Source organism: Heyndrickxia coagulans 36D1 (genome assembly GCF_000169195.2).
In the GTDB taxonomy this organism is placed as follows: Bacteria; Bacillota; Bacilli; order Bacillales; family Bacillaceae_C; genus Weizmannia; species Weizmannia faecalis.
The window spans coordinates 3,280,540-3,338,068 of record NC_016023.1 but is presented as its reverse complement, the minus strand read 5'-3'; the positions used below and the strand labels follow the sequence as shown (position 1 = coordinate 3,338,068).

The window sequence follows — 57,529 nt, the reverse complement described above, 5'->3', positions numbered from 1 at the left end:
GCTGGAGCTAGACAATTCTCAAAGTTAGAAACGCATTCTCCGTTTACAGTTTTTTCTCCCATCCGGTTTTCAGGGAACACATCCCAAAATTATACAGGTCCGGTGATGATGGCGGAAAGGTCACACCCGAACACATCCCGAACTCGGAAGTTAAGCTTTCCAGCGCTGATGGTAGTTGGGGGTCTCCCCCTGCGAGAGTAGGACGTTGCCGGGCCAAAGCAAACCGCAGATTACGATCTGCGGTTTTTTCATGCACTTTATAAATCCGGTAGTTGGTCTTCCTTTAAATGGAACGCTCACATCAAATGAAGTAGTTGTTCTTTTAAATGGCTGCAGTTATGATATCCGGAAAAACAGATCGGCTTCAGTTTCATGTACGTCATCAAACATTCCGGTTTCCTCCTTTAGTGTCCAAATAGATCATGTTTTCTAACAAGTTGAACTGAACCAAGCCGGCTGGATTATTTGTTTTTCGCCTTTTTAATTTTATGATCAATGACGGAAATTCCGGTAAACTCTATCAATAAAAGAAGAGGAATGACAAGACTGTTTACGGTTTTAAAATATAAAACTACGATAAGAAACAGGAATAAAATGGCAGCACTAAAAATATATCTCAATTTCAGGAAGCGAACGAACTGTTTATTGGGTATGTTATTCATATGATAGGATTCTTTTATAAAAAAGGAATCGATTTTAGACAGTTTCTTCGTTTTCATAAGAACGAGATACCGGTAAAGCAAAAAAAGTATAAGAATGATCATAGCAAAACCTAACACAGTATTTATCACTGTATCAAACATTTCGGAGCCCCCATTTCCGCATCCTTTACAGTCTCAACATAACATATTGCTTCAAAAATGACTATCCATAATTGACCGTTGATTCACGCTGAAAAAGTAAACGGACAATGTAAAAAAAGGAAATCCGCAGTTCTTGTGCTACAATAGATGACGATAAGAAAATAGAGAATTGTGCCAACCGATTGATAAATGGATTTCAGCTGCCGGGGCGAAAAGAAATGATAAAGGGCTGGCAAAGGAGGAAACAAGAGAGGAGGTTAATAAATGGATTTTATTCCCATTCAAGTTAGACAGCACCTCCAGTATATTCTCCCGTTCCGCAGGGATTCTTTTATCGTAAGCTTCGGAACGGATGCAAATTTCAATGCAAGAGAGTACCTTGAATGGCTTGAAATGCAGCAAGTACGATTTCCGGAAGGTTTTATGCTTGCGATTGAAAATGGCGTTCCAATTGGACAGCTTGAGGTGACACGTAAAGATTTTGAAGGTAAACCGATTGGCTATGTCAACTTGTACTATCTTATTCCGGAAAAACGTGGCTCGGGTCTTGGCGCTGAACTACATGCGTATGCGATGAGCGTTTTCAAAAAACATCAATTGGAGGAATACCATCTCAGAGTATCCCCGACAAATAAGCAAGCCATTTCGTTCTATGAGAAAATGGGAATGAAATGGCTAAAGCCCGAAATGGACGGGAAAGTGTTCCGGATGGCAGGAAAGGTTTAGAACATTAACGATAAAAGAAAAAGCGGACAGGAGAGGAGCAAATGCATATCCGTATTTTAAAGGAGTCTGATGCTGACGCATATCAGAAACATCGATTTATAAAGGCCATGTTTACGGCATGTTTGTCGCATGAACTTCGAGAGGAAAGGGAGTGGGGAGACACTTTAAAAAAACGCATAAGCATAGCGAAAGAAACCAAAGGCCTGGAAAAACAAATCAATTTAACTGTTGTTTTCGGAAATCCAATCGCAAAGAAACGCTACAAGGGCGCATTTTCAAAAGCATTCATTTAGCGTAGTAGGGGGGACTGCATTGAAAAACAACAGAGCGCCAATTGTAATCATAAGTTTAATTGCAGTTGTGCTTTTGTTCCTGGCAGCGGCATACGTTCTAGGATTTGGCTATCATATTCTATCCGTATTTTTTGTGTTTTTAGCCCTATTTGTTCTCTGTATTCCTGTGTATGTGATTGCCAGATTCCTATCCAGTTTTAAAAAGGGACCGCAAGCAGCCCCATCCATTAAAGTCAAAACAATGGATACGGTGAATGCAGTCATGCTTATTTGCCTGTTCATCGTGGGGTGTTATCTGAACGCTTATGGTGCAAGGGCAGGCGAACAGTTGCACGTTTATGAAATCGGAGGGCGGGCGGACGGCTATGCTTCATTGGCTCCTAATCATATCCTTTCAGCGATTGTGTTGGTTGTATTGGGCATGGTTGGGTTCCTGATATTGAATTTTTATGCCGGCCAGGTTTCACCGGTCATCTATGTCGTGAGCAGTACGATACTGGTTTTAAATATTGGGTTTGCTGCTGTTTATTTAACACATACGCTATTCTCAAAACTGGGGGATATGTATTCCGTCCGGGCATTTCAATATAGCTTATTTTGCCTTGCTTTACTGTATATCACCAAGTTAAAAGATTCACTGAATGAGTTTTCAATAAAAATGAGGAAAGAGACTATACAGTACAAGGGATTTCTTCTTTTACTCTTTAAAATTTCCGTACGGTATAGTAAAATGCCTCGATTGTGGGCGGTTTGTTTTTTTCCTGTTTTGCTTATTGTCCAAATGGTCCTCATATTATTTGGTCAGCGGCCGGACAGCTTTATCCGTTTGTTTTTAGATACAAGTTCTTTCACCTATTCCCGGATACCCGCTCCCCCTCCGGAAATGTTAAAGGGAGACGAACACTATTTATGTTCAGTGGCAGCGAGGGGTCACACAAAAGTCGTTAAACCGGTAAGGGCAGGGCTCCGACACGGCAAAAGAATTCCTGTGAACCGCCAGCTGCTCGTTGCGAATGCTTTCGAACATCTTCTTGAAGAATACATGCCGCGTATGCATCACTTCATCCGCTATATTTATGATAAATACGGTTATCCTCTCAGCATGCATATCCGTACAAAGTGGTCAGCGGACCTTGTCTATCTTTTCATGAAACCTTTGGAATGGTTTTTTCTGTTTATCTTATATACAGTGGATCAAAAACCGGAAAACAGGATTCAGATTCAATATAGCGAATTGCGTAAATAACGATCATCATCGTTTTATATCTGAACCCGGTTCGTATCAACCGGGTTCAATCTTGGTGTCCAAATGCCAGTCTGCATTTTCATCGGGACGCAAAGCCTGAATTAAGTATAAATTTAACGCCTCAAGCTGTCCGCCTACTGCCACTCTTTCTGGTTCTTCCACTTGAGCCATTAAAATCAGGCCGTCCCATATGTTCACCATAAAATTGACAATCGTTTCAAGCGGCTGTACCGGATGAAATTCACCCTGTTTTACGCCCTCTTCCAGAAGCGCTAAAAAGCTTTTCATGGCCCGGGTATACCTTTTTTGGAAAAATGCCTTTCTTTCCGGATTGCGCCACCTGGTGACAGAGTATTCATACATTACGATCCCGTAAGGATTTGGCAAACTTTGGCAAACCACTTTCTGATAGGCTTGAATGGCATCCCATATTTTTTCGTGGCTGCCTGCCAGGTCTTGAATATACGTATAAAATGAATCGTCATTTTTTTCAATAACCGCCTGCATGATTTCTTCTGTGTTGGAAAAATACTGATACAGATTTCCTCTGCTAATGCCGGCTTCTTTTACGATATCCTGCATGGTAACAGGTTCATAGCCTTTTCGTTCAAACACCCGCTTCGCAGCATCCAATATATGATTTTTTCTTTCTTCAAGATGTTGTTTTGATACCCTCGGCGACATGAATTTCCTTCCTTTCTGCTTTTTTCATTGCGATTGCGGAAACGGCAGCAAGCAGGCAAGTGGTTCCGCCAGAGATCAGGAATGCGAGACGGACGCCAAACCACTCTGAAAGCGAGCCTCCAAGTAATATGCCAACAAGCACAGCGAGTGTAGAAAGGCTGTTGATGGTACCGAACACTCTTCCGGTATGCGTTTCAGGCGTTTTCTTTTGGACGAGCACATCGAAAGGAATGGCAGCCATTGTAAAAGAAAAACCCATCAGAAAAAAGACGCAAGGGTAAACGGCTTCAATGATGCCGATCGGCCAGCCGGTACCCGTACTTACCATGATACAACCCAAACCAAGTATGGCGGGGCTGATTTTTAAAGTGATTAATTTCTCCCCTAACTTTATTTTCGTAAACAGCACGGAAGCAGTAAGCATGCCAAAACCGCTTGCCGCAATACACCAGCTCGCAAAATGGACCGTTGCGTTCTTGATATCCCTTATTAATATCATGGCCTGGGAATCAGAAATTTGCAAGGCCAGTATCATGGTACAAAAAACGATCAGACCCATTTTTAACACGGGAAAACCGGAGAGAAAGCGAAATCCTTCAGTTAGCGCGACCTTTTCCCGATGTTCTAGATCACTTTTTACCGGGCTCTGTAATGTTGGCGCCTTGATTCCAAACAGCAGGAGGGCGGAGAGGAAGAAAGAAATGGCATCAAGATAAAAAGCGCCTTTGATTCCGGTCAGGCTGATCAATGCGCCGCCTGCTACCGGCCCGATGATTTTGGCGCTGTTATTGATCATCTCGCTTGTGCCGATTGCCGCCTGTATTTGGTTTTCACCAACAACTTGGCGAAGCAGGCCGCTTTCTGCAGGGGTGAAGACGGCTGAGAAAAAGCCCAAAAAAAATAGAAAGATATAAACTTGCCAAAGCGAAACGGAAAAAGCAATCCCGAGCACACAACCGCAGCGGGCGAAATCCGAGAAGCTCATCAGCACTTTACGGTTAAACCGGTCTGCCAGCCAGCCGGCAGGGGATCCAAATAAAATTGACGGCAGCACCATGCATAATGTAATGCCTGCCATTGCAATCGGGTCAGCGTGCCACTTAAATGCCACTAATGCAAACAATGCAACAAGATGCAGCCAGTCGCCAAGATTTGAAACGGTTTGCGCACTGATTAAGAATAGAAAGGAATGATTTTTAAAAAGCGAATGCTTCATTATGCTCCTCCTTAAATGACACATGTGTCGTTTTTATAATTATAAGCGACATTTGTGTCATTTAACAAGACTATTTTCATCTTTTTCATAAAATTGGTTTTTTTGTGAGCATACAAGCACGAGAAGAGGGGGCGATGTGGTTGTTTCCGTCAGCACTTGCAACCGCAGCCGCTGTCGTATAAATATCTGAATGGCTATCTATTCAGTTTACGATGACGGAATGAAGCGTTAAATGAGCTTATATATCGTGAATAAGAGGCAAATCATGATGATTAAAAGTTTTTTTGCTTTTTTTCCCGGGTTTTTTGGTAAAAACAGGAGCCCTGACTATCGAACCAATTACCATAGAAAAAAGCCTGCACCACTTTACACAAGCAAATAGAAAGCCTATAATAGAAAAAAGTGAATATTTCAGACTACTAGGGGTGCCCGGATTGGCGGGCTGAGAGAAAAACAGTTGGTTTTTCAACCCTTTGGACCTGATCCGGATCATGCCGGCGTAGGAAAGTAGGGATTTGTGAAAATTTTCTTGCTTATTAAAGTCAGGTCTTTTACAGGCCTGGCTTTTTTCTGTTGGAAGGGAGGGAAAATAGCTGCTTTTAGGGCGGTAACCGGAAAAACCCCGTCAATGACGACGGGCAGGAAGAAATAAAAACAAAAAGTAGGTGGAAGATTGCTATAGCAGGAAAAAATTCAAATGGTTGAACGGGCTTTGGAACGGTTTGCAGCTTATACATATTGGAAGTTTGGATGAAAGGAGGTTTCCTAAATGAAGTGGCGAAAATGGCTGGGGGATTACGGACTTTTTTGCGTTACGATGCTAGTCTTGATAGCCATCTGGCAGTGGGTCATACAGAAAGGGATGATCCCGTCTTTCATTTTGCCGTCCCCTTCCCAAATCTATGTATCTTTCATGGAAAATCACAGGCAACTAATAAATGTGCATTTGCCTGCGACAGTGGAGGAAGTCGGCATCGGTTTTCTTTTATCCGTTGCGGGCGGAGTGATGATCGGTGTCATCATGTATGTTTCCAAAACGGCTGAAAAAATCTTTTATCCGTTTCTTGTTATTTCGCAAACGATCCCGCTTGTCGCCGTATCACCTGTTTTTATGATGTGGTTCGGTTATTCAGTTTGGAGCAAGGTAGCGATCATTGTGTTAACGGCTATCTTTCCGATTGTAATCAGCACTTTTGACGGATTAAAAACCGTTGATCCCGCCTATTTGAATTTGTTTCGGACAATGGGCGCCAGCCGCTGGGATATTTTTCGAAAACTTTCTGTCCCGATGGCCCTTCCCCAATTTTTATCCGGCTTGAAATTATCGGTTGTATATTGTGTCAGCGGGGCAGCGATCGGGGAGTGGCTTGGCGCAACTGCGGGGCTTGGATTTTTTAGCAAGCGAATGTCCGGATATTTGCAGTCGGACGCAGTTTTTTCGGCCGTTTTTCTTTTGGCTGCGTTCGGCATGGGATTATTTTTGCTTATTTATGGGATGGAAAAAGGCTTATTGAAAAACAGAACAAAAATTTAGGGGGATTTTCAATGAAAAAACGATGGATAATGGCCGCTGTGCTCGCATGTTTCCTAGGTGCCTGCAGCAATCATTCGCAGCAAGCAACGAAACATGTGCAAAAAGTAACGATCATGCTGGATTGGTATCCAAATGCGGTTCATTCTTTTCTTTATGTAGCCCAGGAAAAAGGCTATTTTAAAGCGCAGGGCCTTGATGTCAGCATCAAAATGCCTTCTGACACAAATGACCCGTTAAAACTTGCGGCTGCGAATCGAATTGATATTGCATTAAGTTATCAACCCCAAGTGTTAATCGCGCGCGATGAGAAGATTCCGGTCCAATCTTTTGGCACCGTCGTCCGCCATACGCTGAACCGTGTGATGGTGCCGGCTTCAAGCGGCATCCGCTCACCGAAAGACCTGGCGGGCAAAACGGTCGGCTACTCTTCCATTCCGCTGGAAGAAGCAGCCGTGCGGACAATGGTCAAAGCAGACGGGGGCGATCCGGACAAGGTGAAAACAGTGGATGTTGGCTATGATTTAATCCCTGCTCTGACAGCCCGTAAAACTGATGCGATCGTCGGCGGTTTTGTTAATCATGAACAGCTGCTGCTGGAAAAGGAGGGCGTACCCGTTAGAGCGTTCAATCCGGCAAAATACGGCGTTCCGGATTATGAAGAACTCGTTTTCATCGCAAACGAAAATAAGCTGAAACAGCAGCCAGACATTTTTAAAAAATTTCTTGCTGCTGCCGAAAAAGGCCAGCAATATGTCAAAAAACATCCGGAAAAGGCGCTTGCCATTTTGTTAAAACATGAAGATGCCTCCTCACCGCTGGATAAAAATGTGGAAACGAAGAGCCTGCACATTTTACTGCCGAAGATGGACGAGAAAAATAAAACTATTGCCGATCAGGACCCAAAAAAATGGCAAGACGTTTCGGATTGGCTGTACCAGGCAAAAATCACAAAAACACATGTCAATCCCGAAAAGGCTTTTGTCAACTTAGAAAATCAATAAGAAACCAAAATGACCGGAAGTGAAGACAACATTTACTTCCGGTAGCGTTTGAATACGAGGAATCCGGGTGAATGGGGCGGTAAATGTTGGCGTTTGTTAACAACTTCCGGATCTATTCCCGAATTTCAAGCACCGCTCCTTCCTGTAAGAATTCGAAAAAAACCGCAGCTGTATGGTCTGCGGTTTTTTTGCATGGTTTGCCTGTAATTTTTTGATGTGAAGCAGAAGGAAGGCTCACTGCAACTTCGTGAAGAACCCGGCGTAAAACATCAGCCGCCTTTTGCTGAGGCAGATTAGGAGTAGAGACCGCTGCACCCAGAGCATGCCTGGGAAGCCGATAAAATGTGGTCGCTTTCCAGGAAAAGCCGGCGCATGGCCTGGCCTTGAGCAATGAATGGGACTGGTTAATACACCATGCTTTCATCATGATAATATTTAAATTCGAGCAAGTTGTTAGAGGGGTCTTGGAGGAAAAATGTCCAATGTTCCTCTTGCTTGCCTCCAAACCGGACCATTTTATCCTGGAAAAATGGTAAATGGTTTTTCTTTGCCGATTGAAGGGTTTCCTCAAATGCTGCTTTATCCAAAAAAGTAATGCCGAAATGGCGGGGATACATTTTCGGGCTGGGATCTATTTTTTCAGGGCTCAGATGGCAGACAACCTGGTCCCCGAAAAAATTGAATGTGACCCGGTCATCATACCGGCGCGCTACCTTGCAGCCTAATTTTTCATAGAAATCGGCTGTTTCATCAAGATCTTTGCACGGAATCGCCAAATGAAAAATTTTATCTGTTTCTCTCATGGGAATCTCCTCCAATAAAAAAAGTATCTGATCGCAAACCAAGCCTTAATGTTTCAAGCGCAAGGGCATCCGAAAAAGGGATGTTGGCCAAATTGGCATCCGGACCGAGATGGTGGATAAAAAAAGCCTGGAGCTGCTTGTTGGGCGCTTCGAAAATCAAAGAATCGCGAGGAATCCCGGAGTCCAGGATGGCCGCAAACATCTCCTCCCGTATTTCCCCGTCCCCGTTGCAAATGCCGCTCGTGCCGCTTTCCCTTGCCTCTGTCATCACTTTATATGCGCCTGCTTCTAAATCTTGACTAATCGATTCCAGCCATAACGCGGGCGTATCGGCCATTGATTTGGCAGCATCTTTTGAGCCGACTTCACTTAACACTTTAAACTCCTTTGAAAACTCCGCAATATAGCGGCATTTTTCCGTATTGGACAGCGGCAGGGTGCCATTTGAGATTTCAACATATTCGCATTCAAACCGCCGGCAGTATTGAACGTACCGATCCGTTTTTCCCTGGCTGGCAAACTTTTCAAATAAAGTGCCGCCGAAAAAGAAGGCAATGCCGTTTTGCCTCAAGTGATCTATTTTTTCTTCCAAATGGCGTGAAACGACCGATGTCCCCCAGCCGAATTTGACGAAATCAATATAAGGGGCTGCACTGTTCATGGTATCTTTAAAAAAGTTCAGCGGAATGCCATTGTCAATTAAGATGGTGATTCCGCAATCCCGCGGTTTCTCATTGCGTAAAGGCAGTGTCAAACCATGGCCATTCATCTTCAACCCTCACGATCGTTGGAAATTCTCCTGTTGGATCCATTTTCATCACAAACCCGCAGTCTCTCTCTTTAATGCAAAATTCCAGGTCAGCCGGGTTAAATGCAGGCTGGCCGGGATCAAGAAATTTTTTTGCAACACTGGCATCTACAATCTCCTTGATCACTGATTCCGGCTTTATCGTGCCGGAGCCGGTGAGGATGCTTTCCATGTATAACGCGCATGCCAGGTCATCTTCCCCCGTCGGATGGGAAGCAATCATGTTGATGCGGGCGTTGTCTTTGTCTTTCCATTTGCGCCGGACCCATTTTGCCGTCGTTTTTGCATTCGAAAAGCCGGTAACATAGACTTCCTTTGCGTGAAGGGCGTGAAAAACTGCTTTTACCCCGTTTGTCGATGTTTGTACCAACGTTTTGCCGGCTAACGGCTGTTTGGCGATGGCGGCCGGTGAATGACCAAAATCAAATCCTGGGATCGGAAGGCCGTGCCTTTCGCCCGTGAGCAAAACATGCGGGTATTTGTTTTTGATACGAAAAGCCGTTTCTATTGAGTCAGCCAGCCATATTTCTTTTACGCCGCCCAAAAAGGCATGGTGGGCAACCGTAAACGCGCGGATTACATCGATCACAATATTGGCATCTCCATCTTCCGGCGTCATCTCATTCCCCTGGTAAATGCGGATATTCATCCATTCCCCCCTCATTCTGTGCAAAAGATACATAAAGTATATTGGGGGGACGCTTGATGCGGAACTTGCCACCCTTTTCCTTTTTTAAATGTCCCATCTGTTCAAAAAAGAATTGACTGTACCTGTATTTGATTGTATAATGTTTTCAATGATTTCTAAATAATGATTTGTGCTTCTTATCCAGAGAGGTGGAGGGAAAGGCCCTTTGAAGCCTCGGCAACAGGTTGAAAAACACTGTGCCAATTCCTGCAGACAATCGTCTGAAAGATAAGAGAAGTTGACCATTGTGCGCCGGCTCTTCTTATCTTTGTAAGGAGAGCTTTTTTCGAAGGCGCTTCTCATGGAAAGAAGCGGATTAAAATCCAAGTAAACTTCTATGTCTATTTGGATTAGGATGTCATACATAAATAAACAAATGAAAAGTGCATGCAAACATTGCGAGGTGGAAGATTTGCCGTTAAGTGTACAAAACAGCCCGTTTAGTAAAGAACAGGCGGAAAAGTTAAATGAACTGCTGCAACTATTAACGGATCAGCAAAAATTATGGCTAAGCGGATATTTAACCTATCCGTTTGCCGAACAAGGAACGAATCCCCCGGGAAGTACAGCTGTTGCTGAAAAACCGGTACAGACGGCAACCAAAACGGTTACGCTGCTGTTTGGTTCCGAGACAGGCAATGCCCAGGCGCTTGCCGAAGCATTCGCAGCCAGATTAAAAGAAATGCAGTTTGCCGTATCTTTTTCGGCACTCGATGCGGCCAAGCCGAAAGATTTAAAAAATGCAGGGTATCTGCTCATCATTACAAGCACACAAGGGGAAGGGGACCCGCCCGACAACGCATTGTCTTTCTATGAGCTGATCCACAGCAGAAAAGCCCCAAAACTGGACGGGGTCCCTTTTTCCGTTTTGGCGCTTGGGGACCAGACATATGAGTTTTTTTGCAAGGTCGGAAAAGAGATCGACAAGAGGCTGGAAGAGTTGGGCGGGGAAAGGCTCTATCCGCGGGTGGATTGTGATGTGGATTATGAAGAGGACGCCCGCGAATGGTTTGAAGGGGTTGCAGGCGTGCTCCGGGCATCTGCCTTGCCGGCTTCAACCGCTGCGGATGCCACCCGGCCTGCAAACACCGATTATTCCAAATCCAACCCGTTCCAGGCGGAAGTGTTGGAAAATATCAACTTGAACTGGGAAGGGTCCAATAAAAAAACGCACCATATCGAACTATCCCTTGAAGGGTCCGGTTTTACATTTGAACCGGGGGACAGCATCGGGATTTACCCGGAAAATGATCCGAAACTCGTGGAACGGCTGATCGAAAAGCTCGGCTGGGATCCGGAAGAACCAGTTCCGGTCAATAAAAAAGGGGAAGTGCTGCCGGCCAGGGAAGCATTACTCAGACATTATGAAATTACGAGATTAACAAAACCGCTGCTTCAGCAGGCAGCCGTGCTTTTCGGAAACAAAGCGCTTACGGCTTTGCTTGAAAATGAAGCGGAGGCAAAGGCGTACCTTGAAGGGCGGGGCCTGCTCGATCTTGTCGAGGAATATCCGCCGGAAAAAGTGGAAGTGCAAGCTTTCGTACAAATGCTCCGGAAAATGCCGCCGCGGCTTTATTCGATCGCAAGCAGCTGGAAAGCGAACCCCGATGAAGTCCATCTTGTCATTGCACTGGACTGCTATACAGCAAACGGAAGGGTGCGCGAAGGGGTTTGCTCCGGGCAAATCGCAGGCAGGATAAAACCGGGAGACAAGCTGCCGGTTTATGTCCACCGCAATCCGAATTTCAAACTTCCGGCTGACCCGGATGTGCCGGTGATCATGATCGGGCCGGGAACAGGCGTGGCGCCGTTCCGTTCTTTCCTGGAAGAAAGGGAAGCGGAAGGGATCACCGGACGAACATGGCTGTTTTACGGGGACCAGCATTTTGCGACGGATTTTCTGTATCAGCTTGACTGGCAAAACTGGCTGAAAAATGGCGTGCTCGAACGGATGGATGTGGCTTTTTCGCGCGACCAGGCAGAAAAAATATACGTCCAGCACCGGATGCTTGAAAAAAGCAAAGATTTTTATGCATGGCTTGAAAAAGGCGCCTGTGTGTATGTGTGCGGCGATGAAAAGCAGATGGCCCGCGACGTCCAGGAAACGCTGCTTGAAATTCTTGAAACAGAAGGCAATATGGCGAGGGAAGAGGCAGAGGATTATTTACAGGAAATGCGACGGGCAAAACGATACCAGCGTGATGTGTATTAACAGAGAGGGGCAGGAAGATGGCTGATAAAAAACTTGATCCGCTTGAAACGATAAAAGAAAAAAGCCGGTTTTTAAGAGGGACGATTGCGGAAGGGCTCAAAGATCCACTGACCGGCGCGATATCCGAAGACGATAATAAACTGTTGAAATTTCATGGCAGCTACCAGCAGGACGACCGCGATATCCGCAACGATCGGCGCAAAAAGAAACTGGAGCCGGCTTACCAGTTTATGGTGCGTGTCCGCATTCCGGGCGGTGTTGCGACCCCGGAACAGTGGCTTGTGATGGATGAACTGGCGCAAAAATACGGGAACGGAACGCTGCGTATGACAACCCGGCAGACATTCCAGATGCATGGCATTTTAAAATGGAATTTAAAGCAGGCCATCCGGGAAATGAACGATGCGCTCATGACGACGCTTGCCGCGTGCGGGGATGTGAACCGGAACGTCATGTGCAACCCGAACCCGTACCAGTCGGATGTGCATGCCGAGGTGTATGAATGGGCGAAAAAAACGAGCGACCACTTGTTGCCGCGGACTTCCGCGTATCATGAAATCTGGCTGGAAGATGAAAAAATCATTGATACAAAAGAGCAGGAAGAGGCAGAGCCGCTGTACGGGCCAACGTATTTGCCGCGGAAGTTTAAAATCGGGTTTGCTGTGCCGCCTTCCAATGATGTCGATATTTTTTCACAGGATTTAGGGTTTATCGCCATTTTGAATGAAGGGAAGCTTGAAGGGTTTAATGTCGCGGTTGGCGGCGGGATGGGCATGACCCACGGCGATCCGAAAACATATCCGCAGCTTGCCCGGATCATCGGTTTTTGCACGCCGAACCAGGTGATTGAAGTGGCGGAAAAAGTGGTGTCGATCCAGCGCGACTACGGCAACCGCGCGAACCGGAAAAATGCGCGTTTCAAGTACACCATTGACGCGCGGGGGCTTGAATGGATCAAGGCGGAACTGAATGAACGGCTCGGCTGGGATCTCGGGGAGGCCCACCCGTTCCATTTTGACCATAACGGCGACCGTTACGGCTGGATCAAAGGCGATGGCAAATGGCATTTGACGTTATTTGTCCAAAGCGGCAGGATCAAAGATTTTGACGGCTATCCTTTGATGACCGGGCTGCGCGAAATTGCAAAAATCCATCAGGGCGAGTTCCGCCTGACCCCGAATCAGAATGTCATTATTTCCAATGTCACCGACGAAATGAAAGGAAAGATCGGCGAGCTGGTTGAAAAATACCATCTGACGGACGGCAAGCATGCTTCCGCCCTCAGAAGAAACTCGATGTCCTGTGTCGCATTCCCGACTTGCGGCCTTGCGATGGCGGAAGCAGAACGGTACTTGCCGGAACTGCTCGGAAAAATCGAAGAGATTTTGGATGAAGCGGGGTTGCGCGAAGAAGAAATCGTCATCCGGATGTCAGGCTGCCCGAACGGCTGCTCAAGGCCGGCGCTTGCGGAAATGGCTTTTATCGGGAAAGGCCCCGGAAAATACAATTTGTATTTGGGCGGCAGCTTCACTGGCGACAGGCTCGCTTGCCTTTATAAGGAAAATATCGGGGAAGAAGAGATCCTCGCTTCCCTGCGCCCGATTCTTTTGCAATATGCAAAAGAACGGCAGGAAGGCGAACATTTCGGGGATTTCGTCATCCGCGTCGGAATTGTAGAAGCGATCCGTGACGGACGTGATTTTCATAAACCGGCAGCGGTGAATAAATAATTTTACAAACTGTGCCTAGAAGGATTTTATTCTCCGGGCACAGTTTTTTGTTTCTTTACAAAAGCTTCCAATTGGGACATACTGTTTAGCAGAATACCTCATAAAGGATGGTTGCCATGCTGGGAAAAAATTTAAAAACATATATCGAAAACCAAAAGGATACTATAATAATATTATGTAAACAAGAAATAGCGTATTTGGAGCGCTATAAGGATTTTTTCAAAGATGCTGTCAGGGAAAAAGAAATTGTTGAAAAAGAGGGTACCGCCCGTTTTGCCGATGCATCTATTGAACGGTGCAGCAAGGAAGCCGATGAGACCCTTGCGGTGGAAACGGCGGCGTTTTTAAATGAACCTGTCATCTATTTGAAAAAGCATAGGAAAGAATATGTTTACATCGTGTCAGACTGGTTTGGCATCATCGGCGTCGACGGGATTGCCCTTGAGCTGGATGATGTCTTCGGCCATTACAATTGCATGCTCGGGCTCAAAGTGCAGAAGAAATACGGGCCGGCGATTCAAACGGGATTGTCTGAACTGCTCGAAGGAGACGGGAAGGGGGAAATCCTTTTTGATGGCAATGAAGGCATCTGGGATGTGAACTTTCCGTTGAACGATGTGCCCGGTTTCAGGGAAGAGATGCCACTCATGGAAGCTTTCGTGAAAATGTACGAAGTGCTGTTTGCCTTGCAGGAAAAACTCGAAAAAATGTCTTGACCCTCACGCTGCGTCACCCCTTACAGTAAAGAAGAAAGGGGGCTGCATGATGAGAATTAAAGAAGTTGCAGAGCTCGCCGGGGTAAGCATCCGGACATTGCGCCACTATGACGAAATCGGGCTACTTAAACCGGCCGAAGTTTCACCGTCCGGCTACAGGCACTATTCGGAAGAAAACTTGAAAACGCTCCAGCAAATCTTATTTTTCAAGGAATTGGGCTTCCCTTTGCAAAAGATCAAGGAAATCATGGAAAGCCCTTCGTTTGACAGGCTCGGGGCGCTCGAGCTGCAGCGCCATTTGCTGATTGAAAAACAGAATCGGCTCGGGAACATGATTGCCTTGATCGAAAAAACAATCCAATCGGAGAAAGAGGGAATGAAAATGTCCAGTGAAGAAAAATTTGCCGGTTTCCGCTTTGACAGCAATCCGTATGCGCGTGAGGCACGCGAAAAATGGGGGGATCAGGCAGTAGATGCAGCGGAAGCGAAAATGGCGAGACTTGACGGAGATGAAAAATTGGCTTTGGCTGATGAGATGAACGAAATTTACCGTGAACTTGCTGCCATCCGCCACAAGGACCCGCGCGCACAAGAAGCGCAAACAGCGATCCGGAAATGGTTTGATTTTTTAAACCGCCATTTCGGAGATTATACGCCGGAAGCCTTTAAAGGGCTTGGCCAAATGTATATAGAAGACAGACGATTTACAAAAAACATTGATCAATTTGGCACAGGGCTTGCGGCGTTTATGGCCGCAGCCATGGCGGAATTTGCGAATCAAACGCATAAATAAAAAATGCAGGAGCTGCCAAAAGGGGGCTCCTGCTTTCTTTTTTTCATTTGCCACCTTGCAAATGAATTGGAAAAATAATGAAACTTGTCTTACAATAAAGAGAAAGCATGACGAGGAGGTATAGGCATGTCACAAACGTATCAGCAATATTTAAAGGAACACCATGAACAGCACTTAGAAGAACTGTTTGATTTTCTCCAAATCCCGAGTATCAGTTCCCTATCCGAACATCAACCAGATGTCAGAAAAGCAGCGGAATGGCTGAAAGCAGAGCTTGGGAAAACAGGCCTCGAACATACCGCAGTGATGGAAACGAAAGGCAACCCGGTTGTATACGGTGACTGGCTTCACGCAGACGGGAAGCCGACCGTCCTGATTTACGGGCATTACGACGTCCAGCCGGTTGATCCGCTGAACCTCTGGAAAAGCGATCCGTTTAAACCGGAGATCCGCGATGGCAAAATTTTTGCCCGCGGCGTGAGTGATGATAAAGGACAGGTGTTTATGCATATCAAAGCGATCGAAGCATTGATGGAAACGGAAGGGGAACTGCCTGTCAATATCAAAGTGCTGTTTGAAGGAGAAGAGGAAATCGGCAGCCCGCATCTCGCACCATTTGTAGAAGCACATAAGGAACTTTTAAAAGCGGATTTGATCGTCGTTTCCGATACCGGCATGCCGGAGTTGGGAAAACCGACGATCTGCTACGGGCTGCGTGGCTTATGCGGCCTTGAAATCCATGTAAAAGGCGCATCAAGCGACCTTCATTCCGGCGAATATGGCGGCGGGGTGCAAAATGCTGCCACTGCGCTGGTTGAATTGCTGGCGTCCTTCCACGACCAGGACGGCAGGGTTTTGGTGGAAGGCTTCTATGACAAAGTGGAAGCAAGCACGCCGGAAGAAAAAGAAGCGTTCGCAAAACAGGCGGCAGATGAAGGCCAAATACAGGCGCAGCTTGGCGTACCGGCATTGTTCGGGGAAAAAGGCTACTCGTACGCGGAAAGAACATCCGTCCGGCCGACGCTTGAGATCAACGGCTTACAAAGCGGTTTCACCGGAGAAGGCCTGAAAACCGTTTTGCCGTCTGAAGCCTTTGCGAAAGTGACCTGCCGCCTTGTGCCAAACCAGGACCCGTACGAAATTTTGTCGTTAGTGAAAAAACATATTGAAGCCCATGCCCCAAAAGGCGTAACCGTTTCTGTAACCGAATTTGACAAAGGTTACCCGTATGTCACGCCGCGCAGCCATCCTGCCATCCAACTTTGCGGAAAAGCGTATGAAAAAGTGTACGGCGTGCCGGTTACCTATACAAGGGGCGGCGGGTCGATTCCGATTGTTGCAGAATTTGACCGCATTTTAAACATACCGGTCGTGCTGATGGGGTTTGCCCTTTCGTCGGAAAATGCCCATGCGCCGAACGAGCATTTCCATCTTGAAAATTTTGATAAAGGCATCCAGACCATTTGCACGTATTGGAACGAGCTCAAAACATTGCCGCTTTCATAAGATAAGGAGGAATGCCCCGTATGCGGGTTTTCATTTCCAAAACGCTATAAAAAGGATGTGGGAGATGTTGCGTCCGGTCTTATTAGGGGTATGTGCCGCCTTCTTTTTCGCGGTGACATTTGTTTTAAACCGGTCGATGGAACTGTCGGGCGGCAGCTGGATTTGGAGCGCCTCCCTCCGGTACATTTTGATGGTTCCGTTTTTGCTTGTGATCGTGCTTGTCAGGAAAAATTTTCAAGCCTTATGGGCGGAAATGAAAAAGCATCCGGCCAGGTGGTTATTGTGGAGCTTTACCGGTTTTGTTCTTTTTTATGCGCCGTTATGTTTTTCGGCAGCCTATGCACCCGGATGGCTCGTGGCCGGCACCTGGCAGATCACGATTTTATCCGGTTCACTGCTTGCCCCGTTCTTTTTTAAAACGGTGGAGACGACGGAGGGCCTGATGAAAATCCGGGAACCCATCCCGTTCCGCGGATTGCGCTGGTCGCTTGTGATTTTGCTCGGCGTTTTGATGATGCAGCTTGAGCAGGCCGGCCGGATTAGCTTCCGGGAAATGATGCTAGGTGTCCTTCCCGTCATTGTGGCGACTTTTGCTTATCCTTTGGGCAACCGGAAAATGATGGAATTGTGCGAAGGCCGGCTCGATACATTCTAGCGTGTGCTCGGCATGACACTTGCCAGCCTGCCCTTTTGGTTTATTCTGTCATTGTACGGTTTAAAGGCGTCCGGCCCGCCGTCCGGAAACCAAATCGTGCAATCAGGCGTGGTTGCGGTCTTTTCCGGGGTGATTGCCACGGTATTGTTTTTCCGGGCAACCGATCTTGTCCGCGGCGACATGCAAAAATTATCGCTTGTGGAAGCGACCCAGTCATTGGAAGTGCTGTTTGCGCTGTTCGGGGAGATGGCCATTTTACCGGTTGCGGCGCCATCGCTGTTGTCCTGGTTCGGCATCATCACAGTTGCAGCCGGTATGGTGCTGCACAGCCTGATGTCACGAAAACCCGTTGCACCGGCTGCATGGAAAATGAAAAAGTCAGAAATCAGCGGATAAGAAAATATGGGAAAAAATGAGACAAAATGAGACAGCTGTCCCGGTTTGTCTCATTTTTTTATGTGCCGGGCAGACGAAGCAGGATGAAAGCGGGGTTTTCAGTTGGCACGCTTTTTGCTTGTTTACCAAGTGAAAGACGACGATAAGGAGGATGGATAAATGGAGACAGTAAAAGCGGGCGAACTGCAGTTAACGAAGGAAAAAGCGCAGTGGATGTTGCAAAAAATGTTTGAAATCCGCAAGTTTGAAGACAAAGTGCATGAAGTGTTTGCGACCGGCATTTTACCGGGCTTCGTCCACTTATATGCCGGTGAGGAAGCGGTTGCAGTCGGCGTTTGCGCCCATCTGAACGATCAGGATATGATCACAAGCACACACCGCGGCCACGGCCACTGTATCGCGAAAGGCTGCGATTTAAAAGGGATGATGGCGGAAATCTACGGGAAAGCGACAGGTCTGTGCAAAGGAAAAGGCGGTTCCATGCATATTGCCGACCTCGACAAAGGCATGCTCGGTGCAAACGGGATTGTCGGCGGCGGGTTCCCGCTGGCATGCGGCGCAGCATTGACGGCGAAAGTTAAAAAGACGAGTAATGTAAGCGTTTGCTTCTTTGGGGACGGCGCGAATAACCACGGTACGTTTCACGAAGGCATCAACTTGGCAGCCGTATGGAAGCTTCCGGTCATTTTTGTGGCGGAAAATAACGGCTATGGGGAAGCGACGCCATTCCATTATGCGTCAAGCTGTAAAACGATTGCCGACCGTGCCGTTGCCTACGACATTCCGGGTGTTCGTGTCGACGGGAAAGATATCGTCGCCGTGTACCAGGCGGCAAAAGAAGCGGTGGAACGCGCCCGCAACGGGGAAGGCCCGTCGCTGATTGAATGCGTGACGTACCGAAACTACGGGCATTTTGAAGGGGATGCCCAAACTTATAAAGCAGAAGCAGAAAAGGCGAAACAGCTGAATGAAAAAGATGCGATCGTCCAATTTAAAAAATTTGTGCTTGAACAAAACTTGTTCAGCGAAGCAGACATCAACAGCCTGGAACAAAAAGTGGAACAGGAGATCGAAGAAGCTGTGAAATTCAGCGAAGAAAGCCCGTATCCGGACCCTTCCGAACTTTTGAAAGATGTCTATGTATCCTACTAATCTATGAAAAAAGGAGGCCTTTCCAATGGGAAGACAAATTTCTTTTTCGCAGGCCATTAACGAAGCGATGAAACTGGCGATGAGAAGAGATGAAAATGTAATTTTGATGGGGGAAGATGTTGCCGGCGGTGCGGAAGTTGATCACCTGCAGGATGAAGAAGCATGGGGTGGCGTGCTTGGCGTGACGAAAGGCCTTGTCCAGGAATTCGGCCGCGGGCGGATTTTGGATACGCCGATTACGGAAGCGGGCTATATGGGGGCTGCGATGGCTGCTGCTTCAACAGGATTGCGGCCGATTGCAGAGCTCATGTTCAACGATTTTATCGGCAGCTGTCTGGACGAAGTGCTCAACCAGGGCGCGAAATTCCGGTACATGTTCGGCGGCAAGGCGCAAGTGCCGGTGACGGTCCGGACGATGCACGGCGCCGGTTTCCGGGCGGCGGCCCAGCACTCGCAAAGCCTGTATGCGCTGTTTACGTCGATACCGGGCTTAAAAGTCGTCGTGCCGTCAACGCCATATGATGCGAAAGGGCTGCTTTTGGCTGCGATCGAAGACAATGACCCGGTTATCTTTTTTGAAGATAAAACGCTTTACAACATAAAAGGGGAAGTGCCCGAAGATTACTATACGATTCCGCTCGGTAAGGCGGACAGGAAACGTGAAGGAAGCGACATCACCATTGTTGCAGTTGGCAAACAGGTGCAGACGGCGCTTGAAGCGGCAGAACGGCTTGCCAAAGACGGCATCGAAGCGGAAGTGATTGACCCGCGCAGTTTATCGCCGCTTGATGAAGGGACGATTCTCCAGTCGGTCGCAAAAACAAACCGGCTCATTGTGGTCGATGAAGCGAACCCGCGGTGCAATGTGGCAACCGATATTGCGGCACTTGTTGCCGATAAAGGGTTTGATGATCTGGATGCCCCGATCAAACGGATCACGGCACCGCACACGCCGGTTCCGTTCTCGCCGCCGCTTGAAGATTTGTATTTGCCGTCCGCCGGGAAAATTGTGCAGGCGGTATCAGAGCTGTTGGGGGAACCGGTCGGGCAATAACAGACAGATAGAAAGGAGTGGTTGGCATGCCGGTTGAAGTTATTATGCCCAAACTTGGGATGGCGATGAAAGAAGGAACCGTTTCACAGTGGAATAAAACAGAAGGAGAAGCCGTTAAAAAAGGCGACCCGATCGCTAGCATCAGTTCGGAAAAAATAGAGATGGAAATCGAGTCCCCTGCGGACGGCAATGTATTAAAAATCAATGTGCCGGAAGGAAAGGGCGTACCGCCGGGAACGGTGATTTGCTATATTGGAAACCCGGATGAAGAAGTGGCGGCAACAGCAGCCCCGGTGCAGGAAGAAAAAGGACAAAAAGAAGAAATAAAGGCGGCCCGTCCCGCACCGCTCCCGAAAAAACCGGGGAAAGTGCGCGTGAAAATTTCCCCGGTCGCGCGGAAAATGGCGGAAGCAGCAGGCATCAAACCGGAAGATATAAAAGGGACCGGGCCAGGGGGCAGGATTACAAAAGAAGATGTGGAACAGGCAATTGCGTCAAAGAAAGAAAGCCGCAAACAGGACAGCCTCATCCAGGCGCCGGCAGGAAAAGAACCGAAGCACACACCGGTATCCGGCATGCGCAAAGTGATCGCAGAACGCATGCATGCCAGCCTGCAATCGGCTGCACAGCTGACGATCACGATGAAAGCGGATGTCACGGAACTATTGGCGCTAAAAACGCAAGTGAAAGAGACAATCACAAAACGGTACGACAGCAAACTGACGATCACGGATTTTATAGCAAGAGCTGCCATCCTTGCCCTCGAAAACCATCCGGAAATGAACAGTGCGTTTATGGATAACACAATTGTCACTTACCCGGAAATCCATTTGGGCATCGCAACGGCGGTTGAAAAAGGGCTGATTGTCCCGGTCATCCGCAACGCCGACAGCAAATCGCTGATCGACTTGGCAAAAGAAATCAAAGAAAAAACAGCGGCAGCAAGATCCGGAAAACTGCCGGCAGATGAGATGCAAGGATCCACTTTTACCATTTCAAGCCTGGGTGCAAGCGGCGTCGAATTTTTTACGCCCATTTTGAACCCGCCGGAAGCCGGAATATTGGGTGTCGGTGTCGTTTCGGATGAAGCTGTTTTTATCGGGGACAAAATTGAAAAACGGAGCCGGCTGCCGCTCAGCCTGACGTTTGACCACCGCGTGCTCGACGGGGCGCCGGCAGCGGCCTTCCTGCAAACGGTCAAGCAATATTTGGAAGAACCGGTTACGATGCTTTTGTAGGAAAGAAGGGATCAGGATGGAAACCATCGGGATTTTAGGCGGCGGGCCTGCGGGCTACGTCGCTGCCATTACAGCAGCACAGCAGGGTGCGGATGTCATTTTATTTGAACAGGCGACACTCGGCGGCACATGCTTAAATGAAGGGTGCATGCCGACCAAGACACTTTTGGAAAGTGCAGGGCGCTACCGGGACATTCGGGAAGCGGACAAATTCGGGATCCGGGTGAACAAGGAAGCGGTGTCCATTGACTGGCCTGCCCTGCTTGAAAGGAAAAATGCGATCGTTTCCCGGCTTGTACAGGGCATTCAATACTTAATGAAGAAAAACAAAATCAAAATCGTGCAGGGAAAAGCGGCATTCCAGTCACCCCATGTTGTTCTTGCAGAAACAGCAAACGGCACGGTTGAAATAAAAGCGGACCAGTTCATCATCGCAACAGGGTCTGAACCGAGTTCCCTCCCGTTTGCGCCGTTTGATGGCAACTGGATCATCGACAGCACGCAGGCCATGTCTCTTCCCGGCCTGCCTCCATCGCTCGTGATTGTCGGCGGTGGGGTAATCGGTTGCGAGTTTGCGAGCATTTACAGCCGGCTTGGGACAAAAGTGTCGATCATAGAGATGGCCCCACATATTTTGCCGGGGGAAGATGCAGATATCGCGAATATTTTAAAAGAGCAGCTTGAAAAAGACGGGGTGGACATTTATACATCTGCTGCCGTAAAAAAACTGGACCGTGATAAGAAATGCGCGCTGATTGAGCAGGAAGGGGAAACGCGCGAGATTTACGGGGAATACGTGCTTGTTTCAATCGGCCGGAAACCGTCTGTCAACGGGATCGGCCTCGAAAATGCCGGGGTGGCGTATGAAAAATCGGGCATAAAAGTCAATGAAAAGATGCAGACGAACATCCCCCATATTTATGCCTGCGGCGATTGTATTGGCGGCATCCAACTTGCACATGTCGCTTTTCATGAAGGAAAAGTGGCGGCGCTCAATGCATGCGGAATGGAGGCAAGTGCGGATTACAAAGCCGTTCCCCGCTGCATTTATACGTTTCCGGAAATTGCCGGCACCGGCCTCACCGAAAAGCAGGCGAAAGAAATGTACGGCGCTGTTCGGATCGGCGAATTTCCGTTTTCGGCAAACGGAAAAGCGATGATCAGCGGGGAACAGGTTGGGAAAGTGAAAGTCATCATCGAGCCGGAATACGAAGAGGTGGTCGGCTTGTCCATTTGCGGCCCGCATGCAACAGAACTGGTCGGGCAGGGGGTATTGATGCTGAACGGGGAAATGACGGCTGATCTGCTTGAGCGCTTGATTGCCGCTCATCCGACCGTCTCAGAAGCCATCCATGAAGCCGTTTTAAATGCACAGGGGCATCCGGTGCACGTATAATCATTCCCGGCAGTCTCTCAGACTGCCGGGAATATTCATAAGCCCTGTCTACATATTGAAAACGCTTTCCGTATTCGATTATAATAGAAAAGAACATCACGACTTTCTTCCTGATGCGCAATTTTCTATGATGAGTCGGAGGGATGAAAGATGGCTGTATGTTATTGGAATACGTGGAAAAAGTTTGTGCAGGAAGGGACATTGGATCCCGAGAGAATCAACAACCGAATCGCTGAATCGTGGTACCGCTGTAAAAAACGGGATGTGAACCCGTATTTGCGGAAAGGGCAGCATATCCTGCCTGTTGAAAAACTATTGGCACACCGGGAAAGGCATAAAGATTTTTTAAATATTGCCGAACGCCATGTGAAAAAGATGGAGCCTGTGTTTCAGGAAGCCGGCATGATGGCGCTCCTGATTGATCCTTGCGGGCATGTGCTGTCCGTATCAGGAAACCGGAAAACCATTTTTGAAGCGCAAAAAATTAATTTTGTCGAAGGGGTTTGCTGGACGGAAGAGCGGGTCGGCACGAATGCGATCGGCACTACGCTTGAGACAGGGGAAGCCGTGATGGTGAACGGCCCTGAGCATTTTTCGGTTGCCTCCCACCAGTGGAGCTGTGCAGCCGCGCCGGTTTACGACAGCCAAAGGAATCTTGTTGGCGTCATGGACTTAACATGTCCATATACCGAATCCCACCCTTTCATGCTCGCCATGGTTTCATCGCTGGCTTATACAGTAGAGCAGGAAATCGTACGCATGGCAAAAAGCCGGCATGAACGTTTCATCCAAAAAGCTGTTGAACTTTCGGACCAGTACGGGGACCGGTTACTCGTCATTACGGATGAAGAAGGAAAAGCCGTTGCGGCAAGCCGGCCGCTTCGGAAGAAAATGCCGGATTATTTTGGTAGAACGATTGAAGAAATGACCTCCCAAACGGATACCATTGTGAACCAATCCATTCCATTGCCTTCCAGCCGGGAAAAAATCGGCACCTGTTTCTTTTTGTCTGAAAATAAAAATCTTTCCGGCACCCTTCTTCAAAAAGAAAAGTTCGTCTTCCGTGGCGTCACCGGTATAAGTAGAAGTTTTCAGGAAACGTTGCGCAAAGCCCGGATTGCTTCCCTTTCCGATACCACTTGTTTTATCACGGGTGAGACCGGAACTGGAAAGGAGCTGGTCGCACGAGCCATCCATGAAAACAGCAGCCGGAAAAACGGCCCGTTTATTGCCGTCAATTGCGGGGCTGTGCCGAAAGAATTAATGGAAAGCGAGTTTTTCGGTTATGCCGACGGGGCTTTTACCGGCGCAAAACGGGGTGGCCATAAAGGAAAATTCGAGCAGGCCCATGGCGGCACCTTATTTCTTGACGAAGTGGCCGAGCTGCCGTCTGCCATGCAAACGGCGTTGCTCCGCGTCCTGCAGGAAAGAAAAGTCGTGCCGGTCGGTTCTGCAAAAGAAGTAAGTGTGGACGTCCGGATTATTGCCGCGACCCACAAGGATTTACCGAAGCTCGTCAAAGAAGGGAAGTTCCGTGAAGATTTGTTTTACCGCCTGTATGTTTTTCCCGTCCGCCTTCCTGCTTTGCGCGAAAGAAAAGAAGACTTGCCTGCTTTGATTCAGTATATCAGCAGAAAGAAAAATCAAGACGTCGAAATCCCGCCGGCGGTTATGAAGAAAATGCAGGATTATCATTGGCCCGGCAATATCCGTGAACTGATGAATGTGATTGAAAACGTCCGACTGCTTGCTGTGGCCGGTGAAGAAGAAGCGGAACGGTATGTGGACGAATATGTTTCCGGAGAGACCGGGCTTAACGGCATGGAAAAACAGGTCACGACGCTGAACCCGCGGGAAGCGATTGAGCGCGATATGATACTGGAAGCTTTGAAACATACGAAAGGAAATGCGGCGGCAGCGGCGAAAATGCTGGATATTCCGCGCAGCACATTTTACAGAAAACTGCGGAAATACGGCTTGTAACGATTGAATGCCCGGTTTCAGGGTATAGAAAAAATATCATCTTGGAACCGGGTGGTTATGTTGTTGGATACAGTATGGAAAGAATTCTCGGACATTCATCTTTTTCGTTTTGCGCTTGATACGGTCGTTTTGCTTGTTGCCGGCAAGCTGTTGAAGTGGACGGTATCCGTGCTTGCAAAAAGGAACCGCCGGCTGCAAAAAACGGTCGAGCCAGCGGTTTATTCAATTACAAACTGGGCTTGTTTATACGGTGTACTTTTGATCTTCCTGTTTGATTTCTCCGATAACAGGTGGTTGTTTTACCCGCTTTATTCCAAAGGCGGGCTCGATGTCACGCCGTTTTTGCTGATTGTTGCTTTAATGATTGTCACGCTCGCGCACAGGCTTGTGAAGCTTCTGACAAAATATGTGCTTTCAACCGTTTATGACCATTATCACGTTGACCGAGGACTCGGGTATACGTTTAACCGCCTCATTTATTATACCGTCATGATTGCTGCACTTTGTATCAGCTTTACAACGGTCGGCCTTGACCTGTCTGCACTTGGGGCGGTTTTAAGCGTAATCGGGATCGGGCTCGGCTTTGGCATGCGCAACATCGCGGCAAACTTCGTATCCGGGATCATCATTTTATTTGAACGCCCGATTGAAGTCGGTGAAACGGTTGAAATCAATGAGGAAACCGGCAGAGTGGAGAAAATCAATCTCCGCTCTACAACGGTCCGGCTCGATAAAAGCGGTACGCTGATTGTTCCAAATCAATATTTTATTGAACAGGTCATTAAAAACCGGACGACGGAAAAGCCTTCTGCTTCTATTCAGGTCAGCGTCAGTTCCGAAATGGATACAAAAAAGGTGGAAAAGCTATTGCACGAGGCTTTTGAAACAGTAAAAGAAGCAGATCATGGTCTCGCACCGGATACGATAGCGTCTGTAAAGTTGATCCGGTTGCGGAACCATAGCTTTGATTTTCTTGTAGAGATCCCGCTTTTGCCGGGCAACCAGAAAGATGAGATTGAAAATGAAATGCGCCATGTGATCGTCCGGCTGTTCCGCGAAAACGGCATTGAATTTGCAAAAGAACCGATCGAACAGGTGATTTTGCGGGACAGTTGAGCCCAGCCCAAAAAGGCAGGTACTTATGGCACCATCTGCCTGATTGGCGGCATCATGCATACGATTAAAAAAAGTGAAAAAGTTTGCCCCAGTTCCTCCGAAAAGTTATGCTTATGGTAGGAGGGGATGGATTTGGCAAGTTTTACAGAGAAAAAGGATTCATGCGACTTCACGAAAGTGGCGGAAAATGTATGGAAACTGGTCGTCCGTTTTCCATTCGGCATGCGGGAGGTCAATTGCTATCTTTTTAAAGGAAAAAAAGGGTACACGATTGTGGATACCGGGGACTTCCATGAAACGGCGAAGGAAACATGGAACAAAGTGCTGGCATCGGTTTTTCCCATTGAAAAAATTGTGCTGACACATTCGCATCCCGACCATCTCGGGCTTGCGAAATGGCTGAAAGAAAAATACAGTGTACCTGTTTTCATGTCCGATTTAAGCTTTCAGACCATGCAGGAAACAAAGGCCCGTTTTGCCGTTTCACATGATAAATACGAAGCGGTTTTGCAAAAGCATGGCGGGCCGACTTTGCCGAAACGGAATTTTGCACGGGAGATCCCGAAATATGATTTTGAACCGGACGGCCTTTTTAAAAATGGCGAACAGGTTCTGCTCGGTGATGATCCTTACGAAGCGATCCGGACGCCTGGCCATGCGCCGGACCATTTTTGTTTTTACAATCGCAAAAAGCAAATTCTGGTGCTCGGAGACCATGTGTTAAAAGACTTGTCCCCCATTGTTGCCGCCTGGTCTGAGAACGACAAAAACCCGCTTGGGGATTATTTTGATTCGCTTGACCGGATTAAAGACCTGCCTGTCAAAGTGGCGCTTCCGGGGCACGGCGGGCTAATTGAGGATGTAAAGGCGCGGGCGGAGAGCATCCGGATGCGCCATGAGCATAGACTCAAGCAAATTGTCATGTCGCTTCAAGAAGGAGAGAAAACAGCGGCGCAAATCTGCCGGGATACTTATGGGGATATGGCAATAAAGCAATTTTTCGCTCCGTTTATGGCAACAATTACAAGATGTCTTTATCTGGAATTTGCCGGAAAAATATCGAGCCGACTGGTGAATGGACAAATTTTATATTTTTTGCCCTGATCAGCTCGCATCTGCTTCAGCTTAAGAGGCAGATGATTTTTTTGCGCCGAAGGAAAAGACGTGCAGCCGGTAAACCAAAAACCGGTTGTTCAAGTTTGCGCAGAAGGTATGGCTTTAGACGGGCGATAAATATAGGGCAAGCAGAAAACCGGGCTTCCGATTTCCCTACATATATAGGAATTGGCCTTGAAAGGTTCGGAATATATAATTAGTTGTGAAAGCCACTTTTACAACAAGGAGGAACCGCATGGAAACCGTTGACGAAATTTTTCAAACAATTGATGCTGCCTTAAAGAAAGATCCTTCCCGGTCACAAGGAATGAACGCGGTATACCAGTTTAATTTAAGTGGGGAAGAAGAAGGGACTTACCATGTCGTTATGCGTCCGGAAGGCAGTTACGCTGGGGCGGGGGAAGCGGAGGATCCGAATTGTACGCTCTCCATGTCATCCGCTGACTTTAAAAAACTGGTGCAAGGCAAAATGAACGGCACGACGGCTTTTTTAACCGGCAAACTCCGGCTGAAAGGGGATATGGGGCTGGCTTTGCGGTTGCAGGACGTTTTGTCAGCATATAACGCTTCCTGATGGAAACAAAAGAAGCGAAAGCCCTTTACAACACCGCTCCTGGGATCCGTTTTGAAAAAGGGAAACCCTGGTGTGGCAAGGGATTCCCGCTCGCTTGGGTGTGCCGGCACAGAAGTTGACCGGATTTTTTGGCGGAAGCTGATAAACCGAGCACCATGCCTGCCGGTTAGAGGCACGACAGGACCGTTCCGGCATGGCGCACCTGACAAGGAGATGAAAAGATGGCGCATGAACGTTTTCAAACCGTTGAGGGTCAAATCAACTGGAATGACCCGATGTATAAGCTTTATGAAAAAGCAAAGCGGAACGGCGGGTGGAATCCGGCTGACATTGATTTCAGCCAAGACCGGGAAGATTTTCTCCAATTAAGGGAGGAAGAGAGGATAGCATCGTTACCGCTTATTTCCTCTTTTTCAGCCGGGGAAGAAGCGGTTACGCTCGATATTTTGCCGATGCTCCATGCGATGGCAAGACAGGGCCGGCTTGAAGACACGATGTTTTTGACTACCTTTTTGCACGATGAAGCCAAACATACGGAAATGTTTTCGCGCTGGCAGCAGGCAGTGGGCGTCGGCGATCTTGATTTATCGGCCTACCATAATGACAGCTACAAGCGGATTTTTTACGAAGCGCTGCCCGAAGCAATGGAGCGCCTGTATACAGACGATTCGCCTGAAGCGGTCATCCGTGCGGCGACGGTTTACAATATGATTGTGGAAGGCGTGCTTGCGGAATCCGGTTATTATTCGTTCAGGCAGATTTATAAAAAAGCCGGCTTGTTCCCGGGCATTTTACAGGGCATTGATTATTTAAATATGGATGAAGGCAGGCATATCCAGTTTGGCATTTATACGATACAGCGGCTTGTAGTTGGAAATGAGGAAAGGTTTAAATTGTTCCATGACTATATGGATGAGTTGTGGATGCATGCTTACGGCGTTGTCGAATACCTTGTCGGACTGGCGGTTTTACAACGGGAACAGTCAAATTTTGAATCGCAGATTGTATTCGAGCCGGATATAATGCGGCAATACGCTGTTAAACAGTTTCATATTCGAAAAAGCAAGATCGACCGGGCCAGAAAATACAAGAACCTTTCCGAATTGGAAGCTGCTGCAGATTCCTAAAACAGAAGACCCCGGGCCCGGGGATCCAGCGGGAGGACAAAGTAAGTTTCCCGGTGAAGCGGCATGGATGTGGAAAAACGGCGGCAGCTGCGAAACATCTGTAAAAATGTCTCTGCTTCCCGGTTTTCCAGCACGTACCGGCCCGGGCAAAAAAGCCGGCATGCTGTGCGAAACCTCAATTTACCAGGATTGTCACTTTATTGCCCGATTTTTCGCTATCATATGAAATGCTTTTCCATTCTGTTGCTGCTTTTTCGTACGCTTGTTTTGTCCGCTCGTCAAAACACACCATCCACACTTCCTGCACCGAGTCGGAAGTTTCAAGGAATGTACAAATGGTGCGGACAGCGATCCGGGCAGCCGCATCCAGCGGGAAATGGTATACACCGGTGCTGATGGAAGGAAAAGCAACCGTTCGCAGTCCTTTCGATTCAGCGAGGCGCAGGCTGTTTTGGTAACTGTTTTCCAATAATTCGGCTTCATGATGGCCGCCTCCCTGCCAGACGGGGCCGGGCGTATGAATGACGTATTTTGCCGGCAGCCGGTATCCTTTCGTCATTTTTGCTTCGCCGGTCGGGCATCCGTTCAATTTCCGGCATTCCTCAAGGAGCTCGGGCCCTGCTGCTCTATGGATGGCCCCGTCCACACCACCGCCGCCGAGCAGTGTTGTATTCGCCGCATTTACGATGGCATCCGTTTTGACTTTTGTAATATCGCCAAGTACGATTTTAAAAGACTTCATCTCCATCATCTCCGTTTCTGTTCTTTGTTTTATTTTAACAGGAAGGGGTGGATGTTTAAATACCGGTATAGTTTCACACTCCCCTATCCATACTTTAATTGTAAAAAGAAACGGAGGTTTTGGTATGGATGCAAGACGTGCGCAGGAAATTATGAATGTGCCAGAAATGGTGACGGTCACTTTGAACGGGGAAAGGATTTACATCGAGCATGTTGACCGGCAGGAAGAAACAGCAACGGTGCATACCCTTGATCATCCGGATAAAAAGATGAGCGTTCCCGTCAACCTTTTGCTGGAACATTAAAACCGCTTTTTGAGCGGTTTTTTTTCGGTTGACAGTGAAAATACAAACATTTAGAATTTTAGATACGGAACAGATCTTCATGGGAGAGGGGTTTAGTCAAATGAATCTGGAAAACAGCACAGCCATTGTAACCGGCGGGGCATCAGGGCTCGGGGAAGCAACGGTAAGGAAATTGGTGGAAACGGGCGCGAAGGCGGTTGTTTTTGACCTTCAACAGGAAAAAGGAGCAAAATTGGAGCAGGAACTAAAAGGGCGGGTTCGTTTTTTCAAAACGGATGTAACGGATGAGAAAAGTGTTCAAGATGCGCTAGAACAAATTGAAAGCGTTAACATACTGGTAAATTGTGCCGGCATCGGAGCGGCGAAAAAAACATACGGCAAAAGCGGCGTACATGATCTTGCCTCTTTTCGGAAAGTGATTGAGGTGAATCTGATTGGCACGTTTAATGTGATCCGGCTTACCGCTGAAAAAATGGCACAGAACAGCCCGAACGAAGAAGGGGAAAGAGGAGTGATCATTAATACAGCCTCGGTTGCCGCTTTTGAAGGGCAGATCGGGCAGGCAGCCTACAGCGCGTCAAAAGGCGGCATTGTCGGGATGACGCTTCCGGTTGCCAGGGATCTTGCCAGCCTTGGCATTCGTGTTGTCACGATTGCACCGGGTGTATTTGAAACGCCGCTTTTCGCTTCTTTGCCAGAAAAAGCAAGGGATGCGCTTGGCAAGATGACACCGTTTCCTCCCCGTCTCGGACGGCCGGCAGAGTATGCGCAGCTTGTCCAAAGTATTGTCTTGAATCCGATGCTGAACGGGGAAACGATCCGACTTGACGGTGCGATCCGGATGCAGCCGAAGTAATGTGAAGCTGATGATGGAAAAATCCGCCTGGCAGGCAGGCACGGGAAACATCTCAAAATCGCACGCGCAAGGCGGATTGGGCCGGTTGCTTAACGGGTCGATAAAAACAGTCCGGGCCGGGCACCATTTTCAAAAAAGTCCCGTGCAAATGCGAGACTAAGACAGGAAATACGGGTTTACAAGCGGAATCGCAGTTTAAAAACGCAGGGTATAAGATGAATGGAAAATTTTTATGGTGAGGGGAATGCGGATGCGGGAAGCGGTCATTATAGAAGCGGTTCGGACACCCGTTGGAAAGCGGAATGGATTATTAAGCGGGATCCGGGCAGAAGAGCTGGCGGCGAAAGTTTTACAGGAAGTGGTCAAACGGGCGGGGATATCTCCGGATATGGTGGAAGATGTGATCATGGGCTGTGTTTCCCAGGTCGGGGAACAGGCGTCTGATATTGCGCGGCAGGCAACGTTGATCGCAGGATTTCCGATTGAAGTGCCCGGCGTTACCATTGACCGCCAGTGCGGATCCAGTCAGCAGGCGGTGCATTTTGCAGCTCAGGCGGTTCTCTCCGGCGATATGGATGTGGTGATTGCAGGCGGGGTTGAGAGCATGTCGCGCGTTCCGATCGGCTCCAACAGGAACGGCGCCGCATTCAGCAAGTTGCTCACTGCAAAATACAACATGATCCATCAGGGGCTGTCCGCAGACTTGATTGCGGAAAAGTGGGGCATTAGCCGTGAAAAGATGGACCACTATGCGCTTGAAAGCCACAGGCGTGCATTGCAGGCGCAAAAAGAAGGGCGTTTTGACAGGGAGATCATGCCGGTTGAAGCGGAACAGCCTGATGGCAAGACCGTGACAGTTGTGAAAGATGAAGGCCCGCGTTCAGATACATCGATTCAGAAATTGTCCGCGCTGAAACCGGCTTTTCAGGAAGACGGGCGTATCACGGCAGGTAATGCGAGCCAGATTAGCGACGGGGCAGCTGCCGTTTTAATCATGTCCCGCACAAAAGCAGAGGCACTTGGCCTGAAGCCGCGGTTCCGAATTCTCGCCCGGACCGTTGTTGGGTCTGATCCGACACTGATGCTGACAGGGGTGATCCCGGCTACGGAAAAAGTGTTATGTCAGGCGGGGCTTTCGATTGATGATATCGATGTATTTGAAGTGAACGAGGCATTTGCTTCCGTACCGCTTGCATGGCTTTTAGAAACCGGCGCCAGTCCGGAAAAACTGAACCCGAACGGCGGTGCGATTGCGCTTGGCCATCCGCTTGGCGCAAGCGGGGCGCGGCTCATGACAACGCTAATACACGAACTGGAACGAACAAACGGTCGTTACGGCTTGCAAACGATGTGCGAAGGTTACGGTATGGCAAACGCGACGATCATTGAAAGATTGGATTAAAAAACATGTTGTTTCCGGCTGGGGAAAGGAGCGTATCACCGCAGCCGGCGCTTTACTGCGGCAAACGGAAAAACCGGGTTTTTCGAACAGGAGGAGTAAAAATGTTTGTTGGGCAACAGCTCAAATGGCATGCCATTCATCAACCGGACCATATCATTACGTCTTACCGGGGAAAGAAAATGACTTATGCTCAATTTTACCGGGAGGCGATAAATGTCGCCGGCTTTTTCCAAAAAAAGGGGTACAAAAAGGGAGACATTATTGCCCTTTTTCTTCATAATTCCGATGTGCTGCTCATTGCCTATTATGCCTGTCAACTGGGCGGTTTCACAGCCATGCCTGTCAATACAAAATTGGCACCACCCGAAGTGCAGTATATTTTTCATCACTCAGAAGCAAAAGCCCTCATCTATGATATCCGCCTGCTTCATATACTGCATGAAATTCCACGCGAGTTTCATCAATTCCAAGACCGCTTGATGGTCGGCGGGGAAGACACATTCCGGACTATTGCCGGAGAAAATACGGATGCTTTTATGCCTCCCCAAATAGAGGCAGATGATACTGCTGTGATTTTTTATACATCCGGCACAACCGGCAGGCCAAAAGGCGTCATGCTGTCTGCCGCAAATGTCCGGGCAGCGGCACAAATCTGGTCTGAGGCAATGGATTTAAGCAGGGAAGACCGTGTGCATATTGTCACCCCATTATTCCATTGCGCGGCATGCCATGTCTTTAGCATTCCGGCCATCTACCGTGGTGGCACCATGATCATAGAAGAACAATTTTCCCCTGAGAAAACGCTTGAAACAATGGAAAAAGAAAAAGTTACTGTTTTCTTCGGGGTGCCGGCAATGTACAGTATCCTTCTCAATACGCCGAAAATGGCTGAAGTTGACCTGTCTTATTTGCGATTGTTCTGTTATGGTGCGTCTCCGATGCCGTATGAACGTGTGCGCCAGTTAAAAACGCGTTTTCCGGCAGTAAAAGTACAAAACTTATACGGCCAGACCGAAAATGCGCCGGCAGCTTCAACATTAACTGACCGTTTTGCTTTGGAAAAGGCAGGTTCGGTTGGCCAAGCATTGCCGCAAACGGAAATTCAAGTGGTAGATGCGGACGGTTCACCTGTTTCCGCCGGGGAAGTAGGCGAAATCATCGTTAAAGGGCCGCAAGTCATGAAAGGATATTTGAAAAATGAAGAAGAAACGCGGAGGGTATTGCAAAACGGTTGGCTTTACAGCGGAGATTTGGGCTATTTCGATGAAGCCGGCTTTCTGTATTTAGTTGACCGTAAAAAAGATATGTTAATACGTGGAGGCGAAAATGTTTATCCGGTGGAAGTGGAGGAAGTGCTGTATGAAATGCCGGAAATTTTGGAAGCGGCAGTGGTCGGAATTCCGCATGAAATATACGGGGAAGTGCCAAAAGCCTATATTGTCGTGAAAAAAGGCGAAACATTGACAGAAGAAAAAGTGCTCGCCTATTGTTCGGGAAAACTTGCAAAATATAAATGGCCGGCCGAAATTGAATTTTTACAGACGCTTCCACGAAATGCGAGCGGGAAAGTTTTAAAACACGTTTTGCGAAAACAAATTTCCGGGGAGTAAGGCAAACAGCACGGCAGCAAAAAATACCCATTTTGAGAAAGGGCGCCCGTGCCGTTTGGGAAAAGCGGAATGCCGGCAAATCACCGGTATTTTTTTGTTTAATTTGTTTTAATAACACTATGTGCTAAAAGATAAATAACTTTTGACCAAATGTTTGCACGATAAAAATGAACGAATTTTTACCATTCTTTTGCCGGCTTAGCCGGATGCACGGTTGATATAAAACGCGACTCCATTTTATAGAAATGAAAGGGTTTCAGAGCAGATTTTATAAAAATTACACAATGTGCTAAAAACATAATAAAAAACAAAAAACCTACACAGCTAAAATAACATACGTTCGAGTGTTAATTTTTGTGTGCTGCCGGCACATTTTACTATAATGGAAGAAAAAGGGGTGAGTAGCATGGCGGAAAAACGGCAAAGGGAGAGTACCGGCTTTTTAATCAAACAGCGCGCCTTTTTAAAACTTTATATTATCACCAATATTGAAAACGGACGGTGGTACGGGCTGCAGCTTTTGGATGAATTGAAAAAAGAATTTAAGCCGCTCGGTTTCGAACCGCAGCATTCCGAAATCTACCGGGCGCTTCATGAACTGGAAGATGAGGAGCAAATTTTGACCAAAATAAAAGTAAAACCGGACGGGGCAAAAAGAAAAGAGGTTGTTGTATACAAAATCAAAGACATGGAAAAAGCAAAAGCGTACAAAAAACTTGTCAAGGCTGACTTGGAACGGTGCGAGCAGCTCTTGCGAAAAGCGCTTCAAGATAATTTTTCATAAAAGAAGCCGGGGTTGCCGGCTCTTTTTATTCATTTTTCACTGCTAAAACGGACGCTCCCCCTTATGCTTGATCGATCACCCCGAGCATTTCCAAACCATGGTAAATACCGGATTCGGTAACGCTTGTCGTCCGGTGTTTTGCATAAGCAAACAGTCCGGGGTTGCTGTTTGCCATCGCAAAACTTTCGCCGACTGCCTCCAGCATTTCTTTATCGTTCATGCCGTCCCCAAACGCAACGGCTTTTTCTTTTGGAATGCCGAGGATATCCAGGGTTTTGGCTACAGCCATGCCTTTATTCACTTTATCAAGAATAACGTCGTAACAATGCCTGAATCCATCAATGTTGACCTGGGATAAATGCAGGCCGGGCAAATCTGCATACAATGCGGCGCCGTTTCCCCGGACATTCACAAGCGTAATGCCCAATACTTGATCAAGTACTGCCGGTGTAAAAGGGGCGTTTTGGCGAAGGTGGATTTTTTTTATAAAACTTTTCACTTCAGGCACATCAAAAGAAGTGATAAAGTTTTGCCGGTCCGTATACAAAACGACTTCATGTCCGTGCTTTTCGGCAATGCCAATAAATTTATCGACAATTTTAGGGTCCATTACCGTTTTAAAAAGGTTTTTTCCTCTATAGACAGCAAGTGTGCCGTTATAGCCGATCGCGGATTCGATTTCCAGTTCGTCCATCAGCCACGAAATTTCATGAAGCGGCCTCCCGGTTGCCAGGAAGACTTCCATGCCGTGCTTTTTTGCTTTGACCACGGCCTTTTTTGTTGAAGGCTGGATCGTATCTTCCGGTGTCAAAATCGTTCCGTCTACATCTAAAAAAAGTGCTTCATAGTGTCCCATCATTTCGCTCCAGTATGTATAATTTTTCACTTTTACTTTACCACAAATAAAAATGAATGTGAAAAACTTCGCTATTGTTGTTTGTCTACCAATCTTCATGCTATCATGAAAGCATATGATTACAGAATATAAAATGCGGGGTGCATGAAAACATGAATAAAGGGAACAGTCCTTCTTACCAACCGAAAAGTGATAAAAATTTTACGGCGCTGATTATCACCGTTTCCCTTATCGCAAATATTATCATTTTGCTGCTCTTTTTTACGAACATCGGTTACAAGGGTAAAGTAGGATTTGATATTTATATTTTGCCGAGGATGAACGCCGTTTTTAACAGCTTTACGTTTATTTTTCTCGTCTGCGCGCTCATCGCCATTAAACGGAAAAATATCAATGTGCATAGAGGATTTGTACTGGCCGCTTTTGCGTCAACGTTTTTGTTTTTGCTTTCTTATTTGACATTCCATTATCTTTCGCCTGAAACGGCAAGATATGGCGGGGAAGGGGCAATCCGGTTCATCTATTTCTTTATCTTGATTACCCACAGTTTTCTCGCGGCCATTATTGTTCCGCTTGCTTTGTTCGCACTTGTGTGGGGATGGACAATGCAGGTGAAAAAGCACAAAAAAATTGTCCGTTGGGCGATGCCAATCTGGCTTTATGTCAGCATCACCGGCGTGATCGTTTACTTGATGATGGCACCGTATTATTAAAGAACAGTACACCAGCCGCTGGTCCGGCTGGTGTTTTTTTTGTGCAACTTTTGTCATAAATTCTTGTTTTTTATCGAAAATAAAAGGCTGGACATGTATAATAATAGGGTACAGGAAGAAGATTTTTGAAGGAGGGGTACATATTTGATGGTCTGGACATTGGTAATTTTATTTGCGGTATCCGTTGTGTTGCTGATCATGTCCATCTTTAAAACGCGGAACCGTGCGAAAGAGGAACAGCAGGAATTGGAAACGGTGCATTTGGCACTCATGGATGAAATCAATCATCTGAAAGACGGCATCCGGACGCTTGAACTGGAAATGGACATTCTTGAAAAAGAAGCCGGCATCCAGCTTTCTGCCTTTGATAAACAGTTCAGGCTTGAAGTGCTGGATTTATATAAACGCAACTACTCTATTGAAAGCATTGCAGAAAAAAAACAAGTGACAAAAGCGGAAATTGAGGAAATTCTGGCCCCGTTTATGGCGGCGAAAAACGAAAGGAGCAAGGTTGCCGGTGGGAATGAATAAATTGAGCAGCTTTGCCGCAGGGATTTTGCTCGCCACGGCTGTAACAGGCGCCGTTTATTTTTCCGAAACAGGCAAAGCAGCGGACAATACGGTGAAAAAAACAAATACGGCTGAAACTGCAAAACTCTCCAACAGCCAGATGAAAGACAAACTAGAGCATGCAGGATATGTCGTTCAAACCAAGGCTGCATATGACAAAGATCTGGCTGATGCGAAGTCATCCGCTGAAAAATCCGCGAAAACCAAAACCGTCAACCGGGTTGTGTTCCAGGTGACGGATGGGATGACGAGCATTGATGTCGGCAAATTGCTTGAGAAAGCTAATATCGTGGATGATGCATTTCAATTCAGTAAAGATGTCGAAAAGAAGGGTGTTGAGAATCATCTTCGCCCTGGTACTTATGTCGTGGACAGCACGATGAGTTACGATAAAGTGATTTCAACCATTTTTAAAAAATAATCATGAAGCTAGCTGCCTGCCGTACTGCGGACCGGGCAGCTTTTTTTGCGCCGTTTTTCCGGTTTACGAAATTTTCACTGCAATAGTATGATTTTAAATGTTAAAATAAAGAAAACAAGGAGGGAAGACAACTGTGAAAAAGACAAAATTAGTAGTTGCAGGCGTTGGGCATGTCGGTTCGTATGTGCTTGCAAATGCGATGAAACTGGGCCTTTTTTCGGAAATTGCTGTATTGGATAAAAAGAAAGGGGTCGCATTTGGGGAAGCGCTCGATTGGAGACATGCCACGGCACTTACATATATGCCAAACACAAGCGTGAAAGCAGGGGATTACTCGGAATGCGCCGATGCGGACGTCATTATTTGTGCAGCAGGGCCAAGCGTGCTTCCGTCGGAAAAAGACGAAATGCCGGACCGGGCAGGGCTTGCCAGGACGAATGCCGCCGTGGTGCGGGAAGTCATGGCAGGGATTACGAAATATACAAAAGAAGCTGTCATCATTTTCATTACAAATCCGCTTGATACGATTGTCTATATTGCTGAAAATGAATTTGGCTATTCGAAAGGGCGGATATTCGGAACAGGCACCATGCTTGACTCGGCCCGCCTCCGCCAGCTTGTTGCCGAAAATTACAGCATTGATCCGAAAAGTGTAACGGGTTATATGATGGGCGAACACGGGTTTACCGCATTTCCGGTTTTCAGTCGTTTAAATGTACAGGGATTCCGTGAAAAAGAACTGGACAGCGTGTTTAAAGGAAAAGAACCGTTGGACAGGGAAGCTTTCAGACAAAAGGTGGTGAAAACTGCTTTTGATGTCCTGAATGGGAAAGGGTGGACCAATGCCGGTGTTGCTGAAGCTGCAGTGACATTGGCAAAAGCCGTGATGCTGGATGAAAAAAGCATTTATCCGGTTTCAGCCACTTTGCATGGTCAGTACGGATATAACGGTGATGTCGCTTTAAGCATACCAAGTGTCATCGGCCGTAACGGGATCGAACAACAGCTTGAAATTGAACTCGATGAACAGGAAACATCCTGGCTGCACGAATCGGCAAAATCGATCCAAAATACAATGGCATCGGTAAAAACCGGAAAATCGTATATTCAGGCTTGATCTAAAAAATCCGCTGCATTATACAGCGGATTTTTTAGGTGAAAACGATTCTGGCCAAAGATAATCTCTGGGTACAAGGGAAAAGGAGTGGCCGGGCAACTCCGCAATGTGATGATTTTTATCTAGTTAACATAATATATATTATAGCTAGTTGAGGAGTAAAACGAAATTTTGTCTCAAAAAAGAAGATTACTTTAAACATTGAGACAGAAACAATTTTTCCGTGAAACACAATCTTTATTGCATCTTTTCATCTCATCAGGATTTCGGTTTGTCCGGTATGCGTTTCATTGATCGTTCCAGGTTTATTCCATCACTCAGGGTTGTTGCGTTTTCATCTCCAGTTACATTTTCGCACATGCTTTCATTGAATCATCTAATCTTGGTTTGTTCTTTTATTTGCAATCCCTGCACATTCTTTTGCCTTAAAATTCTTCTTCTGGCTGATTTTCCTATATTTGTGCATGAATGAGCCTTCCTCATCGGTTTCATTTTTCGCCTGCCTTTTCTTTAAAATAACTGCAAGTGTTTATCCTTTTTTGATGGTTTTAAACCTGTCTATTGATATAAGTCGATTTTTCGAACTGTTCTTTCCTTTTATTGTAAACCTTTTCTTGCGGTGATACACTAAAAATTGTAAAGAAAAGTAAACGCATACTTTTTCTAAGAATATATCCATCAGGAGGCATGCATCATGTCAGGCAGAGTTGCAGTGATTACAGGCGCCGGCAGCGGGATTGGCCGGGAAACCAGTTTAACTTTTGCACGTAAAGGCGATTCCGTTGTGGTTACCGATATTGATGAAGAAAAAGGGCTTGAAACGGTGGAATTGATCAAACAAGAAGGCGGAGATGCTGTTTTTGCCAAGACGGATGTTTCCAAATTCGAAGAGGTTGAATCACTTGTCAATCAGGCGGTTGAAATATACGGGACGATTGACGTGATGTTCAACAACGCTGGAATCGGCACGCTCGGGCATATCCTGAGCCTGAAAATAGAAGATTACTTGCGTGTCATTGATGTCAATCAGCACGGCGTTGCATACGGAGTCATTGCTGCCGGCAGAAAAATGCGCGAGCTGGATATCAAGGGCGTTATTATCAACACAGCTTCCGTATTCGGATATTTGGCCAGCTTCGGTACTTTCCCATATCAGGCTGCAAAAGGCGCAGTCCGGATGATGACCCAAAATGCTGCGCTTGAACTAGCACAATACGGTATTCGCGTCGTCGGCATTGCACCGGGCAGTGTGGATACGCCGATTATACAGGCATATAAAGATGCCGGAATGACACAAAAAATGACAGAACAGCAAATGCGCAAAAAACTGATCCGTCCTGAAGCCATTGCAAATGCGGTTTATCTATTAACGCTTGAAGAAGCAGATGTCATTAACGGAAGTGTTGTCATGCTTGATGACGGCTATGCTTCTTTCAAATAACTTTCTTCATTTGTTTTTTTCACACGTCCCCTATTCCTCCCCGTTCCGTTCAAAAGGGCCTCCTCCCTTTTGAACCGGATGTGGATATCCCCCTCTCTATTTCTTTAATCTTATGGCCACCTGCACGAAAAAGTGAAAATCCAAACGCTATACGATAGCAAATGAACCTTAGCGCAGCGGTTCTTTTTGTCATTTTAGTGGCAAATTATGTTACAATATTCATACAGCTCTCGTTGTGGGTCTGGCTGTCTTCGTCCACTCCTGGGCGATTTGAAAGAAATTACGAGAAAGTGGGAGTATGTATGGGAAGTCAATCATTTACATCAGCGCCGTTAGAGGCAGAAAATCCTTTTTTTCGCCGTGCGCTGTTTACGTTCAGCGGTGCGCATTTTTTAAATGACCTGGTGACAACCGGCATGGTCCCTGCCCTTGTTGTCATGTACAAGCATGCGCTCCATTTGAATTATACGCAATCCACTTTAATTGTGCTGGTTTCTTATTTTACTTCATCGGTCACACAGCCGGTTTTTGGCATACTGACGGACCGGAAACCACGGGTCTGGCTTTTTTCGTTTGGTGTCTTTTTATCGATTGCCGGCCTGAGCCTAACCGCAATTGCGCCATCACTCACATGGCTTTTGCTTTTTATTGCGCTTTCCGGATTCGGGTCAGGCGTCTTTCATCCGGAAGCATCACGCGGCACCCATTTTGCGTCCGGGTATAAAAAAGGATTGGCACAGGCAATATTCCAGGTTGGTGGAAATGCCGGACAGGCTTTCGGGCCGCTTATGATTCCGCTCTTTTTGGTACATACCGGCATACACGGCCTGATCTGGTTGCTTCCGGTTGCTCTTTTATCCCTTATTTTAACCGCCCCTTTACTTGGCTGGATGAACAGCAAAGTGCAAAATATCCAGCGCCGGAGAAAAGAAATCGCCGGAAAAAACCATATTCCCGGCGTCATCCTGCTTGTTCTGGTCATTATTTTGCGTTCCTGGTGCCAGGTCGGGGTTGTCATTTTTCTTCCGTTTTACATGAAACATGCAAGCTTGGAAATGAGCGAACTATTGAACTTTGTCTTTGTCGGGGCCGGGGCACTGGGCACACTTTTTGGCGGCATGATTTCGGACCGGGCCGGCATGAAACGGCTGCTTGTCGTGTCCATGTTCCTTGCCACGCCTTTTGCACTGCTGCTTCCGCATTTAAGCGGCTGGCTGGCTGTACTCGATTTGCTCTGTTTCGGTTTCAGCGTCCTTTCAAGCTTTTCTGTCGGCGTGATCTATATGCAAAAGCTGTTGCCTAAAAATATCGCGCTTGCATCCGGCCTGTCAATTGGTTTCGGGGTCGGCGCCGGCGGGATCGGTTCAGTTTTCATGGGCGGCGTTTCCGATATGTTCGGGGTTGCCAGTGTATTTACCATTTTATCTTTCTTGCCCATGATCGGTGCTGTTATATCCTGCTTCTTGCCAAACGAAAAAAGGCTCGCAAATTAAAAAGTGGTATACACATTTTCGCATGTTTCAGCTGTCGGTTCGTAAAAACAATGCAATTTATACCGGGCAACGAACGGCTGGTCGTACCATGTGGGCGGGCAGTCCCCCTGCGGCCTGAAATACCATAAACTGTATTTGGCGGGCCAATGCCTTTCGCCGTTAATCGCACGTCTGGCCAACCGCCGTTCGCTTTCCCGTGCCCGCTGGTAAAAATATCCGTGAATCACTGCTTCAAAAGCATGCGGCTGATAAACCATTTGCGGAATGGTCCGGAGTCCGATAAAATCCGAACAATTCGCCCTGATCCGGTTTACGCCGACATTGCCGACAAGCAGCATGCCAAGCTGCCCCTCTCCTTCTGCTTCCGCCCTTAAAAGCCGTGCCAGTAAATCGATGTCTGCACTTGATGCCTTTACGACTGCCATTTTAAGCCTCCCTGAATTTGCAAATTGCGCACAAGTTTCGCTTTTTATCTTATGCCGCAAAACACAAAAAGAGAACCCCGCCTGTGTCCGGAATAAATCAAGCACCCGGGCGGAAAACACCGGATGCTTGATGTTTGTTAAATCGGAAGAGTACCGGGCTTTAAGTTTGGGCGCACGGCACAAAAGGGCAATCGGCAGAAACGGATCCTGCAAATTAAAAATTGGTTTCTAAAAATACCGGACAGTGGTCACTGCCCATGATCTCCGGATACATGCCGGCATCTTTTAAACGGCCGGCCAGTCTTTTGGATACGAGAAAATAGTCAATCCGCCAGCCGATATTCCTTTCCCTCACTTTGTTCATATAAGACCACCATGTATAAGCGCCTTCCCGCTCAGGATAAAAATACCGGAACGAATCAATAAATCCGCTGTTCAGCAGCCCGGTCATTTTACCGCGTTCTTCCGCTGTAAACCCAGAATTGCCAACGTTATTTTTTGCATTTTTTAAATCTATTTCCTGATGGGCAACGTTCATATCGCCGCATACAATGACTGGCTTCTTTTTGTCAAGCTCCGTTAAATAGGCCCGCATCCGGTCTTCCCATTCGAGGCGGTAACCGAGGCGGGCTAGATCGCGCTGGGAATTCGGCGTATAAACATTAACCAAATAAAAATCTTCATATTCGAGTGTCAAAATCCGGCCTTCCGGTTCTGTCCGATCTTCGCCGACGCCGTAGCGCACGGAAAGCGGCTCTTTTTTTGTAAAAACGGCCGTGCCTGAATACCCTTTCCGCTCGGCATAATTCCAATATTGATAATAGCCGTCCAAATCAAGGGCGATCTGCCCTGCCTGCAGTTTCGTTTCCTGCACGCAAAAAATGTCGGCGTCCGTTTCTGCAAAAAATGCAAGAAACCCTTTTTTTACACAGGCGCGGAGCCCGTTCACATTCCAAGAAACAAATTTCATCCCCGGTTTCTCCTCCATTGCATTTAAAAGTTCAGCTGTTTTAATGCTTGATAAACCGCAGCGACGTCCGCTTTTCCGGTTCCGTCTGCTTTCGCCCGGCTGTATGTTTTTTCGGCTGCATCCGCCAGTGGCAGCGACATACCGGCTTTTTTGATTTCCTCTTTTGCAAGGCCAAGATCCTTTGCCATTAATTCGAGCATAAATGCAGCCGGAAAATCTTCTTGTAAAAATGCCTTCTTTTTCATTTGGAAAATAGGTGTATTGCATGCAGAAGCCGAAATCATTTCAATCAGATCCTTCTTTTCAAGCCCTAGTTTTTCCCCGAAGAGAATGGCTTCGGACGCTCCCTCGATCGTCAGGCCGAGCAGCAAATTAATCGATAATTTTGCGGCACTGCCTTTTCCGTTTTCGCCAAAATGAATGATGGTTTTTCCTAATACTTCAAACATGGGGCGCACAGCATCAATCTCTTCTTTCCGGCCGCCGGCAAGAATGACGAGATTCCCTTCTTTTGCAGGCTGTACTGAACCCGATACCGGTGCATCAATAAAATGCCCGCGCTTTTCTTCCACCCATTTGGCAAAACGGATGGAATCGGAAGGGCTGACGGTACTCATATCCACGACTGTTTTCCCTTTCGTAAGGCCGGCAAGCACCCCGTCCTCTCCTTGTAAAACGTTTTCTACTGCCGCGGCATTGGTCAGCATCGTGACAATGACGTCTGCATTTTCGGCGATGTCTTTCGGCGTTTTGCAAACGGCTGCGCCGGCTTCAGCTAGTTTTTCCGTTTTCTTAATTGTGCGATTATACACAAACAAATCGAAATGCGCATCTAAAAGGCGGCGGGCCATCGGAGATCCCATATGCCCTAGACCGATCCAACCTATCTTCATGACAAAAGCCTCCATATTTAGACAAATTCACCTGAAAAGCCATAAGCTTTAAAGGGATATTCTGTTCTTATTCTAATGTTAAAGAAAAAATGCGGCAAGAAATACGCAATTTTTGTAGAAATATTTGGTGTTTGTATTGAAGAAAAAAGCGGTATTATACAAGTACAATCGATGTTCGCCAATCCTTGTGTGGGGGGGTGGGAAAAGTGAAAATCAAAGTCGGAAGCTGGAATATGTTAACGCTTCAAGATAAGTTATCGATTTTAAAGGCCATCAGCCGGAGAAACAAACATGGGCATCAGTAAAAGGCGCCAGTACGAAGCAGGCGCCTTTTTCCATTTTGTTTAAGAGCTCCCCGTTCTTTACGGGCATAACTCTTCATACAGCCGGATATATGCATTTGCAGAATGTACCCAGCTGAAATCAAGCCCCATCACCCGTTCAGATAACGACTGCCATGTTTTCGGCTGGTAGCGGAAAAACCAAACGGCCCTTTCAATCGTGTACAGCATATCGTGCGCGTTATAGTTTGTGAACGAAAACCCGTTGCCTTCGCCCGTGAATTCATTGTACGGCTTTACGGTATCTTTCAGCCCGCCGGTTTCACGCACAAGCGGCAATGTGCCGTACCGCATGGCGATCAGTTGCCCGATGCCGCACGGTTCAAATTTGGATGGCATTAAAAACAAGTCACTGCCCGCATAAATTTTATGGGAAAGGGCTTCATCAAAATAAATATGTACGGATACCTGACCTGGATACTGGCTTTCAAGATGCCGGAATGCTTCCTCGTACTGATGCTCGCCTGTGCCAAGAAGTACAAACTGGACATTTAAACTTAACATCTCATGGATCACATGCAGCACCAGATCGATGCCTTTTTGTTCTACCAGCCTTGTCACCATTGATATAACGGGAATGCCGGAATCCACTTGCAAATGGAAGGCTTCCTGCAAGGCTTTTTTATTCTTTAATTTTCCCGGGTAGTCCTCATATGTAAAGAACAGTGCATCGTCTGTTTTGGGATTGTAAGCATCCGTATCAATCCCGTTGATAATGCCTTCCAAGCGGTTGCTTTTCATCCGCAAAAAGCCGTCAAGATTTTCCCCGTAATACGGCGTCTGGATTTCCCGGGCGTATGTCGGGCTGACGGTTGTAATGGCGTCTGCATAAGCAATCCCTGCCTTTAAGTAGCTGACATTCCCGTAAAATTCAAGACCATCCACATGGAAATATAATTCGCTTAAATCGAGCAGATCTGACAGGACACTTTTTGGAAATACCCCCTGGTAGCGCAAATTATGAATCGTAAACATCGTTTTGATGCCCTGGTAGAAAGGATGGCTGGAAAAATGCGCTTTTAACAGTACGGGAATCGGCCCGGTTTGCCAGTCATGGCAATGAATGACATCCGGTTTTTCATTCAAATAAGGAAGGGCTTCAAGCACTGCACGCGAAAAAAAGGCGAACCGTTCGCCATCATCGAAATAGCCGTAACTCCCATGCCGTTTAAAATAATACTCGTTGTCCAAAAAATAATAACGGATCCCCCCTTCTTCCAATGTTTCAATCCCGCAATACTGCTTCCGCCATCCAACCGGCACGGTCAGGCTGGTCATAAAGGAGAGGCGCGCTTTCACTTCAGGCTGTAAATCTTCATATTTCGGCAGGATGACTACCGGATGGATCCCCGCTTTTTTCAAAGCTTTGGGCAATGCCTGGATCACATCGCCCAACCCCCCTGTTTTAATAAATGGTGCGCATTCTGAAGCAGTAAATAATACGTTCATCTTGTCTCCTCCATCAAATGATCTCTTTTTTGGATAATACTGTCGGATGCGACGGGGTCCCGACAACCACCTTATGCTGGGTAACGGCTACCTGCTTGTCTGCGATGACATTTTCCAATACCGCATCTTCTTCCACTTCTGATTTTTGCATGATGATACTGTTTTTCACGACTGCTCCTTTTTTGATTTTTACGCCGCGGAAAATAATACTGTTTTCCACCGTCCCTTCAATTAAACAGCCGTTCGCAATAAATGAATTTTTTACGTCCGCTGTTTGTCCGTATTTTGTCGGCGGCTCATGTTTGATCTTGGTCAGAATTTCCCAGTCGCTGTAAAAGAAAGCGCGGATCGTATCCGGGTCGAGCATGGCCATGTTTGCCGCGTGGTAACTGTCCATGGAGTGGATAAAGATCATATTGCCGCGGTGGTGATACCCCTTAATTTTAAATTTATGGACATTCGCTTTGATCGCATCCCGCAAAAAGTCATATTCTCCGTTTTCATAACAGGTTTGGATGAGATCCATCAGCAACGGTTTTGACAGCACATAGGTTTCCAGGCAGACAAGATCACCCTTTTGCGGAGCGGTAAACAGTTCGATGTCCCGTACGTTGTCCTCTTTATCTACCACTACTTGATGATAGTTCGGTTTTTGGATCGGCTCCCCGTCATATTTTCTGTATACAACGGTGATATCCGCCTGGCTTTTCTCATGGGATGCGACCAGCTCACAAATATCGAGTTTGCTGACGTTGCTTCCCGGCGAGATGATGACAAGGTCTGCCGAGGCCCGTTCAAAGAATTCGCGATGATCATAAAAGCCCTGGATATCCCCCTTCAATTTTGCATCATCGGCAACCGGCGGCAGGATAAACAGCCCGCCGTCGTACCGGTCCAAATCCCATTCCTTTCCGGAACCAATATGGTCTATGATCGATCTGCCGTTGTCTTTCGTAAAAACGGCAACCTGGGTAATTTCAGCATGAATGAGATTGGAAAGTGCAAAATCAATGAAGCGGTATCTGGCGCCGAACGGAACGGAAGCAAGGCAGCGGTGTTTTGTCAGCTCCTTTAAAATCGGCTTTTCATTGATCAAATTGATAACTCCTAGTACGTTCGTCATGTTTCACCCGTCCCTCTTTATAAAACTTCTTTTATTTCCGCTTCTTCGCCGTTTTGCGGACAGCTGTACAACTGAATATCATTTGGTTTTGAAGGCGTGATTTTTTTGCCGTTTTCAATGACGGTGCCGCTTGCAATAATGGCGCGTTCGATGGTCACATTGCTGCCGATCGTGACATTCGGCATGATGACGGAATCCTGGATTGTACTGTTTTTGCCAATATAGACATGATCCGAGATGACAGAATGGAAAACATTCCCGTAAATCCAGCTGCCTTCGTTGATGAGTGCGTTTTTAATATTGGATTGGGGCGCAATATATTGCGGAGGATGGTTCGCATCTCCGGTGAAAATGCGCCAGTCCGGATCATCCAGATCAAATGCCGGTTTTTCTTCCAGCAAGTCCATATGTGCTTCCCAGAAGCTTTGGACCGTGCCGACATCTTTCCAGTAACCTTCAAATTTATAAGCATACATTTTCTTTTTATCTTTCAGCATTTTCGGAATAATATCTTTCCCGAAGTCGTGCGAGGAAGCGCTGTTTTTCTCGTCCTGTATTAAATATTCGCGCAAAAGCTTCCAATTAAATAAATACACGCCCATAGACGCGAGATTACTCTTTGGGAATTTCGGTTTTTCTTCAAATTCAACAATTCTTCCTTCTGCGTTTGTTACCATAATGCCGAAGCGCCCTGATTCCTGCCACGGGACTTCAATTACGGCAATACTCGCCTGCGCCCCTGCTTCCATATGCGATTTTAACAGTTTCCGATAATCCATTTTATAAATATGATCGCCTGAAAGAATGACAACATATTCCGGGTTGTAGTGGTCAATATACTGGATATTTTGGTAAACCGCATTGGCTGTCCCCTTATACCATTCGCCGCCGTCTTTCCCTACATACGGCGGCAGCACGGCTGTTCCGCCGAAATTTTTGTCAAGGTCCCATGCTTTCCCGTTTCCGACATACGAGTTTAAAAGATGGGGTTCATATTGCGTCAGCACACCGACCGTATCAATGCCCGAGTGCATGCAGTTGCTTAGTGAAAAATCAATAATTCTGTACTTGCCGCCAAAAGGCACTGCCGGTTTTGCCAGCTGGGACGTCAAATCCCCGAGCCTTGTTCCCTGTCCGCCTGCTAAGAGCATTGCCATCCATTTCTTTTCTGCCATTATTTTTTGCCACCCCTTTGCCGTTTTTTTGATTGCTTTTTAAAGATCAATGCACTGAGTGGGGGAATGCTGATTTCCATACTGTATGGCTGGTTATGAAAAGGCTCCTTATCCACTTGGATTGCTTCTTTGTTCAACAAACCACTGCCGCCGAACCGTTCATCATCCGTATTGAAAATTTCGATATATTTCCCAAATGAAGGCACGCCGATTCGGAATTTGTCATATTTGATTTTTGAAAAATTACAGAGGACGATGCAATAATCCCCTTTCCGCTTCCCTCTTCTCATAAAAATTATGATGCTCTGCCTGCGATTATTCGGATCAATCCATTCAAAACCTTCAGGGTCATGGTCCAAGCGCCACAAGCTTCTTGTGTTTTGATAAAATGCGTTCAAGGCTTTTGTAAACTGAAAGAAGGTACGGTGCGTTTCAAAATCCAGCAGCATCCAATCCAGCTGCGTCAGATCTTTCCATTCGTCAAACTGTCCGAATTCGCTTCCCATGAATAATAATTTTTTACCCGGATGTGTCATAAAATAAGCATAAAGAAGGCGTAAATTTGCAAATTTTCGCGGGAAATCCCCGGGCATTTTATTGAGCAGCGATTTCTTCCCGTAAACCAGTTCATCATGCGAAAAAGGCAGTACATAGTTTTCCGAAAAAGCATAGTACATGGAAAAGGTGAGGAGATCATGGGCATCAGGCCTTTTTTCCTCCGGTGTCTGCATATAGGTGAGCACATCATGCACCCAGCCCATATTCCATTTATAATTAAAACCGAGCCCGCCCGCGTAAACCGGCGCTGTTACGAGCGGCCACGATGTTGCTTCTTCTGCAATCATTAAGGCATGCGGAAACATTTTAAAAACGGCTTCATTTAATTTTTTGATAAACTCGACAGCTTCCAAATTGACATCACCGCCATATTGGTTTGTCAATTTCTTTTCGTCTCCCCTGTCATGGTTTAAATAAATAAGAGAAGAAACTGCATCCACCCGGAAGCCATCAATATGATAAACGTCCATCCAAAAAATGGCGTTGGAAATAAGAAAACTGAAAATTTCAGGTTTCTGAAAGTCAAAATTATATGTACCCCAAATCGGCCGTTCCGCCATGTCAGGGTCTGCAGGCTCGAACAGCGGTGTTCCATCAAAGCGCCCGAGTCCGTGGGCGTCTTTGCAGAAATGGACGGGAACCCAGTCTAAAATCACCCCGAGGCCGTTCTCATGGCATTTGTCGATAAAATACATGAAATCTTCCGGCTTCCCGTACCGGCTTGTCGGTGCATAGAATCCGGTAATCTGGTAGCCCCATGACCGGTCAAACGGATGCTCCATCATCGGCATGAGCTCGATATGCGTATAGCCATGCCCGGCAACGTATGGGACCAGTTCGTCTGCCATTTCACGGTAGGTGTAAAAATCGCCATTGGCTTTTTTCTTCCATGAACCGAAATGCATTTCATAAATCAGCATCGGCTCGTGGTACGGATCGGATTTTGCTTTGTGGCTCATCCATTTTCTATCCTGCCACTGATATGTGCCGGGATCATAAATGACAGATGCCGTTTTCGGACGCACTTCCGAATAGAACGCATATGGATCCGCTTTAAAAAAAGTGTTGCCGGAAGGCCCTGTAATTTCATATTTATACAGCTCACCCGGCGCGAGATCCGGAATAAACAACACCCAGATGCTCGAATCTTTGAGTCGTTTCATTTGGTGTTTGCTACCGTCCCAGCCGTTAAAATCGCCGGCTACGGCAACGGCTTGCGCATTCGGCGCCCAAACAGCAAACCGCACGCCCTTTTTTCCTTCATACTCCATGACATGTGCCCCGAACAAAGTATAGCTTTCGTAAAGGGTGCCTTCGTGGAATAAGTAAAGCTCGAAATCAGTGGGCAGGACTTGTTGCGAATACTTAACTGAGTTTTCCAATGTCACACCTCCGCTATTTCAGCATACTTTTACTATTCGTTATGAATTTTACGAATCCTGCAAAAAAAGCCGTCTAATTTTGTCGAAATGGAAACAATATGATTTTATTTGCAAATTCGTCATTCCGTTTTTCAATAGACGCCCATGCTGCAGTGAACGCTGCATCAGTGGAAAAAGAAAATCAGCCGGCGTATATTTTCAGAATAGAAAAAAGCTGTTTTAAATGCGCCGCATTGGTTTGACATGCAATGAATATGCGGGTCGCGACTTAAAACAGCTTAAAATCGGCTGTTCAATTGTTTAACGGACGTCCATTGTTTTGAAGAACTGGTACGCCAAAGAAACAGACCAGGCAAGCGGTTTATTTCCATTCGGCACGTACTTGCCGCCGATATAAAGTTCCGGGATTTCCCAATTTTCCGTAATGATGCTTTTGGTTTTTTCCACATATTCATTTGCCTTATCATACATACCCAGTTCATAGAAACATAAACCAAGCCATGGAAAACCAAAGCACCATTCGGCTTCGGCGCCTTCATTATAGTATTGGTCATTGACATAGCGGATCACACCGTATTTCCGTTCAAGCGTTGTGGTGACATCTTCCAGTATTTGAAGCGCCATATCTCGGTTGACAATCCGGTAAGGGTAAATGAGAGACAGTAAAGCAAGGTCGGTCGGTTTGCCTGCGCTCTCCCGCGGCAGCAGTTTATAAAGTGTTTCTTCCCCTTTTTCAATCAGCCCATCCTCCACATGCAAGAGCATCCTGACTGCTTTTAAGCCGGCAACGCATGCCCCGACACTTGAAGCATGCACTTCCATATTCTCTTCCCACATCCCGTTATCTTCGGCCTGCCAATATTCCAGACACTCGAGATAGTCAACCAGTTTTTGGATAATCTCCAAATCTTTCTGGCTGCGGATGATTTTTTGGCCGTGGTGGACGCCTTCCCCTACGCCCCAAAGGAAAGCCCCGATAGCATCGTTTTGGGCATGGCCCCATTCTTGCGGGAGTTCCTCGAGGTCAGTGGAATAGCGGGCGTGGATATATTCATATAAATACCGTGGCCTTTTCTTTGTATGAATGTCAATTTTCCACTCATAGCGGATAAACAGATCAAGCAATGCCTGGTATGCTTTTTCATAATACGGGGACGGCGTGGCTAAAAAAGGCAGAACGGTATATACGACATCTCTGATCCAAACATAATGGTAGTCGGAAGACAAACTGGCGGTATAGGCACCGTTTGGCAGGCGCATCCGGTCAATGACCTCAACAGCTTTTTCGATGTTCATCAATCTTCACCTCCAAAAAGTTGATCCATACCATTAGTGTTGGCAAGAGGCTGATCCTTTTATAACCATTCCAACATAACTCCCCTGTTTTAAAGCGCTTTCAATAAGATCTTTGCTTTTTTCAAATGCATTCAAGCCGGGAAAAGCCGTGATTTGACAAACGGCGTTGCTGCCATTGCCAGCCATTTCTTTTCCTGGACGGTTGTTTTTTATATATTATGTCTGCATTTGTTGGATGATTATATAGAAAGCCTAATCAAGCCCGATTTTTTTGCCCGTTTCTGCCCGCTTGAATTCCGGCATCCCGGAGTTTTTTCCGTTCCTTTCCCTTAAATGCTTGTTTTGGTTTTTGTTTTTATTGTGTTATCAGCACACAGTGTAATTTGATTATTTAGGCGCGGCATGGTTTCCAATTTGGCATAATTGCGGCTTTGATCATTTTCTGTTATTAGTACAATGTGCCATACGTACATCTTAACCTTGATATGGATGGGGAAAATGTGACAATGTATGAGTTTTTAGCACATTGTGTCTTTTGATTTTTTTGCTCTGCCTTTCAGCCGGATTTTGCCCAAAACACACAGGATGTGTAATTTTGCCCTTTCTGCACAAGCTAGAATTGATATTCGGTATGAATATCAGCGGTATCCAAATCCTTCCAAGAGGTGATCGTATGAGCTACAAAGACCAGTTGGATCCGCATTCCGAGTTGTTCCATTACAACTGGACGCGGCGGAAACATACAAATTCCCAGGTCAATGGCGAGACGGAAGTTACACAAAACACCATCATCTTGAGGAGCAATGCAAAAGCGCATCGCTGGTGAGGATACTAAAAAGGCCGGGATGATTCCCGGCCTTTTTTGGTTGTGGTAATAAACGGAAATCCGCCAAAACGCTTGTTTTTCGTTTAAAATCATGCTATATTGGTATAGCGATGAGCTGAATTGCATAAGCCGGCAAGGCAACCTTTTTGGAATGCACAATGTGGAGTGCAAGCCTTAGCCGCCGCAAGAAAGATTGGAAAAAAGCGCCCCGGACCGGGCGCTTTTTTCATGTTTATATGGCCGCCACATAGGTTTCTTCTCGCCATGCTTCATGCATGGACTGAACAATAAAATCAACCGGGCGGGCTCCCGAAATCGCATATTTCCGGTTGATGACCATAAAGGGGGCAAAATCCGCGCTCAATAGATCTGCTTCTGCCTGGTCTTTTTTGATATGCTCCAAGTAAACATCCGTTACAATGGCTTTTTCAGCCGCTCTTTTATTCAGTCCGGCCATTTGGGCAGCATGTAATAAATCTCCTGTACCTGGTGAAGGCTGCCGGGCATACGTTTCAAACAGTGCCTTCGCAATGAACGTCTGTTTCCCGTGTTGTTTTGCAAAGTGCAGCAATTTATGGCTCTCTTCAATATGTACTTCTTTTTCGGGGTTTTTCACGAAACTGCGAAATTCCAGTTGAATGCTTTCCCTGTGGCCAAATTGTTCCAGTGCCTCGCCAAGTCTTACAAAGGCAAGATAAGAATCTGCCGATGAAAAATCCGACCATAATTCTATTTTCATAACTTTATAGCTCCTTAAGCCTTTCAAAATCCTTGAATTTTTTTACCAGTGATGATTAAATCGTGCATGCGTCCGTCAAGCACAGCCACTTCTTTCAAATGCCCCCAAGTTTCAAACCCGAAGGATGCAAACAACTTTAAACTGGCCTTGTTTTCGCTGAAAATAAAGCCGAGCAGTGTTTCCACCCCTAGCTTCGGGCAGGCTTCCAACATTTTCCCGAGCAGGTGCTTCCCGGCTCCTTTTCCTCTCCATTTTTCGCTGACATAAATACTGACCTCAGCAGTAGGCTGGTAAGCGGGCCTTCCGTAAAAATCGCTTAAACTGATCCAGGCAGCAATCTCCCCGTCTGCTTCCAACACCCAAAGCGGCCGGCTGTCCGGGTGATGGGCTTTAAACCATGGCAACTTTTCTTCTACGGTGACCGGGACTGTGTCAGCCGTTATAATCCCGTTTCCGATGCAGGCATTATAAATGTCCAGAATCTCCTGCAGATCTTCTTCTGTGGCATTTCTGATTAGGCCATGCTGTATCATCGCTCATTTTCCCTCAATTGTAAAAGTCCCCTCCGTTTCCGGAACGGAAGCTTTGTATTATAAACAACATTTTATAATAATTTCACGTAATTGAACAGTTTTTTTATGTCCTGCACACCAGACCATGCTGAAAACACCCGGTATGAAGGCACCCGGCTGCCGGATTCCGGCGGCATTTCCGGTTTCCGAAAGGGCAGGACAGCCGCCACGGGCATCATTCAAGCTTTGTCCGCACCCAAAATATCCATAAAGTTTTTCAAAATGCCGGCGGTTAATCCCCAAATAACATAATCCCCGTAGTAATAAAAATACTCGTCCATTTGCTGGCTGTTCCATTTATATGATTTACCACCCTGAATTAAATGGAAAGGAAAATCCTGGTCAGGCTCTACCTTAAATTCAATCCGGTAACATTCCGGCGCTGTTTTGGCAAAATGCGAAAGCGGGACTGTAAAGACTTCTTCCACCTCGCCCGGATTCGGATGAAAAGGCATATCCGGCAAAAAACCCGCAAACGGAAAGATCGCGCGCCTTCCATATGATGAAACGACATAGTCAAGCGGGAATACGTTGCGGATGACAGACGCATCCATGCACAGTTCCTCGGTTGTTTCCCGAATCGCGGCTTCCATTGGGTTTTTGTCCGTCGTTTCAATTCTGCCGCCCGGAAAACAAATTTCCCCCGGCTGTTTTCTTAACTGCCGGGACCGGACTTCAAATAAAACATGAAGGCCATCGCCTTTTTGAACGAGCGGCAACAGGACCGCAAACTGGGACAAACGGTCCATCCCAAAAACGGACGGTTCCCGCCTTTTTAATTTTTCGATAATGAATGCCTCGTTCAATCGATTCCCCCCTTTTAAACCTCGTTTCCATGTTGTGAAAACAGTTTTCCCTATACCTAATATATACCACAGTTTTCAAGAAAAGGATGCATTTTTCTCCCCTCCTTTTTTCTCCCGGAGCAGAAGCCATAACAGCACAGGAATCGGGCATAATGAACAAAAAGCATGTTTTCCATAAAAAATACAGGGGAAAATGCATGCAAAAGGTTTACTTTTTCGCAAACATTGAATACAATAGTACTAGATAAAGTTTTCCCTAAGGAAACTTTTTTGTTTCAGGGTTAAAATTAAAGAAAGGGGAAACATCTATGAGTGAAAAAACGATGAGCCAAAAAATGCCAGGCCGCACGTCCCATAATACAACGAGCGCACAAGCTGTACTACGGGGGGATGTGAAAGGGTTAAAACGGATTTTGCCTTTCCTAGGCCCGGCCTTCATTGCAGGCGTTGCTTATATCGATCCCGGTAATTTTGCCACCAATATTACGGCAGGATCGAAATACGGCTATATGCTGCTTTGGGTCATTGCCTTTTCAAACTTAATGGCCGTTTTAATCCAGTCCCTTTCCGCAAAGCTCGGCATTGCAACCGGGAAAAATTTGCCGGAAGTGGCACATGACCATTTTCCAAAACCGGTGTCGATCTTTTTATGGATTCAAAGTGAGTTAGTCATTATTGCAACAGATTTGGCAGAATTTATCGGCGCAGCTTTAGGCCTGTATTTAATTTTCGGCCTTCCGCTTTTGCCGGCCGCATTGATTACAGCAGTCGGATCGTTTGCTATCCTCGAATTGCAGCGCCGCGGCTACCGATCGTTTGAGGCAGTGATTGCCGCCCTTGTGATGATTGTCGTGCTCGCTTTTGCTTTGCAAACATTTCTGGCAAAACCGGAATGGGTAAAAGTATTCGGTGGGATTGTCACGCCAAAATTCGATGGCATCCAAAGCATTGTCCTGGCTGCCGGCATTCTCGGCGCCACCGTCATGCCCCATGCCATCTATTTGCACTCTTCATTGACGCAAAACAGAATCGTCGGAAAAAACGAGCTGGAAAAAAGAAAAATTTTCAAATTTGAATTGATCGACATCATCATCGCAATGGTGATCGCCGGGGCCATCAATATGAGCATGCTTGTGATTGCGTCCAGTGTATTTTATAAAAACGGCCTTGTCGTGGAAGATCTGGATGTCGCGTTTCGTGAGTTCTACACCCATATCGGACCGGCAGCGGCGATCTCTTTCGGCCTTGGCCTTTTGATTGCAGGGCTTTCCAGCTCCTCTGTCGGCACATTATCCGGTGATGTCGTCATGCAAGGGTTTATCAACAAACGGATCAATCTTTATTTGCGCCGTGCGATCACAATGATCCCGCCGCTTCTCATTATCATGATGGGCACCAACCCGACAAGCGCGCTTGTAATAAGCCAGGTCATTCTCTCATTCGGGATCATCTTTGCCCTTGTCCCGCTGATTCTGTTCACGAGCAACAGACAGATCATGGGTGAACTGGTGAACCACCGGATAACGAGCATCATCTCGTGGATCGTGGCAGGATTCGTCGTATGCCTGAATCTGTTCCTTTTGATTGATACATTTATATAAAGTGAAACAGCCCTTCCATCAAATGGAAAGGCTGTTTTTTTATTTGCCGCTGCTTTTTCACGGCTTAGGAAAAAAGCAGCGGCATTTACCGTTTGTCCGCCATCGCATCCAGCATCCAAATATCTTTGTCAAACCGGGTCAGAAAACGGGTGAGCAGATTGACGGTGGCATTGTCCTTGTTTTCTTCCGCCAGCGGAATCCCCGTTTCCCGGATTTCCTTTGCCAACTGCGCCAAATCCTCCCTTAATTGCTGCAGCAGTTCGCCCTCTTCATTATCCGCGCTCGCTTCAACAAGCGTCTTCTGGTCAAGGAATTTCGACATGGTCGCAAGCGGCCGTCCCCCGATTGCCAAAATTCTTTCGGCAAGCACATCCATTTGTTTTGAAAATGACCGGTACAAATCTTCAAAATAAGCATGGAGCGTGAAAAAGTTTTTTCCCTGAATATACCAGTGGTAACGGTGCAGTTTGATATAAAGCACTGTAAAATTTGAAAGTTCCTGGTTTAAAAATCGGACCAGTTTTTCTTCATCCAATGCATACTTCCCCCCTTTTACAGGCCGGCCATTGATTGGTCCTCGTTAGATTTTCACCGCAGGGCTTTTCTTATGCATATTTAACGCCAAATCTCAATTTTGATTTTTTTCACAAGCTTGCGGACCAGTAAAAAGATACCGTAACCGCACAATCCACCCGTTGTATTCAGCAAAATATCATCCACATCAAAACCTCCGACATGGAAATATCCTTGAATGGTTTCCACCAAAGCCGATGCCAAAAACGACAGCAATCCCATTATCCAGACCTTTCTCAGCCGCCTGAAAAGAAAGGGCAGGAAAAACCCGAACGGCATAAACATGAAAATATTCCCAAACAGATTGGAAAACCAGACTTCAAATTGAAAGTAACGGTAATAAAGGATATACATTCGGATCGTTTTAAACGGAATGATATTTTGGCTGGCAGAATTGGGCGCATGGCGGTACGGGATAAAGAACAAAAGTTCCGCTAAATAAGCAGCATACACAATGAAAATGAACAAAACGGCCGCATTGATTTTTTTCCGGTTATTTTTTCCCATATCATCCTCCAGCGGTCCGGGCAAGCCCCCATTATCATCCTATTCGGCGGGTGCACACGCTATGCGCCGCCCGTACAGCCTGATGCGTCCGCCGCTTTAAAAAAGCAAAGAGAGACCTGCTCTGGCAGATCCCTCCTTCACCCGGCCTTTTACAGCCATTGTACCTGAATTTACCCGTTGTATCAAAACGCAATGTCGCGTTTTTGAAAATACCAAAAGGTCAAGGTCATAAAAACGACATAATAAACAGCAAGCGTGATTAATGAAAACGGCAAGGTGACACCGTCTGTAAGTTTATCCTGGTACGCATAAACAGACAAGTCCAAATGCGGGAAAATCAGGAATTTCAGCCAATGGTACCGGTTCATCAGAAATAGAATAATCCCACCCAGTGTGTTTGTGATAAACAGGGCAAAAATGCCGATTCCAACAGCCAGAGCCTGACTCTTGAACAAGGTCGAAAGCATGAACGCAATCGCGCTTACCATGACAAGGCTCGGCAAATAAAGGGCAAATTTCAGGAAAAATTGCGGTCCGATTTCTTTAATTTTATATTGGCTGTCACCCACAGTATTTTCTATCATTTTCATATGGAAACTGCCGGATCCCTGAAAAAGAAGGCCAATCAAATAGCCGGCTATAAGCAGAACGGCAAGCAGCAATACCGCATAGGCTGTGACAGCAATGTATTTGGACAGCAAAATTTTCCATCTCGCATGCGGGCGGATCATCAGTTGCTTAATCGTCCCGGATGCAAATTCCGATGAAACGTTGGCGCTCCCAACGATCACACTGAACAAGGTGACAAATGAACCGAGCGGAATGACCACATTGTTCATGAAATGCCAGTTTGAATGGGCATCCGGATTGATATTGTATTTCAAATAATCTTGGTTTTTTTGGATGGTTGGCGCAAGGTCCGCGTATTGTTCAGGATCCTTTTTCATTAGCGCCTCATCCGCTTTGATTTCTTTCTCGATTTTCGTACGCCAGTTTGGATCGTCTTTGCCGTACACCTTATTGTAAAACAGTGCAGCAATTAGCACGAACGCGACAATCAGGAGCATATAGACCCATGCGCTTTTCCGGGCAAATATTTTCATCCATTCATTTCGGATTAAAGCGATCATTGATTTTCCTCCCCTGTTGTATGATTCGTGAGTTCAAGGAAACGGTCTTCCAGCGTTTTCTTTTCAAAATGAATTTCATAGACGTTGCAGCCGCTTCCTACCAATGTTGCGTTGATAACGGCTGCGTCTTTGTAAGCTGCCGAAACCAAAATACGCGTATCATCGACAATGGAAACCGGAAAATGGAGCTGTTTCTCCACCGTCTGCTTCGCGCTTTCGCTGTCATCCGTTGCAAACAAGATATCGCGGCGGTCATCCTGTTTTACCGTTGTCGTTTCTGCCATCGTT

At 46.7% G+C, this 57,529-nt stretch carries 54 protein-coding genes, 1 rRNA gene, 1 pseudogene and 2 riboswitches (1 of these 58 cut by a window edge); of the genes and pseudogenes, 34 read left to right on the top strand and 22 right to left on the bottom strand.

Translation table 11 applies throughout. The features are described from left to right. Positions 1 to 98: 98 nt before the first annotated feature. From rrf to BCOA_RS33255, 4 genes are all read left to right on the top strand, one after another. A 5S ribosomal RNA gene (gene rrf / locus BCOA_RS33275) occupies positions 99 to 214 on the top strand. An 853-nt stretch (positions 215 to 1,067) separates the two neighbouring features. After that, positions 1,068 to 1,529: a GNAT family N-acetyltransferase gene (locus BCOA_RS33265; RefSeq protein ID WP_013859342.1), complete on the top strand. Its 462-nt coding sequence runs from the start codon at positions 1,068 to 1,070 to the stop codon at positions 1,527 to 1,529. Between the two features lie 41 nt (positions 1,530 to 1,570). Continuing rightward, positions 1,571 to 1,822 (top strand): hypothetical protein, encoded by a 252-nt coding sequence (locus BCOA_RS33260; RefSeq protein ID WP_013859343.1) that lies wholly within the window; start codon positions 1,571 to 1,573, stop codon positions 1,820 to 1,822. A 19-nt stretch (positions 1,823 to 1,841) separates the two neighbouring features. Beyond that, on the top strand, positions 1,842 to 3,068 hold the full coding sequence (locus BCOA_RS33255) for a DUF6688 domain-containing protein (protein WP_014098318.1): 1,227 nt from the start codon (positions 1,842 to 1,844) through the stop codon (positions 3,066 to 3,068). Between the two features lie 36 nt (positions 3,069 to 3,104). On the opposite strand, the gene BCOA_RS33250 is transcribed toward BCOA_RS33255, so the two are convergent. Both BCOA_RS33250 and BCOA_RS33245 read right to left on the bottom strand, forming a co-directional pair. Further along, positions 3,105 to 3,752, bottom strand: a complete 648-nt coding sequence (locus BCOA_RS33250) for a TetR/AcrR family transcriptional regulator (RefSeq protein ID WP_014098317.1) — start codon at positions 3,750 to 3,752, stop codon at positions 3,105 to 3,107. Further along, complete coding sequence (locus tag BCOA_RS33245) at positions 3,721 to 4,968, bottom strand: MFS transporter (RefSeq protein ID WP_014098316.1); 1,248 nt, start codon at positions 4,966 to 4,968, stop codon at positions 3,721 to 3,723. Before BCOA_RS33245 ends, BCOA_RS33250 begins: the two co-directional genes overlap by 32 nt. Before the next feature lie 411 nt (positions 4,969 to 5,379). Further along, positions 5,380 to 5,491: riboswitch (TPP riboswitch) on the top strand. A gap of 246 nt (positions 5,492 to 5,737) precedes the next feature. On the opposite strand from BCOA_RS33245, the gene BCOA_RS33240 reads away from it, so the two are divergent. Further along, positions 5,738 to 6,502: an ABC transporter permease gene (locus tag BCOA_RS33240; RefSeq protein WP_014098315.1), complete on the top strand. Its 765-nt coding sequence runs from the start codon at positions 5,738 to 5,740 to the stop codon at positions 6,500 to 6,502. An 11-nt stretch (positions 6,503 to 6,513) separates the two neighbouring features. Continuing rightward, positions 6,514 to 7,503 carry an ABC transporter substrate-binding protein gene (locus BCOA_RS33235; RefSeq protein WP_014098314.1) on the top strand — a complete coding sequence of 330 codons (990 nt, stop codon included), beginning with the start codon at positions 6,514 to 6,516 and terminating at the stop codon, positions 7,501 to 7,503. Positions 7,504 to 7,907: 404 nt separating this feature from the next. On the opposite strand, the gene BCOA_RS33230 is transcribed toward BCOA_RS33235, so the two are convergent. From BCOA_RS33230 to BCOA_RS33220, 3 genes are read right to left on the bottom strand one after another with little or no spacing between them, the layout of a single operon-like run. Continuing rightward, positions 7,908 to 8,306 (bottom strand): VOC family protein, encoded by a 399-nt coding sequence (locus BCOA_RS33230; protein WP_014098313.1) that lies wholly within the window; start codon positions 8,304 to 8,306, stop codon positions 7,908 to 7,910. Next, positions 8,290 to 9,075 carry a phosphosulfolactate synthase gene (locus BCOA_RS33225; protein WP_014098312.1) on the bottom strand — a complete coding sequence of 262 codons (786 nt, stop codon included), beginning with the start codon at positions 9,073 to 9,075 and terminating at the stop codon, positions 8,290 to 8,292. The genes BCOA_RS33230 and BCOA_RS33225 overlap by 17 nt, the downstream gene beginning before the upstream one ends. Continuing rightward, positions 9,038 to 9,763 carry a 2-phosphosulfolactate phosphatase gene (locus BCOA_RS33220; RefSeq protein WP_014098311.1) on the bottom strand — a complete coding sequence of 242 codons (726 nt, stop codon included), beginning with the start codon at positions 9,761 to 9,763 and terminating at the stop codon, positions 9,038 to 9,040. Before BCOA_RS33220 ends, BCOA_RS33225 begins: the two co-directional genes overlap by 38 nt. 173 nt (positions 9,764 to 9,936) lie before the next feature. After that, positions 9,937 to 10,037: riboswitch (SAM riboswitch) on the top strand. 120 nt (positions 10,038 to 10,157) lie between these two features. Here BCOA_RS33220 and BCOA_RS33215 point away from each other — a divergent pair. From BCOA_RS33215 to BCOA_RS33145, 15 genes and pseudogenes are all read left to right on the top strand, one after another. After that, positions 10,158 to 12,014 carry an assimilatory sulfite reductase (NADPH) flavoprotein subunit gene (locus BCOA_RS33215; protein WP_014098310.1) on the top strand — a complete coding sequence of 619 codons (1,857 nt, stop codon included), beginning with the start codon at positions 10,158 to 10,160 and terminating at the stop codon, positions 12,012 to 12,014. A gap of 17 nt (positions 12,015 to 12,031) precedes the next feature. Further along, positions 12,032 to 13,744, top strand: a complete 1,713-nt coding sequence (gene cysI, locus BCOA_RS33210; protein ID WP_014098309.1) for an assimilatory sulfite reductase (NADPH) hemoprotein subunit — start codon at positions 12,032 to 12,034, stop codon at positions 13,742 to 13,744. Between the two features lie 197 nt (positions 13,745 to 13,941). Then, positions 13,942 to 14,460 carry a hypothetical protein gene (locus tag BCOA_RS33205; RefSeq protein WP_237682170.1) on the top strand — a complete coding sequence of 173 codons (519 nt, stop codon included), beginning with the start codon at positions 13,942 to 13,944 and terminating at the stop codon, positions 14,458 to 14,460. A gap of 49 nt (positions 14,461 to 14,509) precedes the next feature. Beyond that, complete coding sequence (locus tag BCOA_RS33200; RefSeq protein WP_014098307.1) at positions 14,510 to 15,253, top strand: MerR family transcriptional regulator; 744 nt, start codon at positions 14,510 to 14,512, stop codon at positions 15,251 to 15,253. Between the two features lie 126 nt (positions 15,254 to 15,379). Beyond that, entirely contained in the window at positions 15,380 to 16,759 is a 1,380-nt protein-coding gene (locus tag BCOA_RS33195) for a dipeptidase (RefSeq protein ID WP_014098306.1), read from the top strand. Between the two features lie 64 nt (positions 16,760 to 16,823). Beyond that, positions 16,824 to 17,810: pseudogene (locus BCOA_RS33190) on the top strand (DMT family transporter). Between the two features lie 159 nt (positions 17,811 to 17,969). After that, positions 17,970 to 18,962 (top strand): thiamine pyrophosphate-dependent dehydrogenase E1 component subunit alpha, encoded by a 993-nt coding sequence (locus BCOA_RS33185; protein WP_014098305.1) that lies wholly within the window; start codon positions 17,970 to 17,972, stop codon positions 18,960 to 18,962. A 25-nt stretch (positions 18,963 to 18,987) separates the two neighbouring features. Continuing rightward, positions 18,988 to 20,016: an alpha-ketoacid dehydrogenase subunit beta gene (locus BCOA_RS33180; RefSeq protein ID WP_014098304.1), complete on the top strand. Its 1,029-nt coding sequence runs from the start codon at positions 18,988 to 18,990 to the stop codon at positions 20,014 to 20,016. Positions 20,017 to 20,042: 26 nt separating this feature from the next. Continuing rightward, the gene (locus tag BCOA_RS33175) at positions 20,043 to 21,254 is read left to right on the top strand and encodes a dihydrolipoamide acetyltransferase family protein (protein WP_014098303.1); all 1,212 of its coding nucleotides are present in this window, start codon (positions 20,043 to 20,045) and stop codon (positions 21,252 to 21,254) included. 16 nt (positions 21,255 to 21,270) lie between these two features. Beyond that, positions 21,271 to 22,650 (top strand): dihydrolipoyl dehydrogenase, encoded by a 1,380-nt coding sequence (gene lpdA / locus BCOA_RS33170; RefSeq protein ID WP_014098302.1) that lies wholly within the window; start codon positions 21,271 to 21,273, stop codon positions 22,648 to 22,650. Between the two features lie 150 nt (positions 22,651 to 22,800). After that, the gene (locus BCOA_RS33165) at positions 22,801 to 24,633 is read left to right on the top strand and encodes a sigma-54-dependent Fis family transcriptional regulator (RefSeq protein WP_014098301.1); all 1,833 of its coding nucleotides are present in this window, start codon (positions 22,801 to 22,803) and stop codon (positions 24,631 to 24,633) included. 60 nt (positions 24,634 to 24,693) lie between these two features. Then, positions 24,694 to 25,749 (top strand): mechanosensitive ion channel family protein, encoded by a 1,056-nt coding sequence (locus BCOA_RS33160; protein WP_014098300.1) that lies wholly within the window; start codon positions 24,694 to 24,696, stop codon positions 25,747 to 25,749. Between the two features lie 132 nt (positions 25,750 to 25,881). Continuing rightward, complete coding sequence (locus BCOA_RS33155) at positions 25,882 to 26,853, top strand: MBL fold metallo-hydrolase (protein WP_014098299.1); 972 nt, start codon at positions 25,882 to 25,884, stop codon at positions 26,851 to 26,853. 247 nt (positions 26,854 to 27,100) lie between these two features. After that, the gene (locus tag BCOA_RS33150) at positions 27,101 to 27,439 is read left to right on the top strand and encodes an SCP2 sterol-binding domain-containing protein (protein ID WP_014098298.1); all 339 of its coding nucleotides are present in this window, start codon (positions 27,101 to 27,103) and stop codon (positions 27,437 to 27,439) included. A gap of 221 nt (positions 27,440 to 27,660) precedes the next feature. After that, a complete protein-coding gene (locus tag BCOA_RS33145) occupies positions 27,661 to 28,566 on the top strand; it encodes a R2-like ligand-binding oxidase (RefSeq protein WP_014098297.1) in 906 nt (301 codons plus the stop codon). Between the two features lie 175 nt (positions 28,567 to 28,741). Here BCOA_RS33145 and BCOA_RS33135 read toward each other — a convergent pair whose 3' ends face one another. After that, on the bottom strand, positions 28,742 to 29,308 hold the full coding sequence (locus tag BCOA_RS33135; RefSeq protein ID WP_014098295.1) for an O-acetyl-ADP-ribose deacetylase: 567 nt from the start codon (positions 29,306 to 29,308) through the stop codon (positions 28,742 to 28,744). 124 nt (positions 29,309 to 29,432) lie between these two features. Here BCOA_RS33135 and BCOA_RS33130 point away from each other — a divergent pair, with 124 nt between their 5' ends. The 5 genes from BCOA_RS33130 to BCOA_RS33110 all read left to right on the top strand — a co-directional run bounded on the left by BCOA_RS33130 (position 29,433) and on the right by BCOA_RS33110 (position 34,264). Further along, entirely contained in the window at positions 29,433 to 29,612 is a 180-nt protein-coding gene (locus BCOA_RS33130) for an H-type small acid-soluble spore protein (RefSeq protein WP_014098294.1), read from the top strand. A gap of 100 nt (positions 29,613 to 29,712) precedes the next feature. After that, positions 29,713 to 30,468 (top strand): 3-hydroxyacyl-CoA dehydrogenase, encoded by a 756-nt coding sequence (locus tag BCOA_RS33125; RefSeq protein WP_026683418.1) that lies wholly within the window; start codon positions 29,713 to 29,715, stop codon positions 30,466 to 30,468. A 250-nt stretch (positions 30,469 to 30,718) separates the two neighbouring features. Then, complete coding sequence (locus BCOA_RS33120; RefSeq protein WP_014098292.1) at positions 30,719 to 31,870, top strand: thiolase family protein; 1,152 nt, start codon at positions 30,719 to 30,721, stop codon at positions 31,868 to 31,870. A 101-nt stretch (positions 31,871 to 31,971) separates the two neighbouring features. Then, positions 31,972 to 33,480: a class I adenylate-forming enzyme family protein gene (locus tag BCOA_RS33115; protein WP_014098291.1), complete on the top strand. Its 1,509-nt coding sequence runs from the start codon at positions 31,972 to 31,974 to the stop codon at positions 33,478 to 33,480. Between the two features lie 406 nt (positions 33,481 to 33,886). Further along, positions 33,887 to 34,264, top strand: coding sequence for a helix-turn-helix transcriptional regulator (locus BCOA_RS33110; protein ID WP_014098290.1), 378 nt, complete (start codon positions 33,887 to 33,889; stop codon positions 34,262 to 34,264). Positions 34,265 to 34,325: 61 nt separating this feature from the next. On the opposite strand, the gene BCOA_RS33105 is transcribed toward BCOA_RS33110, so the two are convergent. After that, the gene (locus BCOA_RS33105) at positions 34,326 to 35,120 is read right to left on the bottom strand and encodes a Cof-type HAD-IIB family hydrolase (protein ID WP_014098289.1); all 795 of its coding nucleotides are present in this window, start codon (positions 35,118 to 35,120) and stop codon (positions 34,326 to 34,328) included. Between the two features lie 152 nt (positions 35,121 to 35,272). Here BCOA_RS33105 and BCOA_RS33100 point away from each other — a divergent pair, with 152 nt between their 5' ends. From BCOA_RS33100 to BCOA_RS33075, 6 genes are all read left to right on the top strand, one after another. Continuing rightward, positions 35,273 to 35,833 (top strand): DUF420 domain-containing protein, encoded by a 561-nt coding sequence (locus BCOA_RS33100; protein WP_014098288.1) that lies wholly within the window; start codon positions 35,273 to 35,275, stop codon positions 35,831 to 35,833. A 147-nt stretch (positions 35,834 to 35,980) separates the two neighbouring features. Beyond that, positions 35,981 to 36,364 (top strand): hypothetical protein, encoded by a 384-nt coding sequence (locus tag BCOA_RS33095; protein ID WP_014098287.1) that lies wholly within the window; start codon positions 35,981 to 35,983, stop codon positions 36,362 to 36,364. Beyond that, positions 36,357 to 36,824 (top strand): aminodeoxychorismate lyase, encoded by a 468-nt coding sequence (locus BCOA_RS33090; RefSeq protein ID WP_026683417.1) that lies wholly within the window; start codon positions 36,357 to 36,359, stop codon positions 36,822 to 36,824. Before BCOA_RS33095 ends, BCOA_RS33090 begins: the two co-directional genes overlap by 8 nt. 133 nt (positions 36,825 to 36,957) lie before the next feature. Then, positions 36,958 to 37,941, top strand: coding sequence for an L-lactate dehydrogenase (locus tag BCOA_RS33085; protein ID WP_014098285.1), 984 nt, complete (start codon positions 36,958 to 36,960; stop codon positions 37,939 to 37,941). A 694-nt stretch (positions 37,942 to 38,635) separates the two neighbouring features. Beyond that, positions 38,636 to 39,382, top strand: a complete 747-nt coding sequence (locus BCOA_RS33080) for an SDR family NAD(P)-dependent oxidoreductase (RefSeq protein WP_014098284.1) — start codon at positions 38,636 to 38,638, stop codon at positions 39,380 to 39,382. A 302-nt stretch (positions 39,383 to 39,684) separates the two neighbouring features. Further along, a complete protein-coding gene (locus BCOA_RS33075; protein ID WP_014098283.1) occupies positions 39,685 to 40,875 on the top strand; it encodes an MFS transporter in 1,191 nt (396 codons plus the stop codon). Here BCOA_RS33075 and BCOA_RS33070 read toward each other — a convergent pair. The 8 genes from BCOA_RS33070 to BCOA_RS33035 all read right to left on the bottom strand — a co-directional run bounded on the left by BCOA_RS33070 (position 40,872) and on the right by BCOA_RS33035 (position 50,487). Next, complete coding sequence (locus BCOA_RS33070; protein WP_014098282.1) at positions 40,872 to 41,300, bottom strand: cell wall hydrolase; 429 nt, start codon at positions 41,298 to 41,300, stop codon at positions 40,872 to 40,874. The genes BCOA_RS33075 and BCOA_RS33070 overlap by 4 nt on opposite strands. A gap of 214 nt (positions 41,301 to 41,514) precedes the next feature. Continuing rightward, positions 41,515 to 42,270 carry an exodeoxyribonuclease III gene (locus BCOA_RS33065; protein WP_014098281.1) on the bottom strand — a complete coding sequence of 252 codons (756 nt, stop codon included), beginning with the start codon at positions 42,268 to 42,270 and terminating at the stop codon, positions 41,515 to 41,517. 23 nt (positions 42,271 to 42,293) lie between these two features. Beyond that, a complete protein-coding gene (locus BCOA_RS33060) occupies positions 42,294 to 43,163 on the bottom strand; it encodes an NAD(P)-dependent oxidoreductase (protein ID WP_014098280.1) in 870 nt (289 codons plus the stop codon). Positions 43,164 to 43,525: 362 nt separating this feature from the next. Next, positions 43,526 to 44,953: a glycogen synthase GlgA gene (gene glgA, locus BCOA_RS33055; protein WP_014098279.1), complete on the bottom strand. Its 1,428-nt coding sequence runs from the start codon at positions 44,951 to 44,953 to the stop codon at positions 43,526 to 43,528. Between the two features lie 13 nt (positions 44,954 to 44,966). Then, the gene (gene glgD, locus BCOA_RS33050; RefSeq protein WP_014098278.1) at positions 44,967 to 46,076 is read right to left on the bottom strand and encodes a glucose-1-phosphate adenylyltransferase subunit GlgD; all 1,110 of its coding nucleotides are present in this window, start codon (positions 46,074 to 46,076) and stop codon (positions 44,967 to 44,969) included. Between the two features lie 17 nt (positions 46,077 to 46,093). Beyond that, a complete protein-coding gene (locus tag BCOA_RS33045; protein WP_014098277.1) occupies positions 46,094 to 47,251 on the bottom strand; it encodes a glucose-1-phosphate adenylyltransferase in 1,158 nt (385 codons plus the stop codon). Next, positions 47,251 to 49,191, bottom strand: coding sequence for a 1,4-alpha-glucan branching protein GlgB (gene glgB, locus BCOA_RS33040; protein WP_014098276.1), 1,941 nt, complete (start codon positions 49,189 to 49,191; stop codon positions 47,251 to 47,253). Before glgB ends, BCOA_RS33045 begins: the two co-directional genes overlap by 1 nt. A gap of 300 nt (positions 49,192 to 49,491) precedes the next feature. After that, positions 49,492 to 50,487, bottom strand: coding sequence for a glycoside hydrolase family 15 protein (locus BCOA_RS33035; protein WP_014098275.1), 996 nt, complete (start codon positions 50,485 to 50,487; stop codon positions 49,492 to 49,494). 673 nt (positions 50,488 to 51,160) lie between these two features. Between BCOA_RS33035 and BCOA_RS34895 the strand changes: the two genes are divergently transcribed. Then, entirely contained in the window at positions 51,161 to 51,313 is a 153-nt protein-coding gene (locus tag BCOA_RS34895) for a YpzG family protein (RefSeq protein WP_014098273.1), read from the top strand. 232 nt (positions 51,314 to 51,545) lie between these two features. On the opposite strand, the gene BCOA_RS33025 is transcribed toward BCOA_RS34895, so the two are convergent. The 3 genes from BCOA_RS33025 to BCOA_RS33015 form a co-directional block, all read right to left on the bottom strand. Continuing rightward, a complete protein-coding gene (locus BCOA_RS33025; RefSeq protein WP_014098272.1) occupies positions 51,546 to 52,052 on the bottom strand; it encodes a DsbA family oxidoreductase in 507 nt (168 codons plus the stop codon). Between the two features lie 23 nt (positions 52,053 to 52,075). Then, positions 52,076 to 52,585, bottom strand: coding sequence for a GNAT family N-acetyltransferase (locus tag BCOA_RS33020; protein WP_014098271.1), 510 nt, complete (start codon positions 52,583 to 52,585; stop codon positions 52,076 to 52,078). A 218-nt stretch (positions 52,586 to 52,803) separates the two neighbouring features. Next, complete coding sequence (locus BCOA_RS33015) at positions 52,804 to 53,430, bottom strand: NUDIX hydrolase (RefSeq protein WP_014098269.1); 627 nt, start codon at positions 53,428 to 53,430, stop codon at positions 52,804 to 52,806. A 308-nt stretch (positions 53,431 to 53,738) separates the two neighbouring features. Between BCOA_RS33015 and BCOA_RS33010 the strand changes: the two genes are divergently transcribed. Continuing rightward, positions 53,739 to 55,031, top strand: a complete 1,293-nt coding sequence (locus BCOA_RS33010; protein ID WP_014098268.1) for an Nramp family divalent metal transporter — start codon at positions 53,739 to 53,741, stop codon at positions 55,029 to 55,031. 85 nt (positions 55,032 to 55,116) lie between these two features. Here BCOA_RS33010 and BCOA_RS33005 read toward each other — a convergent pair whose 3' ends face one another. The 4 genes from BCOA_RS33005 to BCOA_RS32990 form a co-directional block, all read right to left on the bottom strand. After that, a complete protein-coding gene (locus BCOA_RS33005; protein WP_014098267.1) occupies positions 55,117 to 55,566 on the bottom strand; it encodes a Dps family protein in 450 nt (149 codons plus the stop codon). An 80-nt stretch (positions 55,567 to 55,646) separates the two neighbouring features. After that, a complete protein-coding gene (locus BCOA_RS33000) occupies positions 55,647 to 56,111 on the bottom strand; it encodes a VanZ family protein (protein ID WP_014098266.1) in 465 nt (154 codons plus the stop codon). Positions 56,112 to 56,293: 182 nt separating this feature from the next. Next, positions 56,294 to 57,241 carry an ABC transporter permease gene (locus tag BCOA_RS32995; RefSeq protein WP_014098265.1) on the bottom strand — a complete coding sequence of 316 codons (948 nt, stop codon included), beginning with the start codon at positions 57,239 to 57,241 and terminating at the stop codon, positions 56,294 to 56,296. Beyond that, positions 57,238 to 57,529, bottom strand: partial view of an ABC transporter ATP-binding protein gene (locus BCOA_RS32990; RefSeq protein ID WP_014098264.1) — the end only. Its footprint extends 647 nt past the window's final position; only the last 292 of its 939 coding nucleotides appear in the window; the start codon falls outside the window, past its right edge; the stop codon is at positions 57,238 to 57,240. The genes BCOA_RS32995 and BCOA_RS32990 overlap by 4 nt, the downstream gene beginning before the upstream one ends.

Excerpts from the sequence above, each read along its gene's own strand:
- BCOA_RS33265 (WP_013859342.1), top strand. The coding sequence starts at position 1,068 with ATGGATTTTATTCCCATTCAAGTTAGACAGCACCTCCAGTATATTCTC.
- BCOA_RS33260 (WP_013859343.1), top strand. The coding sequence starts at position 1,571 with ATGCATATCCGTATTTTAAAGGAGTCTGATGCTGACGCATATCAGAAA.
- BCOA_RS33250 (WP_014098317.1), bottom strand. The coding sequence starts at position 3,752 with ATGTCGCCGAGGGTATCAAAACAACATCTTGAAGAAAGAAAAAATCAT.
- BCOA_RS33245 (WP_014098316.1), bottom strand. The coding sequence starts at position 4,968 with ATGAAGCATTCGCTTTTTAAAAATCATTCCTTTCTATTCTTAATCAGT.
- BCOA_RS33240 (WP_014098315.1), top strand. The coding sequence starts at position 5,738 with ATGAAGTGGCGAAAATGGCTGGGGGATTACGGACTTTTTTGCGTTACG.
- BCOA_RS33235 (WP_014098314.1), top strand. The coding sequence starts at position 6,514 with ATGAAAAAACGATGGATAATGGCCGCTGTGCTCGCATGTTTCCTAGGT.
- BCOA_RS33230 (WP_014098313.1), bottom strand. The coding sequence starts at position 8,306 with ATGAGAGAAACAGATAAAATTTTTCATTTGGCGATTCCGTGCAAAGAT.
- BCOA_RS33225 (WP_014098312.1), bottom strand. The coding sequence starts at position 9,075 with ATGAATGGCCATGGTTTGACACTGCCTTTACGCAATGAGAAACCGCGG.
- BCOA_RS33220 (WP_014098311.1), bottom strand. The coding sequence starts at position 9,763 with ATGAATATCCGCATTTACCAGGGGAATGAGATGACGCCGGAAGATGGA.
- BCOA_RS33215 (WP_014098310.1), top strand. The coding sequence starts at position 10,158 with ATGTCATACATAAATAAACAAATGAAAAGTGCATGCAAACATTGCGAG.
- cysI (WP_014098309.1), top strand. The coding sequence starts at position 12,032 with ATGGCTGATAAAAAACTTGATCCGCTTGAAACGATAAAAGAAAAAAGC.
- BCOA_RS33200 (WP_014098307.1), top strand. The coding sequence starts at position 14,510 with ATGAGAATTAAAGAAGTTGCAGAGCTCGCCGGGGTAAGCATCCGGACA.
- BCOA_RS33195 (WP_014098306.1), top strand. The coding sequence starts at position 15,380 with ATGTCACAAACGTATCAGCAATATTTAAAGGAACACCATGAACAGCAC.
- BCOA_RS33185 (WP_014098305.1), top strand. The coding sequence starts at position 17,970 with ATGGAGACAGTAAAAGCGGGCGAACTGCAGTTAACGAAGGAAAAAGCG.
- BCOA_RS33180 (WP_014098304.1), top strand. The coding sequence starts at position 18,988 with ATGGGAAGACAAATTTCTTTTTCGCAGGCCATTAACGAAGCGATGAAA.
- BCOA_RS33175 (WP_014098303.1), top strand. The coding sequence starts at position 20,043 with ATGCCGGTTGAAGTTATTATGCCCAAACTTGGGATGGCGATGAAAGAA.
- lpdA (WP_014098302.1), top strand. The coding sequence starts at position 21,271 with ATGGAAACCATCGGGATTTTAGGCGGCGGGCCTGCGGGCTACGTCGCT.
- BCOA_RS33165 (WP_014098301.1), top strand. The coding sequence starts at position 22,801 with ATGGCTGTATGTTATTGGAATACGTGGAAAAAGTTTGTGCAGGAAGGG.
- BCOA_RS33150 (WP_014098298.1), top strand. The coding sequence starts at position 27,101 with ATGGAAACCGTTGACGAAATTTTTCAAACAATTGATGCTGCCTTAAAG.
- BCOA_RS33145 (WP_014098297.1), top strand. The coding sequence starts at position 27,661 with ATGGCGCATGAACGTTTTCAAACCGTTGAGGGTCAAATCAACTGGAAT.
- BCOA_RS33135 (WP_014098295.1), bottom strand. The coding sequence starts at position 29,308 with ATGAAGTCTTTTAAAATCGTACTTGGCGATATTACAAAAGTCAAAACG.
- BCOA_RS33130 (WP_014098294.1), top strand. The coding sequence starts at position 29,433 with ATGGATGCAAGACGTGCGCAGGAAATTATGAATGTGCCAGAAATGGTG.
- BCOA_RS33125 (WP_026683418.1), top strand. The coding sequence starts at position 29,713 with ATGAATCTGGAAAACAGCACAGCCATTGTAACCGGCGGGGCATCAGGG.
- BCOA_RS33120 (WP_014098292.1), top strand. The coding sequence starts at position 30,719 with ATGCGGGAAGCGGTCATTATAGAAGCGGTTCGGACACCCGTTGGAAAG.
- BCOA_RS33115 (WP_014098291.1), top strand. The coding sequence starts at position 31,972 with ATGTTTGTTGGGCAACAGCTCAAATGGCATGCCATTCATCAACCGGAC.
- BCOA_RS33110 (WP_014098290.1), top strand. The coding sequence starts at position 33,887 with ATGGCGGAAAAACGGCAAAGGGAGAGTACCGGCTTTTTAATCAAACAG.
- BCOA_RS33105 (WP_014098289.1), bottom strand. The coding sequence starts at position 35,120 with ATGGGACACTATGAAGCACTTTTTTTAGATGTAGACGGAACGATTTTG.
- BCOA_RS33100 (WP_014098288.1), top strand. The coding sequence starts at position 35,273 with ATGAATAAAGGGAACAGTCCTTCTTACCAACCGAAAAGTGATAAAAAT.
- BCOA_RS33095 (WP_014098287.1), top strand. The coding sequence starts at position 35,981 with ATGGTCTGGACATTGGTAATTTTATTTGCGGTATCCGTTGTGTTGCTG.
- BCOA_RS33090 (WP_026683417.1), top strand. The coding sequence starts at position 36,357 with ATGAATAAATTGAGCAGCTTTGCCGCAGGGATTTTGCTCGCCACGGCT.
- BCOA_RS33080 (WP_014098284.1), top strand. The coding sequence starts at position 38,636 with ATGTCAGGCAGAGTTGCAGTGATTACAGGCGCCGGCAGCGGGATTGGC.
- BCOA_RS33075 (WP_014098283.1), top strand. The coding sequence starts at position 39,685 with ATGGGAAGTCAATCATTTACATCAGCGCCGTTAGAGGCAGAAAATCCT.
- BCOA_RS33070 (WP_014098282.1), bottom strand. The coding sequence starts at position 41,300 with ATGGCAGTCGTAAAGGCATCAAGTGCAGACATCGATTTACTGGCACGG.
- BCOA_RS33065 (WP_014098281.1), bottom strand. The coding sequence starts at position 42,270 with ATGAAATTTGTTTCTTGGAATGTGAACGGGCTCCGCGCCTGTGTAAAA.
- BCOA_RS33060 (WP_014098280.1), bottom strand. The coding sequence starts at position 43,163 with ATGAAGATAGGTTGGATCGGTCTAGGGCATATGGGATCTCCGATGGCC.
- glgA (WP_014098279.1), bottom strand. The coding sequence starts at position 44,953 with ATGAACGTATTATTTACTGCTTCAGAATGCGCACCATTTATTAAAACA.
- glgD (WP_014098278.1), bottom strand. The coding sequence starts at position 46,076 with ATGACGAACGTACTAGGAGTTATCAATTTGATCAATGAAAAGCCGATT.
- BCOA_RS33045 (WP_014098277.1), bottom strand. The coding sequence starts at position 47,251 with ATGGCAGAAAAGAAATGGATGGCAATGCTCTTAGCAGGCGGACAGGGA.
- BCOA_RS33035 (WP_014098275.1), bottom strand. The coding sequence starts at position 50,487 with ATGAACATCGAAAAAGCTGTTGAGGTCATTGACCGGATGCGCCTGCCA.
- BCOA_RS34895 (WP_014098273.1), top strand. The coding sequence starts at position 51,161 with ATGAGCTACAAAGACCAGTTGGATCCGCATTCCGAGTTGTTCCATTAC.
- BCOA_RS33025 (WP_014098272.1), bottom strand. The coding sequence starts at position 52,052 with ATGAAAATAGAATTATGGTCGGATTTTTCATCGGCAGATTCTTATCTT.
- BCOA_RS33020 (WP_014098271.1), bottom strand. The coding sequence starts at position 52,585 with ATGATACAGCATGGCCTAATCAGAAATGCCACAGAAGAAGATCTGCAG.
- BCOA_RS33010 (WP_014098268.1), top strand. The coding sequence starts at position 53,739 with ATGAGTGAAAAAACGATGAGCCAAAAAATGCCAGGCCGCACGTCCCAT.
- BCOA_RS33000 (WP_014098266.1), bottom strand. The coding sequence starts at position 56,111 with ATGGGAAAAAATAACCGGAAAAAAATCAATGCGGCCGTTTTGTTCATT.
- BCOA_RS32995 (WP_014098265.1), bottom strand. The coding sequence starts at position 57,241 with ATGATCGCTTTAATCCGAAATGAATGGATGAAAATATTTGCCCGGAAA.